Annotated in this window: 59 protein-coding genes (2 of these 59 running past the window's edge); 35 read left to right on the top strand and 24 right to left on the bottom strand. The window is 65.1% G+C overall.

All coding sequences use genetic code 11. The features are described from left to right. Positions 1 to 452, top strand: the 3' portion of a protein-coding gene (gene pcaD, locus AC066S_RS20675) for a 3-oxoadipate enol-lactonase (RefSeq protein ID WP_135163120.1). It extends 331 nt beyond the left edge of the window; only the last 452 of its 783 coding nucleotides appear in the window; its start codon lies off the left edge, out of view; its stop codon occupies positions 450 to 452. A 111-nt stretch (positions 453 to 563) separates the two neighbouring features. Then, positions 564 to 956 (top strand): carboxymuconolactone decarboxylase family protein, encoded by a 393-nt coding sequence (locus tag AC066S_RS20680; protein WP_128920868.1) that lies wholly within the window; start codon positions 564 to 566, stop codon positions 954 to 956. Here AC066S_RS20680 and AC066S_RS20685 read toward each other — a convergent pair. Both AC066S_RS20685 and AC066S_RS20690 read right to left on the bottom strand, forming a co-directional pair. After that, the gene (locus tag AC066S_RS20685; RefSeq protein WP_478270473.1) at positions 918 to 1,454 is read right to left on the bottom strand and encodes a hypothetical protein; all 537 of its coding nucleotides are present in this window, start codon (positions 1,452 to 1,454) and stop codon (positions 918 to 920) included. The two genes, AC066S_RS20680 and AC066S_RS20685, sit on opposite strands and share 39 nt — an antisense overlap. Positions 1,455 to 1,728: 274 nt before the next feature. Beyond that, positions 1,729 to 1,899, bottom strand: coding sequence for a hypothetical protein (locus AC066S_RS20690; protein WP_164718993.1), 171 nt, complete (start codon positions 1,897 to 1,899; stop codon positions 1,729 to 1,731). 279 nt (positions 1,900 to 2,178) lie between these two features. On the opposite strand from AC066S_RS20690, the gene AC066S_RS20695 reads away from it, so the two are divergent. From AC066S_RS20695 to AC066S_RS20715, 5 genes are all read left to right on the top strand, one after another. Continuing rightward, positions 2,179 to 3,096 carry an ABC transporter permease subunit gene (locus tag AC066S_RS20695; RefSeq protein ID WP_126260905.1) on the top strand — a complete coding sequence of 306 codons (918 nt, stop codon included), beginning with the start codon at positions 2,179 to 2,181 and terminating at the stop codon, positions 3,094 to 3,096. Positions 3,097 to 3,123: 27 nt separating this feature from the next. After that, positions 3,124 to 4,425, top strand: coding sequence for a high-affinity branched-chain amino acid ABC transporter permease LivM (gene livM / locus AC066S_RS20700; protein ID WP_126260904.1), 1,302 nt, complete (start codon positions 3,124 to 3,126; stop codon positions 4,423 to 4,425). Then, positions 4,422 to 5,255: an ABC transporter ATP-binding protein gene (locus tag AC066S_RS20705; protein ID WP_135169196.1), complete on the top strand. Its 834-nt coding sequence runs from the start codon at positions 4,422 to 4,424 to the stop codon at positions 5,253 to 5,255. The genes livM and AC066S_RS20705 overlap by 4 nt, the downstream gene beginning before the upstream one ends. After that, positions 5,252 to 5,989: an ABC transporter ATP-binding protein gene (locus AC066S_RS20710; protein WP_126260902.1), complete on the top strand. Its 738-nt coding sequence runs from the start codon at positions 5,252 to 5,254 to the stop codon at positions 5,987 to 5,989. Before AC066S_RS20705 ends, AC066S_RS20710 begins: the two co-directional genes overlap by 4 nt. 161 nt (positions 5,990 to 6,150) lie before the next feature. Then, positions 6,151 to 7,269 carry a branched-chain amino acid ABC transporter substrate-binding protein gene (locus AC066S_RS20715; RefSeq protein WP_126260901.1) on the top strand — a complete coding sequence of 373 codons (1,119 nt, stop codon included), beginning with the start codon at positions 6,151 to 6,153 and terminating at the stop codon, positions 7,267 to 7,269. Between the two features lie 83 nt (positions 7,270 to 7,352). Here AC066S_RS20715 and AC066S_RS20720 read toward each other — a convergent pair whose 3' ends face one another. Then, positions 7,353 to 7,739 carry a response regulator gene (locus AC066S_RS20720; RefSeq protein ID WP_478270474.1) on the bottom strand — a complete coding sequence of 129 codons (387 nt, stop codon included), beginning with the start codon at positions 7,737 to 7,739 and terminating at the stop codon, positions 7,353 to 7,355. Between the two features lie 236 nt (positions 7,740 to 7,975). Between AC066S_RS20720 and AC066S_RS20725 the strand changes: the two genes are divergently transcribed. The 3 genes from AC066S_RS20725 to AC066S_RS20735 are packed head-to-tail and all read left to right on the top strand — an operon-like array spanning position 7,976 to position 12,100. Beyond that, on the top strand, positions 7,976 to 10,783 hold the full coding sequence (locus AC066S_RS20725; protein WP_478270475.1) for a PAS domain S-box protein: 2,808 nt from the start codon (positions 7,976 to 7,978) through the stop codon (positions 10,781 to 10,783). Positions 10,784 to 10,840: 57 nt separating this feature from the next. After that, positions 10,841 to 11,836: a P1 family peptidase gene (locus tag AC066S_RS20730; RefSeq protein ID WP_478270476.1), complete on the top strand. Its 996-nt coding sequence runs from the start codon at positions 10,841 to 10,843 to the stop codon at positions 11,834 to 11,836. Between the two features lie 51 nt (positions 11,837 to 11,887). Then, entirely contained in the window at positions 11,888 to 12,100 is a 213-nt protein-coding gene (locus AC066S_RS20735; RefSeq protein WP_478270477.1) for a KTSC domain-containing protein, read from the top strand. A gap of 12 nt (positions 12,101 to 12,112) precedes the next feature. Here the strand turns inward: AC066S_RS20735 and AC066S_RS20740 are convergent, their stop codons facing one another. Then, positions 12,113 to 12,901 (bottom strand): EF-hand domain-containing protein, encoded by a 789-nt coding sequence (locus AC066S_RS20740; RefSeq protein WP_478270478.1) that lies wholly within the window; start codon positions 12,899 to 12,901, stop codon positions 12,113 to 12,115. A gap of 250 nt (positions 12,902 to 13,151) precedes the next feature. Between AC066S_RS20740 and rpe the strand changes: the two genes are divergently transcribed. The 4 genes from rpe to AC066S_RS20760 all read left to right on the top strand — a co-directional run bounded on the left by rpe (position 13,152) and on the right by AC066S_RS20760 (position 14,557). Beyond that, on the top strand, positions 13,152 to 13,853 hold the full coding sequence (gene rpe / locus AC066S_RS20745) for a ribulose-phosphate 3-epimerase (RefSeq protein WP_135169191.1): 702 nt from the start codon (positions 13,152 to 13,154) through the stop codon (positions 13,851 to 13,853). A 163-nt stretch (positions 13,854 to 14,016) separates the two neighbouring features. Further along, positions 14,017 to 14,160: a hypothetical protein gene (locus tag AC066S_RS20750; RefSeq protein ID WP_167767473.1), complete on the top strand. Its 144-nt coding sequence runs from the start codon at positions 14,017 to 14,019 to the stop codon at positions 14,158 to 14,160. Between the two features lie 5 nt (positions 14,161 to 14,165). Further along, a complete protein-coding gene (locus AC066S_RS20755; RefSeq protein WP_135163108.1) occupies positions 14,166 to 14,345 on the top strand; it encodes a hypothetical protein in 180 nt (59 codons plus the stop codon). Between the two features lie 23 nt (positions 14,346 to 14,368). After that, positions 14,369 to 14,557: a hypothetical protein gene (locus AC066S_RS20760; RefSeq protein ID WP_135169189.1), complete on the top strand. Its 189-nt coding sequence runs from the start codon at positions 14,369 to 14,371 to the stop codon at positions 14,555 to 14,557. A 26-nt stretch (positions 14,558 to 14,583) separates the two neighbouring features. Here the strand turns inward: AC066S_RS20760 and AC066S_RS20765 are convergent, their stop codons facing one another. The 5 genes from AC066S_RS20765 to AC066S_RS20785 form a co-directional block, all read right to left on the bottom strand. Beyond that, positions 14,584 to 16,035 (bottom strand): protein kinase domain-containing protein, encoded by a 1,452-nt coding sequence (locus AC066S_RS20765; protein ID WP_478270479.1) that lies wholly within the window; start codon positions 16,033 to 16,035, stop codon positions 14,584 to 14,586. A gap of 5 nt (positions 16,036 to 16,040) precedes the next feature. Next, positions 16,041 to 16,781 (bottom strand): metallophosphoesterase family protein, encoded by a 741-nt coding sequence (locus AC066S_RS20770; RefSeq protein ID WP_478270480.1) that lies wholly within the window; start codon positions 16,779 to 16,781, stop codon positions 16,041 to 16,043. Between the two features lie 115 nt (positions 16,782 to 16,896). After that, complete coding sequence (locus AC066S_RS20775) at positions 16,897 to 17,502, bottom strand: hypothetical protein (protein ID WP_126260891.1); 606 nt, start codon at positions 17,500 to 17,502, stop codon at positions 16,897 to 16,899. After that, positions 17,495 to 18,181 (bottom strand): hypothetical protein, encoded by a 687-nt coding sequence (locus AC066S_RS20780; protein ID WP_478270481.1) that lies wholly within the window; start codon positions 18,179 to 18,181, stop codon positions 17,495 to 17,497. Before AC066S_RS20780 ends, AC066S_RS20775 begins: the two co-directional genes overlap by 8 nt. Then, positions 18,178 to 18,960 carry a MotA/TolQ/ExbB proton channel family protein gene (locus AC066S_RS20785; protein ID WP_126260889.1) on the bottom strand — a complete coding sequence of 261 codons (783 nt, stop codon included), beginning with the start codon at positions 18,958 to 18,960 and terminating at the stop codon, positions 18,178 to 18,180. The genes AC066S_RS20780 and AC066S_RS20785 overlap by 4 nt, the downstream gene beginning before the upstream one ends. Before the next feature lie 201 nt (positions 18,961 to 19,161). On the opposite strand from AC066S_RS20785, the gene AC066S_RS20790 reads away from it, so the two are divergent. The 3 genes from AC066S_RS20790 (at position 19,162) to AC066S_RS20800 (ending at position 21,607) form a co-directional block, all read left to right on the top strand. Next, positions 19,162 to 20,532 carry a sensor histidine kinase gene (locus AC066S_RS20790; protein ID WP_478270482.1) on the top strand — a complete coding sequence of 457 codons (1,371 nt, stop codon included), beginning with the start codon at positions 19,162 to 19,164 and terminating at the stop codon, positions 20,530 to 20,532. Between the two features lie 7 nt (positions 20,533 to 20,539). Next, the gene (locus AC066S_RS20795; protein ID WP_126260887.1) at positions 20,540 to 21,190 is read left to right on the top strand and encodes a response regulator; all 651 of its coding nucleotides are present in this window, start codon (positions 20,540 to 20,542) and stop codon (positions 21,188 to 21,190) included. A gap of 111 nt (positions 21,191 to 21,301) precedes the next feature. Further along, complete coding sequence (locus AC066S_RS20800; protein WP_478270483.1) at positions 21,302 to 21,607, top strand: hypothetical protein; 306 nt, start codon at positions 21,302 to 21,304, stop codon at positions 21,605 to 21,607. A 35-nt stretch (positions 21,608 to 21,642) separates the two neighbouring features. Here AC066S_RS20800 and AC066S_RS20805 read toward each other — a convergent pair whose 3' ends face one another. Then, positions 21,643 to 22,230: a TetR/AcrR family transcriptional regulator gene (locus tag AC066S_RS20805; RefSeq protein WP_126260885.1), complete on the bottom strand. Its 588-nt coding sequence runs from the start codon at positions 22,228 to 22,230 to the stop codon at positions 21,643 to 21,645. Positions 22,231 to 22,785: 555 nt separating this feature from the next. Between AC066S_RS20805 and purB the strand changes: the two genes are divergently transcribed. Next, on the top strand, positions 22,786 to 24,093 hold the full coding sequence (gene purB, locus AC066S_RS20810; protein WP_478270484.1) for an adenylosuccinate lyase: 1,308 nt from the start codon (positions 22,786 to 22,788) through the stop codon (positions 24,091 to 24,093). Positions 24,094 to 24,203: 110 nt separating this feature from the next. Then, positions 24,204 to 25,376: a M20 aminoacylase family protein gene (locus tag AC066S_RS20815; RefSeq protein WP_478270485.1), complete on the top strand. Its 1,173-nt coding sequence runs from the start codon at positions 24,204 to 24,206 to the stop codon at positions 25,374 to 25,376. Between the two features lie 133 nt (positions 25,377 to 25,509). Here the strand turns inward: AC066S_RS20815 and AC066S_RS20820 are convergent, their stop codons facing one another. Both AC066S_RS20820 and AC066S_RS20825 read right to left on the bottom strand, forming a co-directional pair. Beyond that, on the bottom strand, positions 25,510 to 27,312 hold the full coding sequence (locus AC066S_RS20820; RefSeq protein ID WP_126260882.1) for a caspase family protein: 1,803 nt from the start codon (positions 27,310 to 27,312) through the stop codon (positions 25,510 to 25,512). A gap of 198 nt (positions 27,313 to 27,510) precedes the next feature. Beyond that, positions 27,511 to 29,418, bottom strand: coding sequence for an acyl-CoA synthetase (locus tag AC066S_RS20825; protein ID WP_478270486.1), 1,908 nt, complete (start codon positions 29,416 to 29,418; stop codon positions 27,511 to 27,513). 248 nt (positions 29,419 to 29,666) lie between these two features. On the opposite strand from AC066S_RS20825, the gene AC066S_RS20830 reads away from it, so the two are divergent. The 9 genes from AC066S_RS20830 to AC066S_RS20870 all read left to right on the top strand — a co-directional run bounded on the left by AC066S_RS20830 (position 29,667) and on the right by AC066S_RS20870 (position 37,191). After that, complete coding sequence (locus AC066S_RS20830) at positions 29,667 to 30,746, top strand: SecDF P1 head subdomain-containing protein (protein ID WP_478270487.1); 1,080 nt, start codon at positions 29,667 to 29,669, stop codon at positions 30,744 to 30,746. Between the two features lie 248 nt (positions 30,747 to 30,994). Next, a complete protein-coding gene (locus tag AC066S_RS20835; RefSeq protein ID WP_164718989.1) occupies positions 30,995 to 31,801 on the top strand; it encodes a Crp/Fnr family transcriptional regulator in 807 nt (268 codons plus the stop codon). 155 nt (positions 31,802 to 31,956) lie between these two features. Beyond that, positions 31,957 to 32,754 carry a glutamate racemase gene (murI, locus tag AC066S_RS20840; RefSeq protein ID WP_478270488.1) on the top strand — a complete coding sequence of 266 codons (798 nt, stop codon included), beginning with the start codon at positions 31,957 to 31,959 and terminating at the stop codon, positions 32,752 to 32,754. Between the two features lie 61 nt (positions 32,755 to 32,815). Continuing rightward, complete coding sequence (locus tag AC066S_RS20845) at positions 32,816 to 33,589, top strand: HpcH/HpaI aldolase family protein (protein WP_126260877.1); 774 nt, start codon at positions 32,816 to 32,818, stop codon at positions 33,587 to 33,589. A 195-nt stretch (positions 33,590 to 33,784) separates the two neighbouring features. Beyond that, positions 33,785 to 34,549, top strand: a complete 765-nt coding sequence (locus AC066S_RS20850; protein ID WP_478270489.1) for an acyltransferase — start codon at positions 33,785 to 33,787, stop codon at positions 34,547 to 34,549. A gap of 295 nt (positions 34,550 to 34,844) precedes the next feature. After that, positions 34,845 to 35,462: a 30S ribosomal protein S4 gene (gene rpsD / locus AC066S_RS20855; RefSeq protein WP_478270490.1), complete on the top strand. Its 618-nt coding sequence runs from the start codon at positions 34,845 to 34,847 to the stop codon at positions 35,460 to 35,462. A 116-nt stretch (positions 35,463 to 35,578) separates the two neighbouring features. Then, the gene (locus tag AC066S_RS20860) at positions 35,579 to 35,806 is read left to right on the top strand and encodes a hypothetical protein (RefSeq protein ID WP_126260874.1); all 228 of its coding nucleotides are present in this window, start codon (positions 35,579 to 35,581) and stop codon (positions 35,804 to 35,806) included. Beyond that, positions 35,803 to 36,087 carry a type II toxin-antitoxin system RelE/ParE family toxin gene (locus AC066S_RS20865; RefSeq protein ID WP_478270491.1) on the top strand — a complete coding sequence of 95 codons (285 nt, stop codon included), beginning with the start codon at positions 35,803 to 35,805 and terminating at the stop codon, positions 36,085 to 36,087. The genes AC066S_RS20860 and AC066S_RS20865 overlap by 4 nt, the downstream gene beginning before the upstream one ends. Positions 36,088 to 36,123: 36 nt before the next feature. After that, positions 36,124 to 37,191, top strand: coding sequence for a threonine aldolase family protein (locus tag AC066S_RS20870; protein ID WP_126260872.1), 1,068 nt, complete (start codon positions 36,124 to 36,126; stop codon positions 37,189 to 37,191). Here AC066S_RS20870 and AC066S_RS20875 read toward each other — a convergent pair whose 3' ends face one another. The 4 genes from AC066S_RS20875 to grxD are packed head-to-tail and all read right to left on the bottom strand — an operon-like array spanning position 37,192 to position 40,646. Continuing rightward, positions 37,192 to 38,451: a serine hydrolase domain-containing protein gene (locus tag AC066S_RS20875; RefSeq protein WP_478270492.1), complete on the bottom strand. Its 1,260-nt coding sequence runs from the start codon at positions 38,449 to 38,451 to the stop codon at positions 37,192 to 37,194. After that, positions 38,432 to 39,718 (bottom strand): serine hydrolase domain-containing protein, encoded by a 1,287-nt coding sequence (locus tag AC066S_RS20880; protein ID WP_478270493.1) that lies wholly within the window; start codon positions 39,716 to 39,718, stop codon positions 38,432 to 38,434. Before AC066S_RS20880 ends, AC066S_RS20875 begins: the two co-directional genes overlap by 20 nt. 43 nt (positions 39,719 to 39,761) lie before the next feature. After that, positions 39,762 to 40,316 (bottom strand): O-acetyl-ADP-ribose deacetylase, encoded by a 555-nt coding sequence (locus AC066S_RS20885; RefSeq protein ID WP_478270494.1) that lies wholly within the window; start codon positions 40,314 to 40,316, stop codon positions 39,762 to 39,764. Between the two features lie 3 nt (positions 40,317 to 40,319). Beyond that, positions 40,320 to 40,646, bottom strand: coding sequence for a Grx4 family monothiol glutaredoxin (gene grxD / locus AC066S_RS20890; RefSeq protein WP_126260869.1), 327 nt, complete (start codon positions 40,644 to 40,646; stop codon positions 40,320 to 40,322). Between the two features lie 241 nt (positions 40,647 to 40,887). Between grxD and egtB the strand changes: the two genes are divergently transcribed. Both egtB and egtD read left to right on the top strand, forming a co-directional pair. Then, positions 40,888 to 42,183, top strand: coding sequence for an ergothioneine biosynthesis protein EgtB (gene egtB, locus AC066S_RS20895; protein ID WP_478270495.1), 1,296 nt, complete (start codon positions 40,888 to 40,890; stop codon positions 42,181 to 42,183). 137 nt (positions 42,184 to 42,320) lie between these two features. Further along, positions 42,321 to 43,292 carry an L-histidine N(alpha)-methyltransferase gene (egtD, locus tag AC066S_RS20900; RefSeq protein ID WP_478270496.1) on the top strand — a complete coding sequence of 324 codons (972 nt, stop codon included), beginning with the start codon at positions 42,321 to 42,323 and terminating at the stop codon, positions 43,290 to 43,292. Between the two features lie 12 nt (positions 43,293 to 43,304). Here the strand turns inward: egtD and AC066S_RS20905 are convergent, their stop codons facing one another. After that, entirely contained in the window at positions 43,305 to 44,486 is a 1,182-nt protein-coding gene (locus tag AC066S_RS20905; protein ID WP_478270577.1) for a low temperature requirement protein A, read from the bottom strand. A 45-nt stretch (positions 44,487 to 44,531) separates the two neighbouring features. Continuing rightward, the gene (locus tag AC066S_RS20910; protein ID WP_011088461.1) at positions 44,532 to 44,768 is read right to left on the bottom strand and encodes a BolA family protein; all 237 of its coding nucleotides are present in this window, start codon (positions 44,766 to 44,768) and stop codon (positions 44,532 to 44,534) included. A 188-nt stretch (positions 44,769 to 44,956) separates the two neighbouring features. On the opposite strand from AC066S_RS20910, the gene AC066S_RS20915 reads away from it, so the two are divergent. Further along, positions 44,957 to 45,316, top strand: coding sequence for a DUF427 domain-containing protein (locus AC066S_RS20915; protein WP_126260865.1), 360 nt, complete (start codon positions 44,957 to 44,959; stop codon positions 45,314 to 45,316). A 102-nt stretch (positions 45,317 to 45,418) separates the two neighbouring features. Here AC066S_RS20915 and AC066S_RS20920 read toward each other — a convergent pair whose 3' ends face one another. Next, positions 45,419 to 45,592 (bottom strand): DUF1328 domain-containing protein, encoded by a 174-nt coding sequence (locus AC066S_RS20920; RefSeq protein ID WP_092228199.1) that lies wholly within the window; start codon positions 45,590 to 45,592, stop codon positions 45,419 to 45,421. 184 nt (positions 45,593 to 45,776) lie between these two features. Between AC066S_RS20920 and AC066S_RS20925 the strand changes: the two genes are divergently transcribed. Further along, positions 45,777 to 46,967, top strand: coding sequence for an acyltransferase family protein (locus tag AC066S_RS20925; RefSeq protein WP_478270497.1), 1,191 nt, complete (start codon positions 45,777 to 45,779; stop codon positions 46,965 to 46,967). Positions 46,968 to 47,087: 120 nt separating this feature from the next. Here the strand turns inward: AC066S_RS20925 and purL are convergent, their stop codons facing one another. After that, entirely contained in the window at positions 47,088 to 49,298 is a 2,211-nt protein-coding gene (gene purL / locus AC066S_RS20930) for a phosphoribosylformylglycinamidine synthase subunit PurL (RefSeq protein WP_478270498.1), read from the bottom strand. 183 nt (positions 49,299 to 49,481) lie between these two features. Here purL and AC066S_RS20935 point away from each other — a divergent pair, with 183 nt between their 5' ends. Both AC066S_RS20935 and AC066S_RS20940 read left to right on the top strand, forming a co-directional pair. Further along, positions 49,482 to 49,961: a PaaI family thioesterase gene (locus AC066S_RS20935; RefSeq protein ID WP_164718984.1), complete on the top strand. Its 480-nt coding sequence runs from the start codon at positions 49,482 to 49,484 to the stop codon at positions 49,959 to 49,961. 75 nt (positions 49,962 to 50,036) lie between these two features. Further along, positions 50,037 to 50,999 (top strand): DMT family transporter, encoded by a 963-nt coding sequence (locus AC066S_RS20940; RefSeq protein WP_478270499.1) that lies wholly within the window; start codon positions 50,037 to 50,039, stop codon positions 50,997 to 50,999. A gap of 32 nt (positions 51,000 to 51,031) precedes the next feature. Here the strand turns inward: AC066S_RS20940 and AC066S_RS20945 are convergent, their stop codons facing one another. Beyond that, the gene (locus tag AC066S_RS20945; protein WP_478270500.1) at positions 51,032 to 51,628 is read right to left on the bottom strand and encodes a TetR/AcrR family transcriptional regulator; all 597 of its coding nucleotides are present in this window, start codon (positions 51,626 to 51,628) and stop codon (positions 51,032 to 51,034) included. Between the two features lie 144 nt (positions 51,629 to 51,772). Here AC066S_RS20945 and AC066S_RS20950 point away from each other — a divergent pair, with 144 nt between their 5' ends. Then, on the top strand, positions 51,773 to 52,162 hold the full coding sequence (locus tag AC066S_RS20950; protein WP_478270501.1) for a RidA family protein: 390 nt from the start codon (positions 51,773 to 51,775) through the stop codon (positions 52,160 to 52,162). 189 nt (positions 52,163 to 52,351) lie between these two features. Here AC066S_RS20950 and AC066S_RS20955 read toward each other — a convergent pair whose 3' ends face one another. The 3 genes from AC066S_RS20955 to purQ all read right to left on the bottom strand — a co-directional run. Next, on the bottom strand, positions 52,352 to 53,089 hold the full coding sequence (locus AC066S_RS20955; protein WP_126260859.1) for a tetratricopeptide repeat protein: 738 nt from the start codon (positions 53,087 to 53,089) through the stop codon (positions 52,352 to 52,354). A gap of 181 nt (positions 53,090 to 53,270) precedes the next feature. After that, positions 53,271 to 54,245 carry a tripartite tricarboxylate transporter substrate binding protein BugD gene (locus tag AC066S_RS20960; RefSeq protein ID WP_135169170.1) on the bottom strand — a complete coding sequence of 325 codons (975 nt, stop codon included), beginning with the start codon at positions 54,243 to 54,245 and terminating at the stop codon, positions 53,271 to 53,273. Then, positions 54,242 to 54,597 carry the 3' portion of a phosphoribosylformylglycinamidine synthase subunit PurQ gene (gene purQ, locus AC066S_RS20965; protein ID WP_478270502.1) on the bottom strand. It continues 346 nt past the right edge of the window, so 356 of the gene's 702 nt are visible here — the last part of the coding sequence; its start codon lies off the right edge, out of view; its stop codon occupies positions 54,242 to 54,244. Before purQ ends, AC066S_RS20960 begins: the two co-directional genes overlap by 4 nt.

A 54,597-nucleotide genomic window follows, 5' to 3' on the forward strand; every position in this document is an offset into this window, starting at 1 on the left:
GCTTCGGCAAGCTCATCCTCGCCAACACCTCCTGCTATTATGCCGAGCCGACCAGATGGCTGGAGCGCATCGACGCCGTGAAGAAGGGCGGCATCGCCGCGGTCGCCGATGCCGTGATCGCAGGCTGGCTGACGCAGGATTTTCGCGAGCGCGAGCCTGACATCACCGCGCGGATGAAGTCGATGCTGCTCGCCTCGCCTGTCGAAGGTTATCTCGCCTGCTGCGAGGCGCTGTCGACGCTGGACCAGCGCGAGCTGCTTGCCAAGATCAAGAGTCCGACGCTGGTGATCGCCGGCCGCCACGACATGGCGACGCCGATCTCGGCGGGCGAATTGATCCGCTCGAAGATTCCCGGCGCCAGCATGACCATCATCGACGCCGCGCACATTTCCAATGTCGAGCAGCCGCACGCGTTTACCGACGCGGTGGTGGGATTTTTGACGCAGCGCTAGCCGCAGAACGCCGTCATTGCGAGCGTAGCGAAGCAATCCAGAGATCTCTCCGCGGAGACATTCTGGATTGCTTCGTCGCTACGCTCCTCGCAATGACGGAGAGGAGGAAGAATGGACGACCAGAAGCGCCGCGATGCCGGCATGAACGTTCGCCGCAAGGTGCTGGGCAATGCCTGGGTCGACAAGTCGATCGCGAACCGCAACGCCTTCAACACCGACTTCCAGGACATGATCACGCGCTATGCCTGGGGCGAGATCTGGACGCGGCCGCATTTCGACGAGCGAACGCGGCGGGTGCTGGTGATCGGCACCATGGTCGCGCTCGGACAATGGGACGAATTCCGCCTGCACGTGCGGGCGGCGCTTGCCGAAGGCGGCTTCACGCCCGACGACATCAAGGAAATCCTGCTGCAGCAGGCGATCTATTGCGGCGTGCCGGCCGTGAACCACGCCGTCAAGGAAGCCTCAGCGATTGTGCAGGAGCTCGGCCTGCTCAAGCCCTAGGGGTGCTGCGGTCTCGACGGTCTTCTGAACAGTCCTGGGCGCGGCATCGGGCCGCTCGATCACCACCACGATGGCGGCGCCGAGCAGGAGCAGCAGCTCGGTGGCGTGCAGCCGGAGCGCCGCCATCTCGCCGACCTTCGAAGCCATGATCATGCTGGCAAACGAGATCAGGCTGCCGATCGCCAGGGCGATGCCGAGCGCCTCGTCGCTGCCGCCGTTCCTGCGGATGCGAGGAATGCAGAGCAGCACGAGATAGATCGCAAAGAACGCCACGACCGTCAGCCGGCCCAGCGCCAGCAGCCAGGCGGCGCGCACCGTGTCCATGCCGGCCATCTGGAGATGGTCGCTGAGATACAGCGCAACCGCGACGCTCGGCCGCTCGTAGAGGCCGTGCACCGGTGCGACAATGATATTGAAGGCGACCAGGGCCCAGGCCGGGATGAAATGGGCCGCGAGCAGCGCGCCGTTGACCGAGCCGATCCGCCAATTCCTGAACATGCAGCTTCCCGCTTCGCCTGCCTTCGCCTTCGATCGAAGGCTTTGCGGGGAGCTAACTCGCATCGTACCGTGGCGGCAATTTAAACCCTTTGTTTACCTTAACTGGCCTCGCAGAGGTCGTCATTGCGGGGCAGTCGAAGCCGAAATCTCGAGATTCCGGGTTCGGCTCTGCGAGCCGCCCCGGAACGACGACGCTAGAAGGCCAACAAAAAAGGCCCCGCCTTTCGGCGGGGCCCCTCGTCGCCCTCTTATTATTCCTCGGCTATCAAGCGCACTATTCCTGGTCGCGCTGGCCGCCCTGCTGGCCGGGGCGATCGCCCTGGCGCATCGGATCGTTCTGCTGCTGCTGTCCGGGTTTCTGACCACCGCCCTGCTGCTGCCCGGGGCGCTGCTGGCCGGGGTTCTGACTCTGTTGGCCCGGATTCTGGTTCTGCTGCTTCGTCATTCGGGGAACTCCCTTGTTGGACGTCAGAGACGAGACAACGGTCGCCCCCCAGTTAGGTTGCCGGCGGAACCCGGTTTCTCGCACCTGCGGAACCCGGAACGCCAAATGAGCTCTGTACAAGACCTCCTGCCGCCGCGTGAGGTGTTGCAGCCATCAGTTCCCTGCTGTTACAAAACGTGCAGAATGCTAGCGGCTGCCGGGGCCCAAGAAAACCACCCTCCAACCCACTCTCCCAAGAGCTCGCTTTGAGCCCGCGTCAGGTTTGAGTACGGCAAGCCCATGGATTATTTCGCCCAGCAGCTCATCAACGGTCTCGTCCTAGGCTCGATCTACGGCCTGATCGCCATCGGCTATACGATGGTCTACGGCATCGTCGGCATGATCAACTTCGCCCATGGCGACGTCTTCATGATCGGCGGCTTCATCGCGCTGATCACCTTCCTTCTTCTGGTCTCGACCGGCCTGACCGCGGTCCCGGTGATCCTGCTCATCGTAATCCTGGTCTCGATGGCGATCACGGCCCTGTATGGCTGGACCATCGAGCGCATTGCTTACCGTCCGCTGCGCCACTCCTTCCGCCTCGCCCCGATGCTGTCGGCGATCGGCATGTCCTTCGTGCTGACCAACTATTCGCAGGTGGCGCAAGGCGCGCGGGTGAAGCCAGTGCCGCCCGTGATCACCGGCGGCTACACGCTGCACGAGAGCGCCGACGGCTTCGTGATCCAGCTCTCCAACATCCAGATCGTGGTCGTCATCACCACGATCGTGCTGCTGGCGATCTTCACCTGGCTGGTGTCGCGCACCCGGCTGGGGCGCGACATGCGTGCCTGCGAGCAGGACCAGACCATGGCGGCGCTGCTCGGCGTCGACGTCGACCGCACCATCTCCATGACCTTCGTGATCGGCGCTGCGCTCGCCGCGGTCGCGGGCCTGATGTACCTGCTGTATTACGGTCTCGTCGACTTCTTCATGGGCTTCGTCGCCGGCATCAAGGCGTTCACCGCCGCCGTGCTCGGCGGCATCGGCTCGCTGCCCGGCGCCATGCTCGGCGGCCTCGCGATCGGCCTGATCGAGACGTTCTGGTCGGCCTATTTCTCGGTCGAATACAAGGACGTCGCGGCGTTCTCGATCCTCATCGTGGTGCTGATCTTCATGCCGACCGGCCTGCTCGGTCGCCCCGAAGTCGAAAAAGTCTGACGGTCGCGCGTGGCAACTTCCTCACCCATGACTGCCAAACCTGCAACGGGCATCACCTCCATCCTGAAGACGGCTTTCGTCAACGCCCTGATCGCGCTGGTGCTGTTCTCGTTGATGGTCGGTATCCGCACCGAGGCGGGCTCCGACGGCCAGCTCACCTACTGGACGCGCTTCGGCGAACTCGCCTCCCTCGTCGGGGCGGTGTTCGGCGGCTCGATCGTGATCGAGCTGCTACGGCAATGGATCGGCCCGACCGGTGCCGAGAAGCTGGTGCCGCCGGCGGTGCAGAGCGGCATGTCCTTTATCGGCCGCTACCTCGCGCCGGCACTTCTGATCTTTACGGTGCTGGTGCCCGTCATCTTCTATGACCAGCGTTACATCCTCGACCTCGCCATCCTCGTGCTCACCTATGTGATGCTGGGCTGGGGGTTGAACGTCGTGGTCGGGCTCGCAGGCCTGCTCGATCTCGGCTACGTCGCCTTCTATGCGGTCGGTGCCTATTCCTACGGGCTGCTTGCGACCAATTTCGGCTGGTCGTTCTGGATCTGCCTGCCACTCGCCGGCATCCTCGCGGCGTTCTGGGGCGTGCTTCTCGGCTTCCCCGTGCTGCGCCTGCGCGGCGACTATCTCGCCATCGTGACGCTGGCCTTCGGCGAGATCATCCGCCTCGTCATCATCAACTGGCAGGAGCTCACCGGCGGCCCCAACGGCGTCTCGGGCATTCCCCGCCCCTCCTTCTTCGGCATCCCGCTTGACAACAGCGACGACGGCCTCGCCGCCAAGCTCGGCATCGAATATTCGCCGACGCACCGCATCATCTTCCTGTTCTACCTGATCCTGGCGCTTGCGCTGCTCACCAACTGGGCGACGATCCGCCTGCGCCGCCTCCCCATCGGTCGGGCCTGGGAGGCCTTGCGCGAGGACGAGGTCGCCTGCCGCGCGCTCGGCATCAACACCACGACCACCAAGCTGACAGCGTTCGCGACGGGGGCCATGTTCGGCGGCTTTGCCGGCGCGTTCTTCGCCACCCGCCAGGGCTTCATCAGCCCGGAATCCTTTACCTTCCAGGAATCGGCGCTGGTGCTCGCCATCGTCGTTCTCGGTGGCATGGGCTCGCAGCTCGGCGTGGCGCTTGCCGCGCTCGCCATGATCGGCGGCTTCGAATTGTTCCGCGGCCTCGAGACCTACCGCATGCTGGTGTTCGGCATGTCCATGGTACTGATCATGATCTGGCGGCCGCGTGGCCTCGTCGGCCACCGCGCGCCCACCGTCTATCTGACCAAGGCGAAAGCGATCTCCTCCGACCTCGTCAAGGAAGGGCACGGATGAGCGGCGACAAGATTCTCAGCATCGACCGGCTCGCCATGCGATTCGGCGGCATCGTTGCCGTGCAGGACCTGTCTTTCGCCGCCGAGCGGAAGAAGATCACCGCGCTGATCGGGCCGAACGGCGCCGGCAAGACCACCGTGTTCAACTGCATCACCGGCTTCTACAAACCGAGCGGCGGGGCCATCCGCCTCACGCACGACGACGGCACGACGGTCGCGCTGGAGCGGCTGAGCGATTTCCGCATCGCCAAGCAGGCCAAGGTCGCACGCACCTTCCAGAACATCCGGCTGTTTCCGGGCATGACCGCGCTGGAGAACCTGATGGTGGCGCAGCACAACGCGCTGATGCGCGCCTCCGGATTCACCCTCCTCGGGCTGCTCGGCGTTCCGACCTATCGTGACGCCGAAAAGCGCGCCATCGACCTCGCCACCGACTGGCTCAAGCGGGTCAACCTGATCGACCGCGCCGACGATGCCGCCGGCAATTTCGCCTATGGCGACCAGCGCCGGCTCGAGATCGCGCGCGCAATGTGCACAGAGCCCGCGCTTCTGTGCCTGGACGAGCCCGCCGCCGGCCTCAACGCGCGCGAGAGCGCGGCCTTGAGCGAGCTTTTGCTCTCGATCCGCGACGAGCTCGGCACCTCGATCCTCCTGATCGAGCACGATATGTCGGTGGTGATGGAGATTTCCGACCACATCGTGGTGATGGACCATGGCGTCAAGATCGCGGAAGGCACGCCGCGCGAGGTCCGCGACGATCCCAAGGTGATCGCGGCCTATCTCGGCGCCGACGAGGAAGAGGCGGCAGCCGTGATGGAGGGCGGAGCGTGACAACCTCTCCTCTGCTCGCGATCCAGGGCTTGCGCGCCGCCTACGGCAAGATCGAGGCGCTGAAGGGCGTCGACGTCGCGATCAATGCCGGCGAGATCGTGGCGCTGATCGGCGCCAACGGCGCCGGCAAGTCGACGCTGATGATGACGATCTTCGGCAAGCCGCGCGCCCGGGCCGGCCAGATCCTGTACGAAGGCCGCGACATCACCAACGTCCCCACCCACGAGATCGCGCATTTGCGCATCGCGCAATCGCCGGAGGGCCGCCGCATCTTCCCGCGCATGAGCGTGGCGGAAAACCTCCAGATGGGGGCGGACGCCACCGAATGCACCGAGGCCGAACGCGAGGCGACGCTCCAGCGCGTCTTCACGCTGTTTCCACGGCTGAAGGAGCGCTATGACCAGCGCGGCGGAACCCTCTCCGGCGGCGAGCAGCAGATGCTGGCGATCGGCCGGGCCCTGATGAGCCGTCCGCGCCTGCTCCTGCTCGACGAGCCCTCGCTGGGCCTCGCGCCGCTGATCGCGCGCCAGATCTTCGATGCGATCCGCACCCTGAACCGGCAGGACGGCCTGACCGTCCTGATCGTCGAGCAGAACGCCAACCATGCCCTCAAGCTCGCCCATCGCGGCTACGTCATGGTCAATGGCCTGATCACGCTGGCCGGCACCGGCGCCGAATTGTTGCAGCGCCCTGAGATTCGCGCCGCCTATCTGGAAGGCGGCCGGCACGGCTGACCGAGCCATGCGCGGCCCCGCGTGCGGCCGAATGGGGCGAGATATCTGCGCCAATGCCCGTATTTTGCCGGTGACTTCTCCCGAAATTCATTCAAGAATGGCGCCGGTTTGGACCGGGCATGCCCGGCAACTTCCACAGGCGACCACCCGCGAGGTATCTCATGAAATCACTGAAGCTCATCGGTCTGGCATTCGGCGTATCGATCGCGCTGTCGAGCGCGGCGTTCGCGCAGGATGTCACCATCGCAGTCGCAGGTCCGATGACCGGCGGCGAGTCCGCCTTCGGCCGCCAGATGAAGAACGGCGCCGAAATGGCCGTGGCCGATATCAACGCCGCCGGCGGCGTCAACGGCAAGAAGCTCGCGCTTTCCGTCGAGGACGACGCTTGCGACCCGAAGCAGGCGCGCTCGATCGCCGAAAAGATCGCCGGCGCGAAAATCCCGTTCGTGGCCGGGCACTATTGCTCGTCGTCGTCGATCCCGGCTTCTGAAGCTTATGCCGACGGCAACGTGCTCCAGATCACGCCGGCCTCGACCAACCCGCTCTTCACCGAGCGCAAGCTCTGGAACGTGGCGCGCGTCTGCGGCCGTGACGATCAGCAGGGCCTGATCGCGGCGCAGTACATCGCCAAGAACTACAAGGGCAAGAACATCGCGATCCTCAACGACAAGACCACCTACGGCAAGGGTCTTGCGGACGAGACCAAGAAGGCGCTCAACAAGGCCGGCGTCACCGAGAAGATGTATGAGTCCTACAACAAGGGCGACAAGGACTTCAACGCGATCGTCTCGCGCCTGAAGCGCGACAACATCGACCTCGTCTATGTCGGCGGTTACCATCAGGAGAGCGGCCTGATCCTGCGTCAGATGCGCGACCAGGGCCTCAAGACCGTGCTGATGGCCGGCGACGCGCTCGCCGACAAGGAGTACGCCTCCATCACCGGCCCGGCCGGCGAAGGCACGCTGTTCACCTTCGGCCCCGATCCGCGCAACAAGCCGACCGCGAAGAAGATCGTCGAGGCTTTCAAGGCCAAGAACATCGATCCGGAGGGCTACACCCTCTACACCTACGCGGCGATGCAGGTGTGGTCGCAGGCGGCCAAGAAGGCCGGCACCACCGATGCCAAGAAGGTCATGGAGGCGATGAAGGCCGGCAAGTGGGACACCGTGATCGGCCCGATCGAGTATGACGCCAAGGGCGACATCAAGCTGCTCGATTACGTCGTCTACAAGTGGGACGCCAAGGGCGGCTACGCCCAGATCACGGGCAGCGGCACCTGAACGCGGCTCCGAGGCTCAAACCTCGCATGCAATCCTCACCAACGCCCCGGCTTGACCGGGGCGTTTTTGTTTTTGCGGCAGGATCAGACGGCTGCGGGCAGCTCGCCGGCGGCCGCGGTCTGGGCCTTCCGAAGCGCTTGCAGGAGATCGTTCGGCCGAAACGGCTTTTGCAGGCAGATCACGTTGGCGAGGTGGGGCGACGCTTCCATGAAGTCCAGCGCCGTCATTCCGGACACCGCGACGATGGGGATCCCCGGCGCACGCTCGCGCAGGGCCGCGATGACGTCGATCCCGCTGGTATCGCCAAGGAAAATATCGACAATCGCTGCGTCAAAGCGGCCTTCCGCGAAGGTTTTCAGCCCGGCCGCGCCGCTGTCGGCCTCGGCAACCTCGTAATGGTTGACCCGTAGCACGATCGCGACCATCGCGCTCACGTCCTTCTGGTCGTCGATGATGAGAACGCGAGGCATGGGAACAACTCCCGCAGATCGATCAAATCGTATGATTCAAACCTGGAACCCGGCACCGTGGCAGGGCATTATGACACCGCGCAGTAAAGCGCATCTTACCCGATCCCTATTCCGCGTTCCCACCCACATTAAGTAAACTGTAACCTTCGGTTGAGTCGTCGCTGCATCAGTTCACGACCCGTGCCCGGAACGGGCTACCGTGGAGGTCAAGACTGCCCGATCTTGGAACTGCGGAGATGCTCAAAACGGGTCTGCACGAGATGAACGCGCCTACGATCGACCGAAGCACATTTCTTTCTACTCTGCCGGCCACGTCAACCGATCGGACCGCGGCATTGTGGATCGTCGGCATCTCGTCGATCCTGTTCGCATTGGCCGTTCCGTTCGCAAGTATCGCGCTGCCGCCGGTCCCGGCCTTCGTCGCGAGTTATCAATCAGCCCTGGCCGTGAGCGACATCATAACGGCAGTGCTGCTGCTATCGCAGTTTTCGGTGTTGCGGACCCGTGCGCTGCTGTGGCTGTCGACCGGCTATCTCTTCACCGCCGCCGCGGCGCTGGTCCACGCCCTCACCTTCCCCGGCCTGTTCACCCCGACCGGGCTGTTTGGCGCGGGCAGCCAGACCACCGTCTGGCTCTACATGATCTGGCACGGCGTCTTCCCGCTGTTCGTGCTCGGCTATGCCTGGCAGAAGGAAAAGGACGGCGGCCCCAGGATCCAGGGTCCGACCAGCACCGCGATCTGCGCCATCGCGCTCGGCGTCGTCGCGGCCATCGGTGCCTTTACCTGGATCGTCACCGCCCAGCACGATCTGCTGCCGGTTCTGCTCCGCGACGGCCGTTACACGGCGACCATGATCGGGGTCGTGTCCTTCGTGTGGTCGCTGAGCTTCGCGGCGCTCGTTTCGCTGTGGTTCCGCCGCCCGCATTCGGTGATCGACGTCTGGCTCATGGTCGTGATGTGCGCATGGCTGTTCGACGTCGCGCTGTCCGCGATCGTCAACGTCGCGCGCTTCGATCTCGGTTTCTACGCCGGCCGTCTCTACGGCCTCTGCGCGTCGAGCTTCGTGCTTGCGGTGCTGCTGATCGAGAACGTCCGCCTTCAGGTGCACACCGTCGGCCTCGTCGGGAAGTTGCGCCAGCAATCGGCCTCGGAACGCGACTATTACGGCAAGCGCCTCGCGCTGTACGGCGCCGTCGTCGAATCCTCCAACGATGCCATCATCACCAAGACGCTCGACGGCATCATCACCGGCTGGAACAAGGCCGCCGAGCATCTGTTCGGCTATTCCGCCGCGGAGGCCGTCGGACGGTCGATCGACATCATCGTGCCGCCGGACCGCAAGCACGAAGTCAGGAGCATCCTCAACCGGATCGCCAGCAACGAGTCGATCGCCCAGCACGAGACGGTGCGGATTCGGAAGGATGGCCGCCCGCTCGACGTCGTCCTGAATGTTTCGCCATTGAGATCGGACCACGGAGAGATCATCGGCGCCTCCAAGATCGCCCATGACATCACGGAGGAGAAAGAGGCGCGCGAGAAGCTGCGCCGCGAGACCGAGGAGCGCCAGCGCATCTTCGAGACCTCGCAGGACCTGATCCTGGTCACCGACGGTTTCGGCAATTTCGTCCAGGTCAGCCCGAGCGTGAAGAACATCCTCGGCTTCAACCCGGAAGACATGATCGGGCACAGCGCGACCGAGTTCATCCATCCTGACGACCTCGAGAAGACGCGGGAGGAGATGCGGGCGGCGCGGCGCGGCGCGGTCAAGCGCAGCTTCGAGGCGCGCTACTACCACTACGACGGTCACGAGGTCACGCTGAACTGGATGGGCACCTGGTCCGAACCGGTGAAGCGCCATTTCTTCATCGGCCGGGATCTCACGGAGAAGCAGGCCGCCGAAGCCCAGTTCCGGCATGTCCAGAAGATGGACTCCATCGGCCAGTTGACCGGTGGTGTCGCCCACGATTTCAATAACGTACTGACCGTCATCACCGGCACGATCGGCATCCTGGCCGACGCGGTCGCCGATCGCCCCGAGCTGGCTGCGATCACCAAGCTGATCGACGATGCCGCCGAGCGCGGCGCGCAGCTGACCAAGCATCTGCTGGCCTTCGCCCGCAAGCAGCCGCTCCAGCCTCGCGAGATCGACGTCAACGCGCTGGCGCTCGAAGCCGCCAAGCTGTTGCACCCCACCCTGGGCGAGCAGATCACCATCGTGCCGCAGCTCACCGAGGACGCCTGGCCGACGCTGGTCGATCCCGGCCAGTTGTCCACCGCGATCCTCAACCTCGCGCTGAACGCCCGTGACGCCATGCCCGAGGGCGGCACGCTGGTGCTGGAGACCCGCAACATCTTCCTCGACGACGGCTATGCCAGCATGAACCCCGACGTCGCCGCCGGCAATTACGTGATGATCGCGGTCAGCGACACCGGCTCCGGAATCCCGCCGGAGCTGATCGACCGCGTGTTCGATCCCTTCTTCACCACCAAGGAGGTCGGCAAGGGCACCGGGCTGGGCTTGAGCATGGTGTTCGGCTTCGTCAAGCAGTCCGGCGGCCACATCAAGATCTACAGCGAGCAAGGCCATGGCACGAGCGTGAAGATCTACCTGCCGCGCTCGAGCGGCGTGCAGGAGAGCGAGTTCGAGGCGCTGCAGAATGCGCCCGTCACCGGCGGCAACGAGAAGATCCTGATCGTCGAGGACGATGCGCTGGTGCGGCAATATGTGGTGACCCAGGTCAAGAGCCTCGGCTATACCGCGCTCGAGGCCGCCAACGGCGCCGAGGCCCTGACCATCCTCGACAACGACAAGACCATCGACCTGCTCTTCACCGACATCATCATGCCGGGCAACATGAACGGCCGTCAGCTGGCCGACGAAGCAGGCCGCCGCCGCCCCGATCTGAAGACGCTTTTCACCTCGGGCTATACCGAGAATGCCATCGTCCATCACGGCCGGCTCGATTCCGGCGTGCTGCTGCTGGCGAAGCCCTACCGCAAGACCGAACTTGCCAAGATGCTCAGGACGGCACTGGCGAGTTGAGCCTGCGGCATCCCTGCGCTATCGCAAGGCGAGCTCCTTTCAGCGCACGAGGCCACCTTGAAGAATCTGCTCACCGACATTGCAGGGGTCCGCGTCGGCCATGCCGAGGATGCCAAAGTCGCCACCGGCACCACCGCGATCATCTTCGATTCCCCCGCGGTCGCGGCGATCGACGTGCGCGGCGGCGGTCCCGGCACGCGCGAGGACGCCCTGCTCGATCTCGCCAACACCGTCGAGCGGGTCGATGCGATCGCGCTGTCCGGCGGTTCCGCCTTCGGTCTCGATGCCGGCGGCGGCGTCCAGGCCTGGCTCGCCGAGCAGGGGCGCGGCTTCAGGGTTCGCGAAGCCCTGATCCCGATCGTGCCGGGCGCGATCCTGTTCGATCTGCTCAACGGCGGTGACAAGGCCTGGGGACGCTTCTCGCCCTATCGCGACCTCGGCTACGCCGCGGCCGCTGCCGCCGGCACCGACTTCGCACTCGGCAGCGTCGGCGCCGGCTTAGGGGCCACCACCGCGACATTCAAGGGCGGGCTCGGCTCGGCTTCGGCGGTGACACCTGATGGCGTGAAGGTCGCCGCGATCGTCGCCGTCAACGCGGTGGGCAGCGTTACCGTCGGCGACGGGCCGTGGTTCTGGGCGGCGCCGTTCGAGATCGGCGGCGAATTCGGCGGCCGCGGCCTGCCCGACACATTCACCGACGACATGCTCCGCATGCGCATCAAGGGCGGTCCGGCGGCGAGCGCGCGGGAAAACACCACGATCGGCGCGGTCGTCACCGACGCGGTGCTGACCAAACCTCAGGCCAAGCGGCTGGCGATGATCGCGCACACCGGCTTCGCCCGCGCCATCTATCCGGTGCACGCACCGACCGATGGCGACGTGCTGTTCGCGGCGGCGACCGGCGAGAAGCCGATCGAGCCGCTGGTCGGCCTCACCGAGCTCGGCACCGTCGCCGCCAACGTGGTCGCGCGCGCGATCGGCCGCGCCGTGTACAGCGCGACCGCGCTGCCGTTCCCGGGGGCGCAGCCGGCGTGGCAGGACCGATTCGGCTAGAAACGAAACGGCTGATACGGCGTTACCCTGGCGGCTCCCAGGTGTACTGCCATGCCGTCTTACGTGATCCGGTTCTTCCGCTATGCGCCCGACACGCGGGAGCTGAAGGTGACTTTCGTCAGCGGTCGCCTCTATGTCTACGAGGACGTTCCGCCCGAGGTCGCCGCAGCGTTCCGGGACGCGCGCTCAAAGGGCGCGTTCTTCAACCACGTAATCCGTGACCGCTATGTCTATCGTGACATCACGAACGAATATGCCGGCTGATCCGGATGCCGGTCAGACGCTCATCGACATCGACGAACCGGCCGCCGCCGAAGAGCCCTGGCCTTGGCCGCCTTGCTGCTGCATCAACTGCGCAAACAGATCATAGGCCGAATTGCGGGCGCTGGAGGCGCCCGGCACCGTCGTCGACATCTTGAAGCCGTCGGCATAGGTAACGGTGGTGGTGGTCGAGCCGTCGGCAGCGGTCGTCGTCGTCGAGGTCGATCCGCCGCCGGACTTCGACGAGGAATCCGATCCATCGCCGGAGCCGCCGGCACCTTGCGCCTGATGGTGGCCGTGGTGACCGCTCCTCAGGGCCTTCGACATCTCGTCGAGACTGACGTCGCCGTCGGAGTTCGCATCCAGCTTGGAGAACACGTCGTCGGCCTGCGCGAGGTTGGTCCCGCCTGCGCCCAGCGCGTCCTCGAACTCGGACTTGGTGATGTTGCCGTCGCCATCCGCATCGATCTGCGAGAACAGATCCTTGAGCGCAGCATCCCGGCCTTTCGACGTCGAGGTCGACGAAGTCGAGGTCGCCTCGCTGCTGCCGTCGGACGATTGGCTCTGCGCGGCGATCAGCGCGCTCATCGTTTCCGGCGAAATCTGCGCGCAATTGCCCGAGTTGACCGACGAGGTCGCGCCGCTGGTCGTAACGCTGCTACCGCTGTCGATCGCGAACGGATTGGTCGCGCTCTGCGCCGATCCCGTCTTGTGCGTCGAAGAGGACGATTTCGAGTTTGTCAGCGACTGAATCGCGTCGAGCGCACTCGATACGGCCCCGACGGCCCCAAGGGCAAACAACATTGCACAACTCCAACCGATGCGGCATGCCGCCGCCAATGTTCTGCAGGCGATGTCAGCAAGCGTCGTGCCAGCGCAAAAAGGTCAATGAAATCCGGCTCCGCCGCGCCTTGGACGGCCGGGGAACACCGGCAATTCGTGCCGGTCGCGGCAGAATTTTCCGCCCACAGCAAGCACGCCTGCCCTGCATTGCCCGCCATGGAGGCCCATGTTAGGCGAGGCCCATCTTTCACGGCCGCCACCGGAAACCGCCATGACCCAAGCCTTCACCCCACGCCCCCTGGCCATCGCGCCCTCGATCCTGGCTTCGGATTTCTCCAGGCTCGGCGAGGAGGTGCGCGCCGTGGACGCCGCCGGCGCCGACTGGATCCATCTCGACGTGATGGACGGTCACTTCGTTCCCAACATTTCCTACGGTCCCGACATCATCAAGGCAATGCGCCCGCACACGAAGAAGGTGTTCGACGCGCATCTGATGATCTCGCCGTGTGACCCCTATCTCGAGGCCTTTGCGAAAGCCGGCTGCGACCACATCACCGTGCATGCGGAGGCCGGCCCCCATCTGCACCGCTCGCTGCAGGCGATCCGCGCGCTCGGCAAGAAGGCCGGGGTCTCGCTCAATCCAGGCACGCCGGTCAGCGCGCTCGAATACGTGCTCGATCTCGTCGACCTCGTGCTGGTGATGTCGGTCAATCCCGGCTTCGGCGGCCAGGCCTTCATTCCCTCCACGATCGGAAAGATCCGCGACATCCGCGCGATGACGGCGGGACGCCCGATCGACATCGAGGTCGACGGCGGGGTCGGCCCCGATGTCGCCGGCGCGCTGGCTGCGGCCGGCGCCAACGCCTTCGTCGCCGGCACATCCGTATTCCGGGGCGGCACGCAGGATGCCTACAAAGCCAACATCGCCGCGATCCGCAACGCGGCGCTAGGAGCCCGCGGCGAAGCGATTTGAGCTGCATCAGGACGCCGGCGGACCGTAGAAAAATCTGCGGCTCTGACGGGTATTGCAATGCGCAATGCCTGAAATTGCAGTCTTGATCCGTACTCATCCGGGCTTCACTGATTCGCGCAAATCACCGCAAGTGATTCCTGCCTGCTTTTGACGGGAGGACATCATGACGGCGATCCTGCTCTGGACTGGCGTAGCGTTGTGGTTGGCGTTCAATGCGGCGATTGCGGCCCGCAGCCTGCATGTGGCGCGACCGGTGAAGGCCAAGACCCCTGCCCGCGTCTTCCAGCTTCATCGTCGTCGGGGTTGAGCGCCATGCAGATCACGCTCGTGAAGCGCCAGCCGAAGCGCAGGTGCCGGATCCCGCGCCGCCCACATCCGGGTCTTGATTATTTCTTCGGCCGCCTCGAGCGCACCGATGGGGCGATGGACGGCGACGTCAGGCTCGACACGACGGACCTCGATCATTCGTTGGCCTCGCAGCACCGACACTGACACTTCTTTTTTTGGATTTACCCATGAAACCGCACTGCCCGAACTGCCTGAAGGAAATGACCAAGGCATCCGCGTCGCGTAACCTGTTCAATTGCGAGCCCTGCCGCGAGATCATTCAGTATTTCGGCGGCAGCGCGGATCACGGCGAGCCCGGCCCGCAATTCTCCTGGCCGATCCGCCGCAAGCGGGTCGCTCAGTCCGCCCACGCCTGATCCCCCCGTTCAAGTCGGCAGGCAGCCTAAGCCGGTGCTGCGCCCGGTGCTTCGCCGGCATCGGTCTCGCCGGCGTCGCCAGCCATCCGCGGCGGCCGCACCACCGTGACGGTGCACCTGGCTTCCGAAGCGACCTTGGCCGATACGCTGCCGAGCAGCGCGCGCCTGAATGAGTCTTGCCGCGCTCCGATGATGACGTGGTCGACCTGGTTGACCTCGGCGAACTCCAGGATCGCGGCGGCGGGATCGACCGCCTCCAGCACATGAGCCGTCAGCCGGCTCTCATCCAATTTGAGCGGCGTCGCCCAATGCCGGAGTGCCACCAGGCGGTCGATATGCTTGTTGGACCCCTGCTCGTCCAAGGTACGGTCGACCGCGATCCGGCTCAGCTTGAGCACGTTGACGCAGGCGAGCCGCGCTGACGGCAGGGTGGCGAGGATGCGCTCGGTGGTCACGCGCAGCGCCTCGTTGAGCTCCGGTGCGCCTTCCACCGTATCGAGCGCGACAGCGAGGATCGGGCTCGATGCGATCTGGGCGGCGACATCCGATTTCGCGCGCGGCGCCATGACGCCCAGATTGAACCGGCGACGCCAGGCGACGCTGAGCGGGTCGCGTTTGACCCGCTCCGAGCGCGTGGTGAGCTTGACCTGGTCGGGATGGGTGAGATCGAAGGCGAGCTGGGACGCCGTCGGATAGCGCCACACCGGCTCGATCTCGAGACACCGCAGCACCACCTCCTGGAGCCAGGGCGGATAGTCGGCGCGAAGCTTGCGCGGCGGATGCGGATCGCGCCACAGCCGGCGCCGCATCGCGCGCAGCGTCTCGCCCTCGCCGAACGGCCGCTCGCCGGTGGTGAAGAAATACAGCAGCACGCCGAGCGAAAACAGGTCGCTGCGCGGATCGTCGCGCACGCCCGACAGCCGCTCGGGCGCCATGTAGGGCGCGGTGCCGTAAGGCAGGCGGAACTCCGCCTGCAACAGATCCGGCAGGTGGTTGTGGTGCGACAGGCCGTAATCAATCAGCACGGCCTCGCCGCTCTCGCGGAACATGATGCTGCTCGGCTTGATGTCGTGATGGATCACGTTCTGCCGGTGTAGATCGGCCAGCGCGCTCGCGATCCTGGCGACGAGCTGCCGCGCTTCGTCATAGGGCAACGGCAGCTCGGGCAGCCGCTTGTAGAGCGTGGCGCCACCGATGCGCTCGATCACGACATAGGCCTGGTGCGCGAAATCGCCGGTGCCGAAACAGGTCGGGACGTGCGGGCCCGCAAGCCGCGGCAGGATCATCATCTCCATCTCGAAGGAGACGATCGCGGCGGGGTCCTCGCCCTCCGAGACCCGCGGGATCTTCATCAGCAGCGGCACGTCGATGCCGGGATGGGTGACGGTCCACAGCGTTGCCATGCCGCCGGCATGAACGCATTCGCCGATGGTGTAGCCATCGATCACCGCGCCGGATTTGACCAGAGGCTTCGGCATTGCCTTCAGCGCCCCTGCGAGAGCCGGTCGGCGAGCCAATGCGGCAGACCGTTGTCGCGAATTCTGCCCGCCGCGGTCGCGACGTCATAGGGCGCGCGGCAATAGGTGATCTGGCACGATTCGGTATCGAACAAGACGAAAGCTGCCGACGGATCGCCGTCGCGGGGCTGGCCGACCGAGCCGAGCACGGCGAGCCATTGCCGTCCGCGCAAGAGCTGCACCGGGACGTCGGTCTTCGGCACGAAGCTCGTCATCTTCGCCGTCACCGACATCGAATAGAGCGCGGGACGATGGACATGGCCGCAGAACGTGACATGGGCCGGTGTCGCGATCAGGCTCTTGGCGGCCTCCACCGTCGAGCGGACATAGTGCCAGCGCTGGGGGTGTGAGGCTTCCGAATGCACAAAGAGCCGATCGCCGTCCTCGACCAGCATCGGCAATTCGGTCAGGAACCGCCGCTGCGCGGTGTCGAGCCGGCCGCGGGTCCATTCGATCGCGACCTGCGCCTCGGCGTTCATCGTCTCTGCGGAGGAATTGACCGCCTGGTCGTGATTGCCGCGCACGGCGACAGCACCTTGGGCAACGAGCTCCATCGCGGTATCCACAACCCATTCCGGATCGGCGCCATAGCCGACGAAATCGCCGAGCAGGACGAATTGCTCCGCGCCCTTCGCACGGGCGACCAACAGGCAGGCCTCGAAGGCCTGCCTGTTGCCATGGATATCCGAAAAGACAGCTAGGAGCACACACCCTCCACCCTCGAATTCTTATTGAAGGCCGACAGGGCCAAATTGAGGGAGGTCAAGAAGATGCGCCAGCGCCGCGCGGATTACCAGCGCCCTGCGGGCGATGGTGACGAGCCTATTGCTCGTCCTTCGGGGGCATTCGGGGCGGCGGCAGCGGGGTGAACACGGCGCCTTGCGCACCGGCCGGCGGAGCGATGAACTCGCCGGTCGAGGAATCGCCGCCGGTCGTCTCCAAGATCGTCTTGGGCGTCACATATTCGCGGACCATGTCGATGATGCTTCCATCGCCGCCGCCGAAATCGGCGGCGCGGCCGCCTTGCGGATGTCCGAGCGCGATCTCGTTCTCCGCGGCATGGGTCTTGTCGGCGAGCCTGTCGTTGTAGGGCACGCGGAAGGCCCGCGGGATGCCGCTCGGGCGATTGTCCTCGTCGAGCTGCTCGACCCAGAGATAGATCGAGCCGGGATCGCCCTGAAGCGAATGCGGCTCGACGATGCGGGCCTTCAGCAGCTTGAAGGTCGCCGGCAGCCGGTCGGAACTGGCCCAGCCGAGCAGCCCGCGCATCTCGGTGAAGCTGACGACATAGAAGGCGCTGGTCACGATCACCGCGACCGCCTTCAGCGACCAGTGCAGGCGCGCATAGACCAGCACGACCAGCAGCAGCGCGCCGATCACGGCGTAGGCGACCGACAGCGTCAGGATGACTGTCTGCAGATCAGTCACGGCGTATCCTCATAGGATTCCTGCTCACTCCTGTCCGCGGGTCGAGATCGGCGCCGTTGCGCCAGCCGCTGCGGAACGTCTCCAGCAGCGATTTCGGCCGCTGGTCCACGTTGACGACCTTGCCCTCGTCATCGATCCGGAACCGGACCGCGGTCTTCTCGTCGCCGGTGTGATCGAGCGTGAACTTGTTGTCGAACACCACCTGCGCCGTCGGATTGAGCTTCTGCACCTTCACATTGGCCGTGACGGGCTCGCCGGTCGTCGCCACGAAATGCGAGATGTTGACGGTGTATTCGCCGGCGAGGATGCCGCGCACCGTGACGATCTCCTCGCGGATCGGCGAGGCGATCTTCTTGCCGGCGACCATGATGAAGTCGTTGGCCCCGCCGCGGTCGTCGCGGTCGAGGGTGAGGAAGCCGGCCTCGCGGTGGCGGTACCAGGCGATGTTGCCGGCGGGATCCTGCACGAACAGGTCGAGATCGTCGGGGTGATTGTCCGGCCAGTCCAACGTGATCATGAACTCGGCCTTGGAGTCGATCTTGCCCTCCTTGGCGTCCGGAGAGACCGCGAGCAGCGCCAGGAAGAACAGGAACGCGATCACCTGGAGCGCCTTGAACAGCATCACGCCCAGGGGGTCGAACGGCTCCTCGCGCGGATAGAGACCGAAATCATCCATCATGGCGGGGTGGCGCCCTTGATTGCCGCGCCCTTGCGCTCGAGCACCGGCGTCACATAGGTCTCGGTCAGCACCACCGCATCCGAGAACACGCGCTGGGTCGCCGCATCCAGCATGTAATACTGGATGCGGACCAGGATCGAGCCGACGAGGCCGGCGAGCGTCGTGTACATCGCGACCGCCATGCCGTCGCTCATCAGCCCCATCGAGGAGCGCATCGCGACCTTGTCGGCGGCATCGAGCCCCGCGATCGGTGCCAGCATGATGATGAAGCCGATGATAGTGCCGAGCAGGCCGAGCTTCATCAGCGTGTCCGAGACGAAGGCGCCGAACCCGTTGGAGCCGCGCAGCCGATCGGCGAGCGTTCGCAGCAGCAGCGTCTGATCCACCGGGCGATAATCCTGCGCCGCGGCCTTGGTCACCAGGCTTTCGATGTGATCCCGCACCAGCCCGCGCGGCAACGCCGCCGCACGCGCATCGAGCACCTTGCCGCCATCGGGGGCCGCGAGCGCCGCCCGGCAACGCCGCGCCGCCGCGCCCTCTCGCGCGATCGCCCGCGTGCGCAGGAAGCAATGGCCGCAGGTGACGACGTAGAGCAGCGCGATGACGCTGGAGATGTAGGTGCGGTCAGAGGTCAGCATCAGATGGATCAAACCGAACCGCCACAGCAGCACGACGGCGAAGATCGAGAGCCCGGTGAAGATCATCCAGAACAGCAGCGCGCTGCGCTCGGACGGGTCGGTCGCGGCCGACGCGATCGGTCCAATCGTCATCGAACTCATGCTGCAACGCTCCTCGGGCCGCAACGATTGGCCCATCAAGATTTCCACCCGATTAGATCAAAGCGGCCGTATCAGGTCCAAAGACCCATGCCCAATCCGGCTTGGGAAATTTGCCCGAGCTGCAATCCCTGCCGAACCCCGCAATTGGCAAGGCGCGGCGGCGTTGTTAGGCTGACCTTATCAAACGTCGAGGGTGATCGCATGCGCCTCGTGCTTCAGCTTGTCGCCCGTCTGCTGCTCATCGTGGCCCTGTGCCTTGGCGCGGCAACCATTTGGGCCACGTTCGATGCCTATCGCAGCGTCGATCGGTCGACCGCAGCCTCGGCGCAGCGGGTCGCGCAGGCGCTTCAGGCGCTTTATTGGCGCGAGCTTTTGTTGCGTAGCAGCAGGGCCCGCGAGCATATCCTGCCCGTTCCGGACTGGCGCACCCTGGAGACCATGAAGCTGATCGCGCCCGGCGTCTGCGTCGAGTTCCAGCCCGCCGCGGCATTCGAGAAGCCGCTCTGCGGCCAGAGCGAGGGGCTGGGCAAGACTCCGCCGCGCTGGTTCGCCGCCGTCGTGCCGATTTTCCTCGGCAGCCACGCCGAGGTGGTGCGGCCCGTCAGTCCCCGCGCCGCTTCCGCCGGCACGGTGGTCGCGACGCCGGATGCCGCCGCCGCGATCTCGCTCGCCTGGGAGTACATCCTCAACGTGATCGATGTGGCGCTGTTGATGGCGGCGGCGATCGCACTGCTGGCATCGCTCGCGATCGCGCATGCGCTGGCCCCGGCGCGCGCGATCGTGACGGCGCTGCAACGCATGGCGCGCGGACAATATCGCACCAGACTGCCGCGCTTCCGCTCGATGGAGCTGGCGATGATCGGCGGCGCCGTCGAGGAGCTCGGCGACCGCCTGGAGGAAGCCACCGAGCAGCGCGCCGCGCTGACGCGGCGCCTGATCGAGATCCGCGAGGACGAGCGCCGCGCCCTCGCCCGCGAGCTGCACGACGAGTTCGGGCAGAATCTGTCCGCCATTCTCGCCTTCGCCAACACGATCGAGACGGCGAGCAAGAAGGGAAACGCCGACATCGGCATCGCACAGGATGCGCGCATGATCTCGCAGGCCACCCATCACCTGATGGCCTCGCTCCGCGATGCGCTGAAGCGCCTGCGCAATCCTCTGCCCGAGGAGCTCGGGCTCGAGGCGAGCCTCGTCAATCTCGTCGACAGCTGGCGCTCGCAGAGCGCGGCGCGGCCGACGATCCGGCTCGACCTCAGAGGCGACCTGACGGACGTGCGGGGAGCGGCCGCCACCACCGCCTATCGCGTGGCGCAGGAATGCCTGACCAACGCGCTGCGTCACAGCGCGGCCCGCGAGATTTCCTTGCGCATCGAACGCCGGACCGGCGACGACAACGCGCTGCTGATCCGGGTCGAGGACGACGGCGGCGGCGATGCGGCGCGCGTCGCACAGTCGGCCGGCTTCGGCCTGACCGGCATCCGCGAGCGCGTCAATGCGGCCGGCGGATCGCTCTCGATCCTGCCTGCCCGCGGCGGCCTCAGCGTCGCCGCCACCATCCCGCTCGCCGCGTGAGGCCGACATGAGCGAGGTGGCAGCAACAGGCATCTCCGTGCTGCTGGTCGACGACCATCCGATCGTCCGGCAAGGCTACCGGCGCGTGCTGGAAAGCCAGGGCGATCTGCATGTCGTGGCGGAAGCCGACAACGCCGCGGACGCCTATGGCGCCTTCAAGGCGCATGACCCCGACGTCGTGGTGCTCGACATCTCGATGCCGGGCGCGAGCGGGCTGGAGGCGATCCGCAACATCCGCGCGCGCAGCCCGCGGGCGCGGATCCTCGTCTTTACCATGCACAACGAGGCCGTGCTGGTGAAAGCCGCCTTCAGCGCCGGCGCCAGCGGCTTCGTTACCAAGAGCAGCGAGCCGTCCGCCGTGGTCGGTGCCATCCGGGCCGTCGCCCGCGGCGAACGTGCCATGAGCGACGACATCGCGCATGTCCTCGCCGAGGACAGCCTGTCGTCGGGTTCAGTGCTGGATCAGTTGGGGGAACGCGAGATCGAGATCCTGCGCCAGTTCGCCGGCGGCGCCACCACCGAGCAGATCGCGGCGCATCTCAATCTCAGTGTGAAGACGGTGCAGAACTATCACTACCTGATCAAGACCAAGACCGGCGCACGCACGGATGCGCAGCTGGTGCGGCTTGCCGCGACGTGCGGTCTGACGAGGATCTAGCAGCAGAGCTGCCGCACCGGTTTGGCCCCCGAAGCTTCTCAATCTGCCGAACGAAATTGGAACGGAGACCATCCGGCTCCGGTTAACCCGGCAATGAAGGAGTACAGGGTCATGAGTAAGGGTCATCACAAGTCAGTCGACCATCCCCCCATTATCACGGTAGGCGAGCTGATCGACGAACTCTGCCGCCTGCCCGACACCGCCGCCGTCCACTTCCGCTGCCCGATGCTCGATCAGGAGCTGACATTCTACCGTCTTCGAAAGCGGTCAAAAGACGCCGTCGAGATCGCGGTCAATGTATATCCGGAGAGTCCGCCGGTCGTGCCATCGTCCGATCCTGCCCTCCAAGCGCGAAGACATTCGGCTTCATCGCCCTTGCTTCAAAACGGCGCCCTTCTTCACAAGGCGAGAGGTTGATCGGCCGCACCGCGAATTGAATGAGTCCTGCGGCTTTAGGCCGCCTTCAGACCGCGCAGCAGCAGCGCCAGCGTCGCGTCGACGCGCGCGGGAAGGTCGGCATCCTTCCACTCCTCGGCATGAGCCGGATGGTGGAAACGGACGGTCGCATCGAAGATCGCGCGCGCCGTGATCTTCGTGTCGGCGACGTCAAACACGCCCTGCTTCACGCCGTCGCCCAGGATCGCCGCGATCTGGTCGATCATGGTGTCCTTGTGACACTTCACGGCCGCACAGGCCTCGCGCGCCAGCGTCAGGTAGGTCTCGAACATTTCCGGGTCGTCGAGCACGCGCGAACGCTTGGCAGCGAACAGCGTGCGCAGCCAGCGCGCGAGCCTGTCCGGCGCCGGGCCCTGCTCCTCGACGATGGCGCGCAACGGCGTGTCGATGCGGTCCAGCCAGCGCTTGGCGACGGCCTCGCGCAGCGAGGCCTTGCTCGGGAAATGGCGGTAGACGCTGCCGTGGCTCACATCGAGCGCACGGGCCACGTCGACCACGGTGGCCTTGGCAAGTCCAAACCGCCTGAGCACGTCCTCGGTAACGTCGAGGATCCGCTCCGGCGTCAAGACAACAGCTTCATTCATGCCAGCACCATGTTCCCGTTCGGGCTCAGTTTCCCGGCAGTAGGGCTGCTTCCGAAGCGCCCTGGCCGGTCGTTTCGGAAAGCCTATGCCCTAATGAGGCAGTTTTGCAGCCTGCGCCGCGATCTGGCGCGCCACCAGCAAATTGAGCCAATGCCCAATCACGCCGGTCAGATTGAGGATTTCGGTCGTCATTGTCTTAAGTCTCCATTCGTCCGCGGGTCCCGGTTCTTCAATTCGCCCTCCGATCCGCTTCGGATGTCGGGCTCGCCGGGGCTTGTCGCGGGACGCCCAATCGGAGCGTCCGGGAACGGATATACACGTCTCGCTGACAGATTTCAATATCTGTCAGTCAATGATCCGTGATTGACAGTTAATTTTTGCGGCCGGGGCAGCCATCCCTGCGGGCCAGTCCGGTGGATAGCTCGGCGATGCCCCCTCTCCCGCGGGCCAGATCGTTTGTTTCGCCCTCTCCGCTCTGTTAAATCACGGCGTAAAAAGCATTTTGGCCGGCGCCGCCTCCTCAGGATCGCCCGCCCACCTTCCTGGAGCCGCCCAATGATCCCCCGCTATACTCGTCCCGAAATGGCCTCGATCTGGGAGCCGCAGACCCGGTTCAAGATCTGGTTCGAGATCGAGGCGCACGCGGCGGACGCGCTCGCCGAGCTCGGAACCATCCCCAAGGAGGCCGCCAAGACGGTCTGGGCCAAGGCCAGGAATGCCACCTTCGACGTCGCCCGCATCGACGAGATCGAGCGCGAGACCAAGCACGACGTCATCGCCTTCCTCACCCACCTCGCCGAGATCGTCGGGCCCGAGGCGCGCTTCGTGCACCAGGGCATGACCTCCTCCGACGTGCTCGACACCTGCCTCAACGTCCAGCTCACCCGTGCCGCGGACCTCTTGCTCGCCGACCTCGACAAGGTGCTGGCTGCGCTGAAGAAGCGCGCTTTCGAGCACAAGATGACGCCGACCATCGGCCGCAGCCACGGCATCCATGCCGAGCCGGTGACCTTCGGCCTCAAGCTCGCTTACGCCTATGCCGAGTTCACCCGCGCCAAGGAGCGCCTGATCGCCGCACGGAAAGAGGTCGCGACCTGCGCCATCTCCGGCGCGGTCGGCACCTTCGCGCAGATCGATCCGCGGGTCGAAGAGCACGTTGCGAAAGCCATGGGCCTCGTCCCCGAGCCGATCTCGACCCAGGTGATCCCGCGCGACCGCCACGCGATGTACTTCTCGACCCTCGGCGTGATCGCCTCCTCGATCGAGCGAATCGCGGTCGAGATCCGCCATATGCAGCGCACCGAGGTGCTGGAGGCCGAAGAGTTCTTCTCCGAGGGGCAGAAGGGCTCCTCCGCCATGCCGCACAAGCGCAACCCGGTGCTGTCGGAGAACCTCACCGGGCTCTCCCGCATGGTGCGCGCCTATGTGACGCCGGCGCTGGAGAACGTCGTGCTCTGGCACGAGCGCGACATCTCGCACTCCTCGGCCGAGCGCATGATGGGCCCGGATGCGACCGTCACGCTCGACTTCGCGCTGGTGCGCCTCGCCGGCCTGATCGACAAGCTGCTGGTGTACCCCGCCAACATGCAGAAGAACCTCGACCGCCTCGGCGGCCTCGTGCATTCGCAGCGCGTGCTGCTGGCGCTGACGCAGAAGGGCGCGAGCCGCGAGGATTCCTACAAGCTGGTGCAGCGCAACGCCATGCCGGTCTGGCGCGGCGAAGGCGACTTCCTCCAGCTTTTGAAGCAGGACGCCGAGGTGAAGAAGTATCTCTCGGACGCCGAGCTCGAGGAGCAGTTCGACCTCGGCTATCACCTCAAGCACGTCGATACGATCTTCAAGCGCGTGTTCGGCGAGAGCTGATCGTCGCCTTCGTAGCCCGGGTGAGCGCAGCGATACCCGGGAAAACTCTCGCGAAAGATCCCGGATGTCGCTCCGCTCATCCGGGCTACAACCAACAAAACGGATCCCCCATGCCCATCGTCAACCGCGTTGCCGCCCTCTCCGACGAAATGGCCGCCTGGCGCCATGACTTCCACGAGAACCCCGAGCTGCTCTACGAAGTCCACCGCACCGCCGGCATCGTCGCCGACAAGCTGCGCGAGTTCGGCTGCGACGAGGTGGTGACCGGCATCGGCCGCACCGGCGTGGTCGGCGTGATCCGCGGCCGCAAATCCGCCTCCGGCAAGACCATTGGCCTGCGCGCCGACATGGACGCGTTGCCGATCATGGAGACGTCGGGCGTGCCCTATGCGTCGAAGGTCCCCGGCAAGATGCATGCCTGCGGCCATGACGGCCACACCGCGATGCTGCTCGGCGCCGCAAAGTACCTCACCGAGACGCGCAATTTCGATGGCACCGCGGTCGTGATCTTCCAGCCCGCCGAGGAAGGCGGCGGCGGCGGCAAGGCCATGGTCGAGGACGGGCTGATGACGCGCTGGAACATCCAGGAGGTCTACGGCATGCACAACATGCCGGGCCTGCCGGAGGGGCATTTCGCAACCACGCCCGGCGCGATGCTGGCCTCCTCCGACAACATTCAGATCACCGTCCACGGCAAGGGCGGCCACGCCGGCGCCGGTCCGCACAAATCCGTCGACAGCGTGCTGATCGGCTCGCAGATCGTGGGTGCGCTACAATCGATCGTGGCGCGCAACGTCGATCCGTTGAAGTCGGCGGTCATCTCGATCACGCAATTCCACTCCGGCACGGCCTTCAACATCATCCCCGAGATCGCCGAACTCGGCGGCACCGTGCGCACGCTCGATCCCGAGGTGCGCGATCTCGTCGAGCGCCGCATCGGCGAAGTCGCCGAGAGCGTCGCCCGCGCCTATGGCGGCTCGGCCGAGACCAAATACACGCGGATGTATCCGGTGACCATGAACCATGCCCGCGAGGCCGGCCTTGCCGCCGACGTCGCCCGCGACATCGTCGGCGCCGATCGCGTCAACGACAAGTTCATCCCGATGATGGGCGCCGAGGACTTCTCCTTCATGCTGGAGGCGCGTCCCGGCGCGATGGTGCTGGTCGGCATGGGCGACGGCAACGAGTGCCACCACCCGGCCTATGTCTTCAACGACAACATTTTGGGCCACGGCGCCTCGTTCTGGGCACGACTGGTCGAGACGCGAATGCCGGCGAGCTAAAGCAATGATCCGGAAAAGTGCGCAGCGGTTTTCCGAAAAGATCATGCTCAAACATCAACCTAAAGCGCGATGACGATTCATCCCAATCGCATCGCGCTTTAGGGGAAGCCTTCGGCGAGCCAAGCCCGGCTGGTCAGTTGCAGATCTCGCCAGTGATCTTCACGACCCCACTCCCTGGACTGGGCACCGTACCAAGGCGGCAACCCTTTGCGACCGGTCTGCAGCCGGCTTGATTGCAGATCATCTGACCGGACGCTTGCGACTTCGGTGCCGCAGATTCCGCCTCTTTCCGGTCCTGATCGCGCCTCCTCGGGTCCTCGCGCGTCGCGACCGGCTTCTTCTCCTGGATCTTCTCGCATTCGTTGTCGTCGCCGACGCGATAGCCCGGGCGGCAAGCGATCTTCACGCATTGGTCACCGTCGGCCTTGAAGCCGAAATTGCACACCAGCGGACAGACCCGTCCCGGCTTCGCCTTGAGCGCATCGAGCGCGTCGATACTGGCGAGCTTCACGTCGAACTGGGTGCCGGCATATTTGTTGAAGAGCGTCAGCGAACGCTGCGCGGCCGACGTCCACTCGCCCTCTGCGGCGGACGTCAGGCAGCCGACGCGGCGCAGCTCGCTCTGTACGGACTTGCTGAGGTCAGTCGCGGACAATGTCGCGGTTGCCCCAGCCGAGAGCGCGGCGACTTTCTTGCTCTCGACCTCGGGTATCTGCCTGTCAGGTGCCGGTTTTGCCGCTTGCTCGGACTTCTCGGCGGCCTGCCGGGCAGCCAGCTCGGCCTTGGCTTTTTCCGCCGCCTGCTTTTCGGCCAAGGCTTTCGCCGCCGCCGCCTCAGCCAGCTTACGCTGGTGCTCGGCTGCTTCGGCCTTCGCCTGCTCGATCTGCTTCTGTTTCTCTGCCGCGATGCGCGCCTCTTCGGCGGCCTTGGCCGCAGCAGCCGCCTTCTCCTGCTCGGCCTTCTGGGCTCGCTCGGCGATGAGCCTCGCCTTTTCCTGCTCGGCTGTCTTCGCTTTTTGTTCAGCGGCAGCGCGCGTCTCTTCGGCGCCGATCTTGTTCAACTGGCCCTTGGCGAGGTTGGCGTAGAAGCCGTCCGGATACGCCGCCAGAAAGGCTTCCCAGGCATCGCGCGTGGCCAGTTGGAGCGCGAGCTCATAGTCCCTGCGCACGGCCTCCTGCGGGTTAGCCTGGGGACCGGTTGGGGCTTGCTTCGCGACGAGGGGCACGTCGTCGCCGCCGAGCGAGCCGTACACATAAGGCTCCTGCTTGTAGCCCGTGCCCTTGAGCACGTCGTCGCGCACGAAACCGAAGGCCTTGCGCAGGTCAAGTCCCGGCTTCGGCAGGTGCTCGACCAGTGCGGCGGCGAACGGGCTGTTTCTGGAATCGCCGTCGGAGGCGGTCGATCCCGCCTTAGCCGCGAAGGCAATCATGGTGTTAGGGCTGGTCGGCTCGACCTTGGCGAGGCCGCGTCCGATCGCGCGCGAGGCCAGCGTGCGCTTCATCGACTTCGCGAATGGATTGTCGCGGCACGCGTCCAGGATGATCAGACGCAGTTGCTTGGCGGGCTCGACCGCAAAGAGCGCACGCTCGACCGGAATAGTCTCGTCGAGAACGTCGCCGTCGGTCTCCAGCGTCGCGTCGGTCGGAATGAGATAGTTGGTTCCGTCGAGCTCGATGCCGTGCCCGGCGTAATAAATTACCGCCATGTCGGCATCGCGCGTCCTGCCCGCGAACTCGCGCAACATCCGCCGCATCTCGCTGGCATTGAGATCCAGCCTGACATCGACGGAATCGAAGCCAGCCTTCTTGAACATGCCTCCAACCAGGGTGGCATCGTTCGCAGGGTTGCCGAGCTTGGGTGCGCTCTTGTAGGCGGAATTTCCGATGACGAGCGCCACCCGCCGGTCGGCATGCGCCGGTCCGCAGGCAAAGCCCATCGCCAACATCAACAAAACAAATAGCCGAAGCGGAATCACTTGCGTCCCCCAGGATGCAATTCCATGAGACTATTCGCTAGCGTCGCCGATTTCCAATCCTTCTTATGTGATATCCATCACATAAAGGCCCCCGACTTCGATATGGATAACGTGCCGATGCGTCCCCTTCCTGTCCGATTTCAGTAAGCCAAATGGGCGCTACACCTGCACCACCTCGTGCCGCATCACGAACGGCGCGAGCAGAGCGTGCACCTCGCCCGCAATCGTCTCGCGCTGATCCGGCGGCACACCAGCAAGCGTCACAGTCGCGATCGAGCCGTGACTGCCATGGGCGCCGACCTTGACCCTGCAATCGATGCCGCGCTCGACCAGCGGCGCCAGCACCTTGGTGAACACGCGCTCGGCCGCGTCCCAGCGCAGCTGCGGCTTGAACACCTTGCCGACTCCCGTCACCGGCATCGGATCGATCGGAATGACCTGCACTGGAACGGCGGCGCGCTCCGGCGTGCGCTCGCGAACCCACGATTCCAACTCGCCCGGCTCGACCTTGGTGCCCGGCTTCAGCTGCACGTATCCCACGGGCAATTCGCCGGCATAGGCGTCGGGCTGGCCGACCACGGCGGCGAAGCCGACGGCGGGATGGCGGAACATGATCTCCTCGATCGGCGCCGGGTCGATGTTGTGGCCGCCGCGGATCACGAGGTCCTTGGCGCGGCCGGTGATCCAGAGATAGCCGTCAGCATCGAGCCGACCGAGATCGCCGGAATTGACCCAGACCTCGTCGATGAAGGCGCCCTTGTTGTGCTCGTCGTTGAGATAGCCGCCGAACACGCCGGGCCCGGCCATGATGACGACGCCGATCTCGTCCGGCTTGCAGTCGCGGATCAGGCGGCCGTTGGCGTCCAGCTGCACGATGCGCACGCGCGAATAAGGCATCGGCAAGCCGACCGAGCCGAGCCGGATCGGTCGTGACGGATAAGCCAGCGTGTGCACGCTCGAGGTCTCGGTCATGCCGTAGACCTCGACCACCGGCAGCTTCAGCTTGTCCTGGATCGCCGAGCCGACAGCAACGGGGATCGCCGAGCCGCCGCCGGCGGCATATTTCAGGCTGGAGATATCCGCATTGCCAGGCGGCACCGCGAGTGTCGCGGCCAGCACCGTCGGCACGCTCGACAGCGCCTCGGGCTTGAAGCGCTCGACCAGTCCCCAGATGTTCTTCACCGCATTCGGATTGCGCCAGCCGCTCGGCGACAGCACGACCAGCGAGCCTCCGCTCGACAGCATCGTCAGCACCTGCGTCAAGGAGCCCCCGACGTGAAACAGCGGCATGCCGAACAGCAGATTGGCGCCGGGCTTTCCCTTCAGCAGCAGATTGAGCGCCCAGGCCTGATAGACTTGGTTGGCATGGGTGTGCCGCACCAGCTTCGGCGTGCCGGTGGTGCCGCCGGTGTGGAAATAGGCGGCGATGTCACGGCCGGCAATCTTGCGCCCGCTGACGAGCCGGTCGGACGGCTGCTGCTTGATGAGGTCCCCAAAGGCGAAGATGCCCTTGTCGGGATCGCCGCCGCCGAACACCTGCACGATCGCCTTGAGGTGCTTGAGCTGGGGGCGGATCTGCTCGACCTTCTGCCAGATGTCGGTGCCCGGCATCGGCCCGAGCGCCACCAGGATCTTGGTGTTCGCAGCTTCCAGGATTTCCGCGATCTGGTGCGGCTCGAGCAGCGGATTGACCGGATTGGCGATGCCGGCGGCCTCCGCGCCGAACAGCGTCACGAAGGCATCGGGCACCAGCGGCAGCATGAAGCTGATGACGTCGTCCTTTTCCGCGCCGAGCGCGTGAAACATGTTGGCGGCCTGCGTGACGCGCGCGATGAAATCGCGGTACGTGACCACGACCGGCGTGTCGGCGGGATCGGCGTTCTGCAGGAACTGGATCGCCGCGCCGTCGGGGTTGCGCTCAGCACCCAGCTTGATGGCGTCATAGGTGCTCTCGGCCGCAACGCGCTCTGCGTAAGGGACCTGTTCGAAGGCGCGGACGTCCGCGTCCGTCAAAAGCTCCGGATAGTCGTTGCCGATAAGCCGATCGAGCGCATGGATGCCCGCCATGGAATTCCGTCCTCCCTCAGATGCATGTCCCTCGCCCGCTGTCTTTTGACATTTTGTTCGGCGAGGCCTCGACCGATCGCCGGTCGAGCGAGCGCAGAATGATGGATGATTTGCCGTTCGTCCATGGCCTACTCGCCGCGGCGGCCGCCTCGATCGACACCGGAATTGAACCTCCACACCCAATTCCGGGACCAAGAACTGGCGTCGGATTCGCCGGCCAGCGTCCTGCCGCAAGACTTGAGGTGATCATGCCCATGCATCGGAGCAACTTCATCACCAGGCTGCGCGTAGCGCTCGCCATGGCAGCGGCGATCGCCATGCCGGGTGCGGCGTCGGCCGACGCCCAGCTCGACAAGATGCGAGCCAAGGTCGCGGCCTTCATCGCCGAGAAGATGGAGAAGCTGGGCGGATCGCGCATCGTCTACAGGGTGGACACCGACGGCTTGCGCGAGGCAGTCGTCGCGGAGCTGCGCGACGACGTCTACAAGGCCCTGCGCGAGGGCCGGATCGCCTTCTCCGGACTCGCGATCCGCGACGGCCGCGTCGAGGTGAATATCCCCGACGCGAAGGGCCGCGAACAGCTTACACGCAAGCTCGCTTCGGCAGCGGAGGGCTTGCCCACGCACGCGCTCGCCGTCACCGGCAGTGGCGACGGGCTGATCAGGCTGGCGCCGACCGAGGCTGCATCCGCCGCGCGGCTGCACGAGCTGGTCGACGATTGCATCGCCATGATCGAGCAGCGCCTCAAGGACGCCGGCGTCACGCTCGCCAGCGTCCAACCCGAGGGGACAGATCGCATTCGCATCTTCCTGCCCGGCATGACGGAGCCCGAGCGCATCACCGCGATCTTCGCCAGGAAGGTCAAGGTCAGCTTCCGCCAGGTCGACCTCTCGATGCCCGCCGAGCAGGCGCAGCGGGGCGCGCCGCCGGACGGTACGGAAGTTCTGCTCGGCTTCAAGGACAACAAACCCTATCTCGTCGCCAAGCACAGCGCGCTCGACGGGGACGACATCAGCTATGCGGGTCCGGGATTTGCAAGCGGCACGAAAGAGCCCGTCGCCTCGTTCCGTTTCAACGGCCGCGGCACGCGGCGCTTTGCCCACATCACCAGCGAGAACGTCGGCAAACCCTTCGCCATCGTGCTCGACGACAAGGTCGTCTCGGCTCCCGAGATCCGCGAGCCGATCACCGGCGGCTCCGGCCAGATCTCCGGAAACCTGACACTGGAAGAAGCCAACAGCATCGCCATGATGCTGCGGGCCGCTTCGCTGCCGGGGCGCCTTGGGCTCGTCGAGCAGCAGGTCGTGCAGCCCGCCGCCAAGCCGTAAGGCGAAGATCGTCCGGCGCCCCCGCCTGGGGCATGCAGCCGCCTCCGCGACGCCGGCCCCTGCCCGAATCACGGCGCGCCACAGCCTGGTGGGCACCAACGGGCAATTGCCGAAAGCCCCGATCGGGCTAGAATTTGCCTCTTGCGACATGGCGGCCGAAGGCTTCATTTCAGCCGGCCGTCGTGCGATTTCGGCTATAGGTGTCGAGCACACGACCAGGACTGAAGGCCTTACGCGGGGTTAGTACCATGCCGTCCGGCAGCGCAGACATTTCCTCGATCCTTGACCGCATTCTCGACGCGGCCACGGACAATCTCAGGATCGCGAAGATCCTGGTTCAGATGGGCCTCGATCCCAACAACGTCACCTACGACGCGATCTTCGACCGCCTGCTGGAGATCTTCGTCAGCAACATCACGCTGGCCAATATGTTCGCCGTGGTCGGGGCGGTCTTCTTTGTCGCCACGCTCTTGATGCGGACGATGGTGCCGCTGCGCGTCGCCAACATGATCGGCTGCGCGTTCTTTGCCATCTTCGGCGCGCTCTCCGCCAACGTCGCAACATTCCTGCTCTATCTGCTGATGCTTCCGATCAACGCCCTGCGCCTCCGGCAGATGCTCAAGCTGGTCAAGAAGGCGCGCCATGCCGCCGAAGGCGACATGTCGATCGAATGGCTCAAGCCGTTCATGACCGAGCGCAAATATCGCCGCGGCGACACGCTGTTCAAGCTGCGCGATCCCGCAAAGGAGATGTTCCTCACGGTCACCGGCAAGTTCCTGGTCAAGGAGATCAACGTCGAGATCGGGCCCGGAGCGCTGATGGGCGAGCTCGGCTTCCTCACGCCGGACAACCGGCGCACCGGCACGGTCGAATGTATCGAGGACGGCCAGGTGCTGACGATCACCTATGACCGGCTGCTCGAGATCTACTTCCAGGATCCGCAGTTCGGCTATTACTTCCTGGTGCTGACCAGCCAGCGCCTCCTGCAGAACATCGATCGCTTGCAGAAGCAGCTGGCTACGGAACGGGCAGCCACGACGAACAGGATCGCGTGAACGCGGCCCGCGCCGGGCCGCGTCATGTCGGCCCCCGGGACTTCTGCGGATGCCGCCGTCCGCGCTCCCTGCCTCCCTTCCAATGGCGCCGAGCAGCCACGCCGCAAAACCGCCCCAAAAACCGAATGGTAACCATGGCGCCTTAAGGTGACGACGTGACCCATTCTCCGACGATCCTGGTGTTCGATTCCGGCCTTGGCGGGCTCACGGTGCTCCGTGAGGTCGTGGCCGCGCGCTCCGAGGCGCACTATGTCTACGTCGCCGACGACGCCTTCTTCCCCTACGGCCATCACAGCGAGGACGAGATCATCGCCCGCGTCGTGCCGCTGATGGGGGAGCTGATCGGCACGCATGACCCTGATATCGTCGTCATCGCCTGCAATACCGCGTCCACCCTGGTCCTGTCGCACTTGCGCGCCGCTTATTCCGTGCCCTTCGTCGGCACCGTGCCGGCGATCAAGCCGGCCTGCGCGCAGTCGAGGACCCGCCGCGTCTCGGTGCTCGGCACCAAGGGTACGGTGAGGCGTGAATACACCAAGGCGCTGATCCGCGATTTCGCGCAAGGCTGCGAGGTGACGCTGGTCGGCTCGCCCGAACTCGCCTCGCTCGCCGAGGCCGCGCTGGGCGGCGCTTCCGTCAGCGACGGCGACATCCTTGCCGAGCTCACTCCCTGCTTCGTCGGCGATACCGAGGATGCCGGCGCGCGCACCGACACCGTCGTGCTCGCCTGCACGCATTATCCGCTGCTGCTTGACCGGCTGAAGCGGCTGGCACCCTGGCCGGTCGACTGGATCGATCCCGCGCCGGCGATCGCCCGGCGCGTTTCCGATTTGCTCGGTCCGCGCAGCGGAGAGGTCGCGCAGTCCGGCGCCGAGATGATCTTTACCTCGAACCGCGTGCACGGCCTTTCGGCCACGCTGACGCCGTTCTTCGGCGGACGCGCGCTGGCCTGACTTTCCGCCACGGTGTCGCGCTGCTACGTTTTGCCGTCGTCACCCAGCCGCAGGTCTTTCGATGTCGGTCCCGTCCACGCCACTCAACCGTCTCCGCCAGCTCTGGCGCGAGGGGCGCCCCGCCTTCGGTGCGATCGCGACCATCCCGAGCGTGCAGATGGTGCAGATCATGGCGCGCTCGCTCGATTGGATCATTGTCGATCTCGAGCACGGCCCGATCGGATTGACCGAAGCACATGCGATGATCGCCGCAACCACGGGCACGCCGTGCACGCCCCTGGTGCGGATCGCGGCGAACGAGCCGTGGCTTGCGAAGGCGCCGATGGACATCGGTGCCTTCGGCATCAACTTCCCGATGATCACCAGCCGCGCGGACGCCGAAAAGGCGGTGCGCAGCGTGCGCTATCCGCCGCGTGGCGATCGGCTCTGGGGCCCCTTCCACGCCCCGTTCCGGTGGGGCCAGTCGATGCCGGACTACATGGCCAGCGCCGACGACGAGATGATCTGCATGGTCACCATCGAGCATGTCGACGCCGTCAACCGCATCGACGAGATCATGGCGACGCCCGGCATCGACGTCGCGGTGATCGGCCCCGGCGATCTCGCCACGTCCATCAACAAGCGCGGCCAGATGGACGACCCGGAGCTGCTGGCGTTGATCGCACGCGCGGAGGCCGGCATCCTCAGAAGCGGCGTGCCGATCGGCGGCGTCGCCCGCACCGCCGACCAGGCCAACGCCCTGATCGACCGCGGCTACCGCGCCATCGCGCTCGGCTTCGACTGGTCGCTATTCCAGCGCGGCATCATGGCGGCGTTCGAGGGGATCAGGCGCTGAGTGAGTCCAAACGACCCAGGAAAATTAGTAAGCCATTGAAAACAATTTGTATTTTCACTCCGAATAGGCGGCAGCCGCCTTCGCTGCCGTGCGCCGAACCGACTAGCCCCAACAGGGTTGGTTCGTGCTAGAGCAGACAGCGAGCGGGAAACGCGCTCGCTGCACATATTTTCATCCGCGGGAACCGAAAGACCGATGCGCGGGAAAGCCAAGAACATTTCGCTGCCGCGCCGGCTGATTTGCGATCTGATGCGCGCCTCGATGGACGTGCCATTCGTTTCGCTGTCCCGCTCGCTCAATGTCCGCCCCCTGCTGGAGGCCCGCGCAGGCGCGCTAGCGCCCGCGGGCTGGGCCGCGATGTTCGTCAAGGCCTTCGCCCTGATCGCCAGGGACGAGCCGATCCTGCGCACCGTCTACGCCAAATGGCCCCGTCCCATGCTCTACGAGCTGCCCAGGAGCGTGGCGCTGGTAGCTGTGGCCCGGGTCGAGGATGGCGAGGAATGCGTGATGCCGCAGCGAATCGCGGCGCCCGAGGCCATGGCGCTGGTCGCGGTCGATGCGGAGATCCGGCGCGCCAAGACGGCGCCGTTCAACGACGTCCCGATGTTCCGCAAGATCATGCGGGCGACCCGCCTGCCGCTGCCGCTGCGCCGCCTGTCCTGGGCGATCGGCCTGAATTTCGGCCGGCAGCGCGGCAATTGGTTCGGCAGCTTCGCGGTCAGCTCGGTGGCCGCCTATGGCGGCGGCGAGCTCCATCCGATCACGCCGGGCCCCTTCATCGTCAGCTATGGGGTGGTCGAGCCCGACCAGACCATCCACGTCGTGATCCGCTGGGATCACCGGGTTACCGACGGCGCTCCGATCGCCCGGGTCCTGACCCGGCTGGAACAGGTGCTGAACACTGAAATCGCTGCCGAATTGCGGGCCGGTCCCAAGTCCATCCGGGCGGTTGGCGGTTAAGGCCCGTCATCCCGGGGCGGCGCGGAGCACCGAACCCGGATCTCGAGGTTCTCAGGTGCGCAGTTGCACACTAGCGTTCGCCCTGTGGGCGCCCGGAATGACCGGGGTGACATTGACAGGACGCCCCAAACTCCCCTAAAAGCCGCCTGCTCGCGGGCCGATTTCGGCCCGCGAAGCGTTTCGCGACCCGTGGTCCACTCCCTTAAGCTTTGGGGATCGGACCTGTCGGTGCCGGGCCCAGGTCCGTCACACAGGAGGGCGCGTTTCCTCAAACCATGCAACCGAAGAGGACGCGATGACTAAGCGCAGTGAGGCGAAGTACAAGATCGATCGCCGTATGGGCCAGAACATCTGGGGCCGCCCGAAGAGCCCCGTGAACCGTCGTGAGTACGGCCCCGGTCAGCACGGCCAGCGCCGCAAGGGCAAGCTCTCCGACTTCGGCGTGCAGCTGCGCGCCAAGCAGAAGCTGAAGGGCTACTACGCCAACATCAGCGAGCGCCAGTTCCACGGCATCTATGTCGAGGCGAGCCGCCTCAAGGGTGACACCGGCGAGAACCTGATCGGCCTGCTCGAGCGTCGTCTCGACGCGGTCGTGTACCGCGCCAAGTTCGTCTCCACGATCTTCGCCGCACGCCAGTTCATCAACCACGGCCACATCAAGGTGAACGGCCGCAAGGTCAACATCTCGAGCTACCAGCTCAAGGTCGGCGACGTCGTCGAGGTCAAGGAAGCTTCCAAGCAGCTCGCCCACGTGCTCGAAGCCAGCCAGCTCCCCGAGCGCGACACGCCCGACTATCTCGAAGTCGACCACGGCAAGATGACCGCCAAGTACATCCGCATCCCCGGCCTCGCCGACGTGCCGTTCCCGGTGCAGATGGAGCCCCATCTGGTCGTCGAATTCTATTCGCGCTGATCATTTCGGCAGAACGACATTCAAAGGCCCCGGTTTTCCGGGGCCTTTTCATTTTTGGGCGGCCACTCGCCTGTTTCAGCCGGTCCGTGCTATGCTCGCACCTAGCGGAGTTGACCATGACGCGTCTTCTGGAAGAGGCTTTCAGCAAGGTTTCCAGCCTGCCCGATTCAGAGCAGGACGAGCTGGCGCGAGCCCTGCTCGAGCTCGCCGGCATCGATCAACCTCCTATCCAGTTAACGGCGGCGGAAGACGCAGATCTCGCCGAGGCCGAAGCTGAAATCGCCCGCGGCGAGTTGGCCAGCGCCGACGAAGTCCGAGCGATGTGGGCCAAGCACGGACTGTGAAGGTCCGCTACACCAAGCGGGCGCTCGCCCAAATCGACGAAGTTCTGACCTACATCGATTCGCGTTCTCCCCAAGGAGCCAATCACGTGCGCGACCGCCTCGTCGCACTCATCACGCTGCTTGGGGATCACCCGTACGCAGGCCGGCAGACCACTCGTGCATACGTCCGTCGCTTGCCGGTCAACCCTTATCCCTATCTGATCGATTATCGTGTGACCGAGACAGAAATCGTTATTATGCGGTTTCGTCACGCCGCGCGGCGTCCACCCAGAGCTCGCTGACCGCGAGCAGATGCATTTCCCTCAGGGAGCAAGTTGATGCTCTACACCCCTCCCCCTGTCGATCCCAAGGCGCCGCCGGTGCGCATCAATCTGCTCTCGGACACGCAGACGAAACCAACGGCCGGGATGCGCGAGGCGATGGCGCGCGCGGAGGTCGGTGACGAGCAGGTCGGCGACGATCCGACCGTGAACGCGCTGTGCGAGCGCGTGGCCGATCTGCTCGGCAAGGAGGCGGCGGTCTACATGCCCTCGGGCACGATGTGCAACGTCACCGCGACGCTGGTGCATTGCCGCCCCGGCGACGAGATCCTCGCCCACGAGACCGCGCACATCATCGCCCGCGAAGGCGGCGCTCATGCCGCGCTCGGCGGCTTCCAGGTCACGCAGCTCAAGGGCGAGGGCGGCCAGTTCACGCCTGAGACGCTCCGGAAGGCCCTGCATCCGCGCACGCGCTACCAGCCGCCGCAGACCGTCGTCAGCGTCGAGCAGACCGCCAATATCGGCGGCGGCACGATCTGGAAGAAGGCAGCTCTCGACGAGATCGTGACGATCGCCAGGCAGCACGGCCTCGTCACACACATGGACGGCGCGCGCCTGCTCAACGCCACCGTGGCCAGCGGCGTCTCCCCGCGCGACATGACGGCGGGCTGGGACTCCGCCTGGATCGATTTCTCCAAGGGGCTGGGCGCGCCGATCGGCGGCGTGCTCGCGGGCTCGCGCGCCTTCATCGATGCGGTCTGGCAATGGAAGCAGCGCCTCGGCGGCTCGATGCGCCAGGCCGGTATCTGCGCCGCCGCCTGCATCTACGCGCTCGACCATCACGTCGATCGGCTCGCCGACGACCACGCCAATGCGCGCGCGCTCGCCCGCGGTCTGTCGCAGATCGCAGGCATCGAGGTCCAGGAGCCCGAGACCAATCTCGTGTTCTTTAGGCCCGACGGCGCCGGCATTGCCGGCGACAAGATGGTCGCGGCGCTGCGCCAGCGCGGCGTCACGCTTGCGATGATGGACGGCCGCATCCGCGCCTGCACGCATCTCGACGTCGATGCAGGCCAGATCGAGGAGACGATCGGATACGTCCGCGAGATCGTGCGCGGCGCGTAGTCAGCGTCCCATCGCCTCGTAGACCAGCCGCTTCAGCTCGTCCTGGATCGGGCCCCGCTGCGAGGGCGACTGCATCATGCAGATCACGAACATGTCGTCGGCGGGATCGATGAAGAAGAAGGTGCCGCCGACGCCGTCCCAGCGATATTCGCCTGCGGGCAGCGGCGGCTTCGCGCGCGTGCGCACGGCAAAGCCAAGACCAAAGCTGCTATCGGGGCCCGGAAAATAGAATTCCGGATTCTTCGCGATCCCGCCGTCGAGCTGGTCCGACGCCATCAGCGCTACGGTCTCGCGCTTGAGATAGCGGCGGCCTTCGAGCTCGCCGCCATTGAGCAGCATCTGTGCAAAACGTGCATAGTCGCCGATGGTGCCGACCATGCCCGCACCACCGGATTCCCAGCGACGCGGCGCGGTCGCCTCGATGATGCCGGCGACGGGACGATCGAACCAGTCGCCGGGCAAAGCTTCTGCGATCAGCGGTCGCCTGGCATCGTCGGCGACGAAGAACGCCGTATCCCGCATGCCAAGGGGATCGAGCAGCCGCTCCTTCTCGAACTGATAGAGCGACCGGCCCGATGCCGACTCGATCACCCGGCCCAGCACGTCCGTCGAATGGCCATAGTTCCACAGCGTCCCCGGTTGCTCGGCCAGCGGCAATCGCGCGAGCCGCTCGGCGAATTGCGCATTGTCGGGATCGCCGTCGAACAGGCCGGCTTCCGCATAGAGCCTGCGGACGGAACTGCTGCCATAGAAGCCATAGGTGATGCCGGACGTATGCCGGAGCAGATCGCGCACCGTGATCGGTCGCGCCAGCGGCTGGAGGGCCAGCTTGCCATCTGCTTGCGGGACGCCGACCTGCACATCGGCGAAGGCCGGAATGTGTCTCGCGACGGGGTCATCGAGAGCGAGCTTGCCGTCGTCGACCAGCATCATCGCCGCCACCGAGGTGATCGGCTTCGACATCGAGTAGAGGCGGAAGATGGTGTCGTCCGTCATCGGCTGCGCCGTTGCGACGTTGCGCTGGCCGAATTTGCGGTAGAGTGCCGGCTTGCCGTGCTGCTGGATCAGAAGGATTGCTCCGGGGATCCTGCCGGCGGCGACCGCATCGTCGAGGAACGCACTGACGCGTGCAAGTCCCGCAGCCGAGAAACTGCGGGCAGCCGGCGCTTCGGCACGGAGATGGCTCGCCGCGCCCGCCAGCAAGACAAAGGCGGCGGCGAGGACGATCCGAACGAACGCCTCACTTCTCCATGGCTTCATAGACCAGCTGCTTCAAGGTCCGCTGCACGCGCTGGCGCTCGCTCGGGGTCTGCTCCAGCAGCACGAAGAACATGTCCTGCTTGGGGTCGATCACGAAGTAGCAGCCGGAGGCGCCGTCCCACTTGAGTTCGCCGAGGTTGCCGGGGGGCGGCGGCTTGGCGTTGCCGGGATCGGTACGGACCGCAAGTCCGAGACCGAAGCCGAAACCGTCCCCGGGAAAATAGAAAAAGTCGCGATCGACGCCGGAGCCGGGGCCGACCTGATCGGTCGCCATCAGCTTGAACGTCTCCGGTTTGAGAATGGTCTTGCCGTCGAGGCTGCCGCCGTTGAGCAGCATCTGCGCGAACCGCCGATAGTCCGCCATGGTCGTCACCATGCCGCCGCTGGCAAACATGATCTTCTTGGCCACGGTCGGATCGTTGATGCGGCCGACCCGGAAATCGCTGTCGTTCGGCAGCGGCTGCGCCAGCAGCTTCTGCTTTTCGGGATCGGTGACGAAGAAGCCGGTATCGACCATGCCGAGCGGATCGAGCAGCTTCTCACGCATGATGTCGATCAGCGGCTTGCCGGCGGCGACCTCCATCACGCGCGCCAGGACGTCGGTGGAATGACCGTATTGCCAGAGCGCGCCCGGCTGGTTGTGCAGCGGCAGTCTGGCGATGCGCTCGGCGAACTCGGCGAGGTCGAAATCGCCGGCATAGATGTTGGCCTCGCGATAGGCCTTGCGGACCAGGCTGTCGCCATAGAAGCCATAGGTGATGCCCGAGGTGTGCGTCATCAGATCGTGCACCGTCATCGGCCGATTGGGCGGCACCAGTTCGAGCGACTTGGTGCCGTCCCCGGCCTTCTTCTCGACGCCGACCTTCACATTGGCGAAGGATGGGATGTATTTCGAGACGGGATCATCCAGCTTGATCTTGCCGTCCTCGACCAATTGCATCGCGACCACAGCGGTGATCGCCTTGGTCATCGAGAACAGGCGGAAGATGGTCTTGTCGGTGATCGGCGCCTTGCTGACCACGTCCTGCACGCCGAAGGCTTCATGATAGACTGGCTTGCCGTGCTGCTGGATCAGGACGGTTGCACCGGCGATCTTTCCGGTCGCGACCTCGTTCTTGAAGAACTCGGTGATCCGCGCGAGCTTGTCCTGATTGAAATGCGCGCCGGCCGGAATCTCGTAAGTGCCCTCGGCACGCGCCAGCGACATCGCGCCGAGCGACACGAGCGCGCCGCAAACCAGCGCACGCAGCCCAAACTGTGAAATCATATCCCCTCCCCGGAACATGGTCCGGCGGAGTGTACCGGTCGCCTCAGTCGGCACAAGGGCCGGCGTATCGCGCAAGTGCCTCGGCATGGAGTTTGGCGCTTGGCTCCGCGAAGCAGCAGAACACGACCCGGGTCACGGACGGCGCAGCAGTGAGGCTTTCGATCGTCGTGCGCACGGCGATGCCGGCCGCCCGGTCGGCGGGAAAACGGAAAATGCCGGTCGAAATCGCCGGGAATGCCACCGAGGTCAGCCTGTGCTTCCCGCACAGCTCCATGGAACGGCGATAGCAGGAGGCGAGCAGATCGTCCTCGCCGATCGTGCCGCCATTCCAGACCGGCCCGACGGTTTGGATCACGTGGGCGGCCTTGAGCCGGTAGCCTTTGGTGATCTTGGCATCACCGGTCTTGCAGCCGTGCAGCATGCGGCATTCGGCGAGCAGATCGGGCCCGGCGGCCCGATGGATCGCGCCGTCCACACCGCCTCCGCCGAGGAGCGACATGTTGGCCGCGTTGACGATGGCGTCAACGCAGAGCGTGGTGATGTCGGCAACGATGACCTCGAGCTCGGCGCCGCCGATCCGGCGAGCCAGCTCCGTCATTTATCAGGCCGCGACGACGACGCCCTTCTCGGAGAGAAGCTGCTGCAATTCGCCGGCCTGGAACATCTCGCGGACGATGTCGCAGCCCCCGACGAACTCGCCCTTCACATAGAGCTGCGGAATGGTCGGCCAGTTCGAATATTCCTTGATTCCGTTGCGGAGCTCGGCGGATTCGAGCACGTTGAGGCCCTTATAGCCGACGCCGATATGGTCGAGGATCTGGACGACCTGGCCCGAGAAACCGCACTGCGGAAATTGCGGCGTACCCTTCATGAACAGAACCACGTCGTTCGACTTCACTTCGTTGTCGATGAATTCCGCGATGCTCATATCCGTGTCCTTCTGGGGCAGAGCCCTCAACAATATCCCTCGGGTCGGCTCAGCCGATCTAACCCGATACCTTCCTATATATGTAGCCCAAACCGTTGTGCATCCAAAGTAAAATGGCGGCGAGAGGTCCCCCTGCGACCGGTTTCACCCGGGCCGGGTCCATAGGCTGACGACATCAATATCATCGCCGGAGAGGACTTTCATACCGTAACGGAGCCCCTATCTAGGACGAACGTCGGTTGTGGAACCGGGTAACGCCAACAACGTTCTCTTGTCCTGTCTGGAGAAAAACGTGACGAAACAAGCCTCCGCCACGGCCGCCGCCCCGCTTTCGTCACTGTCCGGTCCGGGCGGCCTCGCCCAGAGGCTGCAGGACGCGTTCATTGCCGTCCGCAATGAGACCGAGCGCCGGGCCGCGCCGCTCTCGCCGGAGGACCAGCAGATCCAGTCCATGCCCGATGCGAGCCCGACGAAATGGCATCGGGCGCATACCACCTGGTTCTGGGAGCAATTCCTGCTCGGCGAGCACGCCGCAGGGTATCGGCCCTTCCACCCCGATTTCGCGTTCCTGTTCAATTCCTATTACGTCAGCGCCGGCCCGCGTCATGCGCGCAATCATCGCGGCGACATCACCCGTCCCAGCGCCGATCAGGTCGGCGCCTATCGCAAATATGTCGATGCGGCCGTCCTCAAATTCTTCCGGGAGACCGGCGCGGACAAGCTTCGCGAGATCGCGCCGCTGGTCGAGGTCGGGCTGAACCATGAGCAGCAGCATCAGGAATTGATGTTCACCGACATCCTGCACGCATTTGCGCAGAACCCGGTCTATCCGGCCTACGACCCGGACTGGCGCTTTCCCTCCGCGATGCGCACCGGCGATGAATGGCTGCAACTCAACGAGGGCATCCACACCGTCGGCCATGTCGACGATAGTTTCCATTTCGACAATGAGAAGCCCGCGCATCGCGCCCTCGTTGGCCCGGTCAAGCTGGCGCGCAATCTCGTCACCAATGGCGAGTGGCTCGCCTTCATGCGCGACGGCGGTTACCGGACCGCGACGTTGTGGCTGATGGACGGCTTTGCCGCGGCCAGCAGGGACGACTGGCAGGCCCCGGGCCATTGGCGCGAGGTCGATGGCGCATGGCAGGTCATGACGCTCGCCGGCCTCAAGCCGGTCGATCCCGAAGCGCCGGTCTGCCACGTCAGCTATTACGAGGCCGATGCCTTCGCGCGCTGGGCCGGAAAGCATCTGCCGACCGAAATGGAATGGGAGGTCGCAGCGCGCACAGGCCAGCTCAACGACGCCTTCGGCATCGTCTGGCAATGGACCCGGTCTTCGTATTCGCCATATCCCGGCTACCGCGCCGTCGAAGGCGCGCTCGGCGAGTACAACGGCAAGTTCATGGTCAACCAATTGGTGCTGCGCGGCTCCTCGCTTGCAACTCCGGAGGGCCATAGCCGTATCACGTATCGGAACTTCTTCTATCCGCACCACCGCTGGCAGTTCACGGGACTGCGGCTCGCCGACTACGAGTAGAGCATGATCCGGAAAAGTGTGCAGCGGTTTTCCGAAAACATCATGCTCAAAGAAACAGAACCTGAGGTGCGACCTCGTCGCGCTTTGGGTTCATCCGACGACAAATGCGCGCCGGACAGCGCGTTCAGGAGAGTATCATGAATGTGCACGCCAGCGCTTTGGCCGAAGCCCATCTTCCCGACGAGCAGACCACCGCCTTCGCCCGCGAAGCTATCGAGGACCTCTCGCAGCAGCCGAAAAAGCTGTCGCCGAAATATTTCTACGACGCGACCGGCTCGGAGCTGTTCGAGGCGATCACGAAGCTGCCGGAATATTATCCGACGCGCACCGAGCTTGCGATCCTGAAGGAGCGCGGCAGCGAGATCGCAAAGATCATTCCGGAGCATGCCGCCCTGGTCGAGTTCGGCGCCGGCGCGACCACCAAGGTTCGCCTGTTGCTGAACCATTGCAAGTTCGCGGCCTACGTGCCCGTCGACATCTCCGGCGACTTCCTGAAGGCGCAGGCCAACGGCCTGAAACGGGATTTCCCCTCGCTCGGCATCTATCCGGTTGCGGCCGATTTCACCACGCCGTTCGAGCTGCCCAGGCAGGTCGCGTCCATGCCCAAGGTCGGATTCTTCCCGGGCTCGACCATCGGCAATTTCGAGCCGCAGGAAGCCCAGGCCTTCCTGAAAAGCGCCCGCAAGATTCTGGGCCGGGGCGCGCAGATGATCATCGGCGCCGATCTCGAGAAGGACGAGCGTGTGCTCTATGATGCCTACAACGATGCCGCCGGCGTCACCGCGCGCTTCAACCTCAACGTTCTCGTGCGCATCAACCGCGAGCTCGGCGGCAATTTCGATCTGTCCGCCTTCACCCATCGCGCGATCTACAATCGCGAGCGCCATCGCATCGAGATGCACCTGATCAGCAAGAAGAGCCAGACCGTGCGACTGCTCGGCACCAGCTTCTCGTTCAAGCCGGGCGAGAGCATCCACACCGAGAACAGCTACAAATACAGCCTCGAGCGTTTTGCCGCGCTGGCGCAGGGCGCCGGCTGGCGGGTGCGCGAAAGCTGGACGGATGCGGCCAAGATGTTCTCGGTGCATGCGCTGGAGGTGGCGGAGTAAGCTCCTCCGCGCCTACTCCTCCGGCGCCGACCCCAGCGATACCGACTCCCAGACGGCCACCACGATCATGATGACGCTGGTCGCGACCGACAGCCAGAGCGGCGAGAGATCGGCGGCGAACCACCACAGCACCAGCAGCAGCATGATGCCGATGCCGTGCGAGAGTTGCAGAAAGCCGCGGATCGCGTGCTTGAACAGGATCGTGCCGACCAGGAACACCAGCGGACCGCCGATCGTGCTCACGATCGTGCGCATATCGGAATGGCCGGTGGGGTGCTTCAGCACCAGTTCGTCCGAGACCGCGGTCAGGATGATGCCGGCAATGATCGGCATGTGCAGATAGGTGTAGGCGAGCCGCGCCAGCCGGCCGGATTCGGCGGACTTCGAGATGCGCGCGGCGCCGGCCTCCGCGCCCTTGTGGAAATAGACCCACCACATCGCGATGGCGCCGACCAGCGCGGAGACGAAGGCCAGGATGTTGGCCGCACTCCATTCCAGCTCGGCAAAGGTCGCCCCGTTGACGACGACGGCTTCGCCGAGCGCGATGATGACGAAGAGCGAGCAGCGCTCGGCCATGTGGCCGCCTTCGACGGCCCAGGCCTCGATTGAGGAGAAGCCCAGCTTCGGCACCCAGAAGCGGACCGCGGGCGAGATGTATTCGATCGTCAGGGCGGCGATCCAAAACCACAGACGGGCCTCGTCATGGGCAAGGCCCCCGAGGATCCAGAACACCGCGGAGATACAGAGCCAGGTCAGGATGCGGATGGCGTTGTGGCGCACCGCCGTCCGATGCTGCGGCGTTGCCAACAGCCAGAACGCCGTACGCCCCACTTGCATGGCTGCGTAGGCGATCGCAAACCACAGGCCCCGCCCTTCGAAGGCGGTCGGGATCGTCGTCGACAGCACGAGGCCGCCCAGCATCATCGCGAAGAGCAGGATGCGGACCGGCGTCAGCTCGGGATCGAGCCAGTTGGTGACCCAGGCGGTGAAGACCCACACCCACCACATCGCCAGAAACAGCACGGTGACATGCACCGCGCCGATTGGCGTGAAGTGGTGCAGCAGCGTGTGCGACACCTGCGTGACCGCGAAGACGAAGACGAGATCGAAGAACAGCTCGGCATTGGTGACGCGGCTGTGCTGGTTCGGCGTGATCACGCGAAACATCGCGCCGCGCGGATTGTCCGCAGCCATCATCCGTCCCCCTGTGGCGCTGGTCAGATCAGGTGGCCCGCCAGATCAGGTGCCGGGTACGCCGGTTTGCAGCGCCAGCGCGTGCAGGACGCCGCCCATCTGGCCGCGCAGGGACTGATACACGATCTGGTGCTGCTGGACGCGGGACTTGCCGCGGAAGGATTCCGAGATCACGGTCGCGGCATAATGGTCGCCGTCGCCGGCGAGGTCACGGATGGTCACCTCGGCATCGGGGATCGCTGCCTTGATCATCGCCTCGATATCGTGGGCGTCCATGGGCATTCGGGTGGTGCTCCTTTGCTTCTGTCGGTCTCGGCTCGAATCGCTGCCGGGGTCCCCTCGCCGGCAGGACCAAACTTAGCGTGAACGGCCTTCTAGGTCACGCATTCCTGCACTATATCCCTGATCCCATCAGGATAAAGGCACGACAAAGTGCCGCGCGCGGCAGATCGATCGAAAAGGCGTGACATATGAAGCTTCCAGGGCCCGACCACCCCATCACCATCACCCAAAATCCCCGGCGCGTCCGCGTGACCGCGGGCGACATCGTGATCGCCGAGACTGCCAAGGCGCTGACGCTGAAGGAGGCCAGATATCCGGCGGTGCAATATGTGCCGCGGGAGGACACCAACATGGCCCTGCTGGAGCGCACCGAGCGCACCACCCATTGCCCCTACAAGGGCGATGCCAATTATTACAGCATCAAGGCCAACGGCAAGACGCTCGAGAACGCGATCTGGACCTACGAGACGCCCTTCCCCGCGATGACGGAGATCTCGGGCCGTCTCGCCTTCTACCCGGACAAGGTGAAGATCGAGGAAGTGGGGTAATTTTGGACGCCGTCATTCCGGGGCGATGCGAAGCATCGCGCCCGGAGTCTCGAGAGTCCGGGATCGGTCCTGCGGACCGCCCCGGAATGACGAAAGGAAAAGCTACGCCCTGAAGATCGTCAGCCCGAGGATCAGCAGCACCAGGAAGATCACGACGAAGACGTAGAACAGGAAGCGGGCGACATCGGCGGAGGCGGCAGAGATGCCGGTGAAGCCGAGCACGCCGGCGACGATCGAGATCAGCAGGAAAATCAGCGCCCATTTCAGGATCGTCATCGCCAGCTCCGCAATCGGCGGCCGCTCGCCTGCGGCCCCTCCACGCTTTGTTCGCAGACGCTAACTTCGCGGAGCAAAACTGGTTCCTAGTCTTGCTCTGGGCCGAGAGGCCTGCTGAAACGAGGCTTGCTGAAAACAGTTGCCGGCGGCACAGTCCCGCGGGGAGCACGAGCGCGGGGCAGCCATGATCACGATGTCACATTCAGCGACGATCGGCGCGGAAGCGCACGCCGCACCCACGAGCAAGGTGCGCAATTTGGCGATTGATCGCGTCCGCACCTTCCTCACTCTCGTGGTGCTGCTGCATCACGCCGTGATCCCCTATACTTATTTCGGTCATACCGATCCGAGTTATTTCTTCGGCTTCGACATGATCGTGCTCGCCACCGACAGTTTCTTCATGGCGATGTTCTTCTTCCTGTCGGGGCTGTTCGCCTGGTCCGGCATCGCCCGCAAGGGAGTGCGGAGCTATATGGCAGATCGCCTGCTTCGGCTTGGCTTACCCTTCGCGATCTGCGCCCTTACGGTCATTCCGGTTGCCTACTACGCGATCTCCCTGCGGCAGCATCCCGAGATCGGGTTTGCCGAATTCTGGTGGAATATGGTCACGAAGGGGCCGTGGCCGAGCGGGCCGATCTGGTTCCTGTGGGTCTTGTTCGCCTTCGACCTGGTGGCCTGCCTTTTGTACCGGCTCTCACCCAATCTGCTCGATTCGATCAATCGCCTCTCGCTGCATGGTCGGCGTCGGCCCGCCGTGTTCTTCGCGGTCATGCTGGCCGTCACCGCGGCGTTCTACATTCCCGGACTGGTTCACTACGGACACAGCAGCTGGTTCGAGTTCGGGCCGTTCTCGGTCCAGCACGGACGCGTGATGCTTTACGCGACCTATTTCTTTTTCGGTGCCGGCATCGGCGCTGCGCAAATGGATCGTGGGCTGCTCGCTGTCGACGGCCGCATGGCAAAGGTCAGCTGGGACTGGATGGTCCTGGCGATCGTTCCGTATTGCCTCTTGTGGGGGCTGATCTTGATCAAGCGCGAAATATTGGGCAACCCGTCGCCGTTGCCGGACTGGTATGAAGCGCTCTATGCCATCTGCTTCACTGTCTTCAGCGTGGCCATCATGTTTCTGATCCTGGCCATTTTCCAGAGATTCAAGCAATCAGGCTCAGCCAGGCTGCTCGATCCAATGCACGGCGACGCGTTCGGCATGTTCCTGGTGCACTATCCGATCGCATTGTGGCTGCAATACTGGCTGTTCGACTATGACCTGCCGGCGATCGTCAAGGCCACGATCGGGTTTGTACTGACTGTCGCAGCGAGCTGGGCCCTGACGCGAGCGTTGCGGCAGATCCCGGGCGCGTCGAAGGTGTTGTGAGGCGCGGTCTCTCCACTCGTCATTGCGAGCGCAGCGAAGCAATCCAGAATCCCTCCGCGGAGGTAGTCTGGATTGCTTCGTCGCTTTGCTCCTCGCAATGACGAAATGTGCGGCAGCGCCTTACGCCGCCTTCCCGCCCATGTACTCCGGCAGCCAGCGCTCGAACGAGGCGCGCAGCGCGTCGATCGCCACAGGCGCCTCGCCCGCGATGGCGATCGCATCGCCCCCGGTGGTGCCGATCCGCACACAGGGCACCTCGCAGCCGCGCATCTTGGCCAGCACGAGGCCGGCTTCCGTTTCCGGCACGGTGACGAGATAGCGCGCCTGGTCCTCGCCGAACCAATAGGCCTGCGGCACCAGCGCAGTCGGCGCCGCAAGCAGCTTCGCCCCGATACCGCCCGCCATCGCCATCTCGGCCAGCGCGATCAGGAGACCGCCGTCGGAGAGGTCGTGCACCGCGGTCGCGGTGCCCGCATGGATCATGCCGCGCACGCAATCGCCGTTGCGCTTCTCGGCGGAAAGATCGACCGGCGGCGGTGCGCCCTCCTCGCGGCCGCAGATGTCGCGCAGGTACACCGACTGGCCGAGCCAGCCATGGGTTTCGCCGACCAGGAGGATCGCCTCGCCCTCGGCCTTGAAGGCCAGCGAAGCGGATTTTGTGAAATCGTCGAGCAGGCCGACGCCGCCGATCGAGGGCGTCGGCAGGATCGCACGGCCATTGGTCTCGTTGTAGAGCGAGACGTTGCCGGACACGACCGGGAAGTCTAGCGTGCGACAGGCTTCCGAGATGCCCTTCAGGCAGCCGACGAACTGACCCATGATCTCGGGCCGCTCAGGATTGCCGAAATTGAGATTGTCGGTGATCGCAAGCGGCTTGCCGCCGACCGCGGTGATGTTGCGCCAGGCTTCGGCGACGGCCTGCTTGCCGCCCTCGAACGGATCGGCCTCGCAATAGCGCGGCGTGACGTCGACGGTCAGCGCCAGGCCCTTCGGCCCGTCCTGCACGCGCACCACGGCGGCATCGCCGCCGGGGCGCTGCATGGTGTTGCCGAGGATGACGTGGTCGTACTGCTCCCAGACCCAGCGCTTGGAGCACATGTCGGGCGTGCCGATCAGCCTCTCCAGCGCAGCGCCGAGGCCCATCGGCGCCGGCACCTCGCGCGCATGCACGATCGGCAGCGCGGCCGACGGGACGTGCGGGCGATCATAGACCGGCGCCTCGTCGCCGAGCTCCTTGATCGGCAGATCGGCCATGACGTCGCCGCCATGCTTGACCACGAAACGCTTGCTCGGCGTGGTGTAGCCGACCACGGCAAAGTCGAGGCCCCATTTCTTGAAGATCGCCTCGGCTTCCTTCTCCTTCTCGGGCTTGAGCACCATGAGCATGCGCTCCTGGCTCTCCGAGAGCATCATCTCGTAGGCGCTCATGCCGGTCTCGCGGGTGGGCACCGCGTCGAGATCGAGATCGACGCCGAGGTCGCCCTTGGCGCCCATCTCGACCGCCGAGCAGGTCAGCCCCGCCGCGCCCATGTCCTGGATCGCGATGACGCAGCCCTTCTCCATGATCTCGAGACAGGCTTCCAGCAGCAGTTTCTCGGCGAAGGGATCGCCGACCTGCACGGTCGGACGCTTCTCCTCGGACTTGTCGTCGAACTCGGCCGACGCCATCGAGGCGCCGTGGATGCCGTCGCGCCCGGTCTTGGAGCCCAGATACACGATCGGCATGTTCACGCCGGAGGCCGCCGCATAGAAGATCTTGTCGGCATCGGCGAGGCCGACCGCCATCGCATTGACAAGGATGTTGCCGTCGTAGCGGGTGTGGAAACGCACCTGGCCGCCGACCGTCGGCACGCCAAAGGAATTGCCATAGCCGCCGACGCCTGCAACCACGCCGGCGACGAGGTGCCGCGTCTTGGCATGCTCCGGCGCACCGAAGCTCAGCGCATTGAGGCAGGCGATCGGGCGCGCGCCCATGGTGAAGACGTCGCGCAAGATGCCGCCGACGCCCGTGGTCGCGCCCTGATACGGCTCGATGTAGCTCGGGTGGTTGTGGCTCTCCATCTTGAAGACCACCGCCTGGCCGTCGCCGATGTCGATCACGCCGGCATTCTCGCCCGGGCCCTGGATCACCCAGGGTGCTTTCGTCGGCAGGCCGCGCAGATGGATGCGCGAGGATTTGTACGAGCAGTGCTCGTTCCACATCGCCGAGAAGATGCCGAGCTCGGTGAAGCTCGGCTCCCGCCCGATCAGCTTCAGGATGCGCTCGTACTCGTCGGGCTTGAGCCCGTGGGCGGCAACCAGTTCGGGGGTGATCTTGGGTTCATTCTTCATGGATTCGGGGCTTTCGGCGGCGTTTGGCCGTTCTTAGGAAGATCGGAGGGCCGGGAAAAGCCCTTTATGGCGCATTTTCCCGCTGTCCCACGTTTTGCAGGCACGGACGGCGGGAACAGGAATTGCACGGCGCGGACGGATCGGATTTAAGGGCTAACGACCCGCAATTGAAGGCCCATTTCCTTGCACGAATTGACCAAAGCGCCCCCGCCCCGCCGCCCCGACCTCCACATCGCCACCGAAGGCGAGTTTGTGGGCTGGCGGACCTGGATTCGCGACAGTTTTGAGGCCCATGTCGGCCCCTTCTGGCATCGGATCGAGGCGGACGGCACCGTCCGCAGTGCCTTCCGGGTCGAGAAGAAGCATCTCAACGGCTCCGGGAACGTCCATGGCGGCTGCTACATGGCCTTTGCCGACTATTCCCTGTTTGCGATCGCCACCCATGTCCTGGACAGCCGGGCGGTGACGACCAACTTCGCCTGCGAATTCCTCGACGCGGCACGAGAGGGCGAGCTGATCGAATGCACCGGCGAGGTGACCCGCGCCGGCGGCTCGCTGATCTTCCTGCGCGGCAAGATGATGTCCGGGGAGCGGGTGCTGCTGACCTTTTCCGGCACGATCAAGCGGATGAAGCGGAAGGCGCTCCCTCAGCCAAACGCATAGCTCGGCGCCTTCCCTTTTCGGGCGCGCTCGCCCAGACTTCCGGCAAGCGCTGTCGCGCCGGGGAGCGAGAACAAGGTGCCGGAGAGCACATCGGAGGCGGGGCGCACGGCGGCGTCCGCATCAGCGCCGTTGCCAACCGTCGCCACCCGCGCGCGTAACTGGCGCGACTATACGCTGCTGCTCGCGCTCGCCTGCTGCTGGAGCTCGACTTATCCGCTGACCAAGCTGGCGCTTCCCACCATCCCGCCCATCACCTTCATCTCGGCGCGCTCGCTGATTGCGGCCGCCTTCCTGTTCGCGATCCTGTGGATGCGCGGCATCAAAGTCCCGACCGACGCCAAAGCGTGGAAGCTGTTTGCCACCCAGCAATTGATCAACTCGACCTTCCCGTTCCTGATCATCACCTGGTCGCAGCAATACGTGCCGGCGTCGAACACCGTGGTGCTGGCCTCGACGACGCCGATCTTCGCTTTCCTGATCACCTCGCTGATCACGCGGCACGAGCCGGCGACGCTGCTCAAGCTCGCGGGTGCCATCCTCGGCCTTGCCGGCACGGTTCTCATCGTCGGGCTCGACGCACTGCGTGGCTTTGGCAGCGAGATCGTCGCGGAGATCGCGATCCTGCTCGCCACCATCTCCTTTGCCTGCGCGACGATCTTCGGCCTCCGCCTGTCCGACTACGACCCGATGGTGGTGGCGGCCGGCTCGCTGCTGTTCGGCGGCCTCATCCTGCTGCCGCCCTCGCTGATCATCGACCAGCCCTGGACGCTGCACCCGACCCCGACGGCGCTCGTCGCCACCATCGTCATGGGCATCGTCTCGAGCGCGCTGGGATTGATGCTGTTCTACGTCTGCCTCGGCCGCCTCGGCACGCTGACCACGAACGCGCAAGGCTATTTGCGCATCCCGATCGGCGTCGGCCTCTCCGTGCTGCTGCTCGGCGAGAGCGTGCCGTCGAACCTGGCGCTGGGGCTGCTGCTCGTCATGGCCGGCGTTGCGGCCATGACGGTGCCGGCGGAGCGGCTGAAGCCGTGGTAGCGCGGGTCATCGCGCATTTGCATGACGCGCGGTCAAGCCGGCTGGCGGAGCAATCCGCTCGCCAATTGTCGAAACGCGTCGACCGCCTTGTCCAGGACCTCTTTCGGATCGTCGGCTGCGGCGACCCATAGTGCGGCGCTGAGCGCAGCGCCGTTCAGCAGCCGTCCCGCCGCTTCGACATCAACCGGCTTCACGACCCCTGCTTCGATCAGCGACCGGATCGTTCGCATGGTGATGTCGAGGCAGGCATTCTCGCCCGGCCACTTGGATGGATCGCCGAGGACGGCAGGCCCGTCCAGCAGCATGATGCGCTGAATCTCAGGATCGAGCGCCATCTCGATATAGGCACAGCCCTCTGCAAGCAGGCCCTGCCACAGCGTCGGCGCCTGCTCGCGAATTGCGCGGAGCCGTTCCGCCATTTCGCCGTCGATCTGCTCGACGACGGCCCAGAGCAGCCCCTTCTTGTCTTCGAAGCTGTGATAGAGCGCCCCCCGCGTCAGCCCGACCGAAGCCGTCAGTTCATCCATCGACGCGGCTGCATAACCTTGGGTGGCAAATGCCGCGCGAGCTGCGCGGATCAGCTTGGCCCGGTTTTCAGCCATGCCGGCCGCGCGTTTCCCCTTTGCCATGCCGGTCCCACTTCCCCATTGACATACGCCTCGTATCTGAGCGATACAGCTCACATACGCACCGTATATGAACGACACACAAAGCGCCAGGCGTCGGCTTGCCTGAGTCCGCCCGTTTCCCTGCTCGATAGAAGGATCAAGTACATGCCCCAGCGCGAGGCAATCTTCCCCGCCAACCGCCATGCGCTCTATGAAGCGCATCGTTATTCTGCAGCCATCCGCTCAGGCGACCTGCTCTTCGTTTCAGGCCAGGTTGGCAGTCGCGAGGACGGCTCACCCGAGCCGGAGTTCGAGGACCAGGTCCGGCGAGCCTTTGCGAATTTGCGTGCCGTGCTCGCAGCCGCGGGCTGCACATTGGACGACGTCATCGACGTCACCACGTTCCACACCGATCCGGCGACGCAGATCGAGAAGGTGATGGCCGTTCGCGGCAAGGAGATCGGTGACCCGCCCTATCCGAACTGGACGGCGGTCGGCGTGAATTGGCTGGCCGGCTTTGACTTCGAGATCAAGGTGATCGCCCGGATCCCGTGACATAAGCATTTGCGCCGCCATAGCGCGCACGTCGCGAGGGCGCGCCAATGGCTTGGCGTCGTCCGCCAGCATCCGCCGGGGCTGCTGCTCGTCATGGCCGGCGTTGCGGTCATGACGGTGCCGGCGGAGCGGTTGAAATCCGATGCACCTCTCCCTCAAGCGGAAGAGCGAGGCGAGTCCCGCCACCGCTCATGTCGAGAGCTGCTTCTCGGCAATCGACAGCCACTCGGCCTGCGCCTTGCGGAGATAGTTCGGCGCGCGGCGCATCTGGATCAGCAGCTCGTTGAAGACCATCCGCGCCTCGGCACTGCGGCCGACCGTTTGCAGCAGCAGGCCGTAACGCACCCGCGCCTCGGCGCCGGGAAAATAGCCGGCGAGAGCGTGATATTCCTCGAGGGCCTCGTCGAGACGCCCGACCTCCGTGAGCGCGCGGGCGTAGAGCAGGTGCGCGTCGGCGGAATCGAAATCCGGCCACTGCTTCTGGAGCTCGTCGAGCGTCGCGAGCGCATCGGCGGGGCGCTTGGCGGCAAACTCGGTCTGCGCCTTGCGGAGCGCATAGGCCGGATCGTGGCCCATCGGCAGCTTCAGGATGTGATCATAATGCGCTTCCGCTTCGGCGAACCGGCCGACATTTGCGCACTCCTCGGCCAGCGCCGCGCGATTGGCGATGGTGTCGGCGCCGGTCAGCCGGTCGGACAACTCGCGATAGCGCTTCTCGGGATCGAGACGATTGGCGACACGCTGGCGCGCCTGGCGCGCGCCAGGGCTGGAGAACCATTCGGGAATGAGCTCGACCGCGATATAGGCCAGCGCACCCATCAGAGGCACCATCAGGATGATGAAGGCCCAGGGCCGCAAACGTCCGGTCCGCGAGGCGTGATAGATCAGACTGATATCGAGCAGCAGAACGACCAAAGCGACGGGCATGTGACATCCACGAGCACAACGAAAGCGTCGGCCTCCTGATATCGCAACTGAAGCGATGAAACAACTTTGAGTTGCTTTCACCCTCCAAAATCAGCGAACCGCACGCCGCGCGCCATGACGGCAACGAGGAGTCAGTCGGCCGAAACGCGATGCAGGTTCATGGGATTGCAGCCGAATGCATCTACTGCTTGGCGTCGTCCGCCAGCATCTTGCGGTACTTTTCCACGTCGCGCGTCACGAGCTGCTGCAGCAGCTCCGGCGCGTGCTCGTTGGCATCGGGCGCGACGGTCGACAGGTCGGCAAAGCGCTTCTTCACCGCATCGGTCTCGACGGCGGTGCGCGCGGCGGCGTTCAGCTTGGCGATCACGGCCGGCGGCGTGCCCTTGGGCGCGAACAGGCCGTTCCAGCCCTGCGCCTCGAATTCGGGCAGGCCGGCTTCCGCTGAGGTCGGCAGGTCCGGCAGAGTGGCGAGCCGCACGGTCGAGCCGACCACGAGGCCCTTCACCAGTTTCTCGTTGATCGCTTGCGAGACCGAGGCGGCCGCATCGCAGACGCCGTCGATCTGGCTGCCCACGGCGTCGGTCAGCGCGGGCGCGGCGCCTCGGTAGCCGACCAGCGTCGCATCGATCCCGGCTGAGGTGACGAAGCTCTTGCAGATCAGATAGTTCGACGAGCCGACGCCGGCATGGCCGAGATTGATCTTGCCGGGATTGGCCTTGGCATAGGCGATGAACTCTTTCAGGTCCTTCGCCGGAAAATCCTTGCGCAGCGCGATGATGCCGAACGTCTTCGCCACCATGGCGATCGGCACGAACGATTCAGGCGTGAACGGCAGCTTCGGATAGATCGTGTAGCTCGCAGCATTGGTGCCGGCATTGCCGATCGCGATGGTGTAGCCGTCGGGCTCGGCGCGCGAGGCGCGCGCCAGCGCGGTCGAGCCGCCGGCGCCGGCGACGTTCTCGATCACGATGGTCTGGCCGAGCGCGATGCCCATCTGCTCGGCCACCGCGCGCGCGATCACGTCCGAGGTGCCGCCGGCCGCGAACGGCACGATCATGGTGATCGGACGCTTGGGATAATCCTGGGCGAACGCGGCCGTCGCAAAAGCAACGGCGGCGACAGCGACCGAGAGCCGCTTCAGCATGAACGAAATCACGCGGCCTTTTCCAGATGCTGGACGAGGCCGGCGAACAGGCCGCGGCCGTCGGTGCAGCCCATGATGTCTTCGACGTGATTTTCCGGATGCGGCATCATGCCGAGCACGTTGCCCTTGTCATTGACGATGCCAGCGATCGAATGCGCCGCGCCGTTGATGTTGTTGAAATCGTCGACTTCGCCGGCGGCGGAGCAATAGCGATAGAGCACCCGCCCCTCGCCCTCGAGCCGCTTGATGGTCTCCTCATCCGCCTCGTAATTGCCCTCGCCATGGGCGACCGGCACGCGGATCACCTGCCCGGCATTGTAGCCCCGGGTGAACGGCGTATCGGAGCGCTCGACGCGCAGGTGGA

It is taken from the genome of Bradyrhizobium sp. CFUWI, assembly GCF_056429085.1.

What these genes read in the sequence shown, in the direction of transcription:
- rpe (WP_135169191.1), top strand. Translation starts at nt 13,152, where the DNA reads ATGACCCAAGCCTTCACCCCACGCCCCCTGGCCATCGCGCCCTCGATC.
- AC066S_RS20925 (WP_478270497.1), top strand. Translation starts at nt 45,777, where the DNA reads ATGATCACGATGTCACATTCAGCGACGATCGGCGCGGAAGCGCACGCC.
- AC066S_RS20695 (WP_126260905.1), top strand. Translation starts at nt 2,179, where the DNA reads ATGGATTATTTCGCCCAGCAGCTCATCAACGGTCTCGTCCTAGGCTCG.
- AC066S_RS20755 (WP_135163108.1), top strand. Translation starts at nt 14,166, where the DNA reads ATGCAGATCACGCTCGTGAAGCGCCAGCCGAAGCGCAGGTGCCGGATC.
- egtD (WP_478270496.1), top strand. Translation starts at nt 42,321, where the DNA reads ATGAATGTGCACGCCAGCGCTTTGGCCGAAGCCCATCTTCCCGACGAG.
- AC066S_RS20740 (WP_478270478.1), bottom strand. Translation starts at nt 12,901, where the DNA reads ATGTTGTTTGCCCTTGGGGCCGTCGGGGCCGTATCGAGTGCGCTCGAC.
- AC066S_RS20795 (WP_126260887.1), top strand. Translation starts at nt 20,540, where the DNA reads ATGAGCGAGGTGGCAGCAACAGGCATCTCCGTGCTGCTGGTCGACGAC.
- AC066S_RS20685 (WP_478270473.1), bottom strand. Translation starts at nt 1,454, where the DNA reads ATGTTCAGGAATTGGCGGATCGGCTCGGTCAACGGCGCGCTGCTCGCG.
- AC066S_RS20790 (WP_478270482.1), top strand. Translation starts at nt 19,162, where the DNA reads ATGCGCCTCGTGCTTCAGCTTGTCGCCCGTCTGCTGCTCATCGTGGCC.
- AC066S_RS20720 (WP_478270474.1), bottom strand. Translation starts at nt 7,739, where the DNA reads ATGCCTCGCGTTCTCATCATCGACGACCAGAAGGACGTGAGCGCGATG.
- AC066S_RS20680 (WP_128920868.1), top strand. Translation starts at nt 564, where the DNA reads ATGGACGACCAGAAGCGCCGCGATGCCGGCATGAACGTTCGCCGCAAG.
- rpsD (WP_478270490.1), top strand. Translation starts at nt 34,845, where the DNA reads ATGACTAAGCGCAGTGAGGCGAAGTACAAGATCGATCGCCGTATGGGC.
- AC066S_RS20815 (WP_478270485.1), top strand. Translation starts at nt 24,204, where the DNA reads ATGCCCATCGTCAACCGCGTTGCCGCCCTCTCCGACGAAATGGCCGCC.
- AC066S_RS20845 (WP_126260877.1), top strand. Translation starts at nt 32,816, where the DNA reads ATGTCGGTCCCGTCCACGCCACTCAACCGTCTCCGCCAGCTCTGGCGC.
- AC066S_RS20870 (WP_126260872.1), top strand. Translation starts at nt 36,124, where the DNA reads ATGCTCTACACCCCTCCCCCTGTCGATCCCAAGGCGCCGCCGGTGCGC.
- AC066S_RS20830 (WP_478270487.1), top strand. Translation starts at nt 29,667, where the DNA reads ATGCCCATGCATCGGAGCAACTTCATCACCAGGCTGCGCGTAGCGCTC.
- AC066S_RS20955 (WP_126260859.1), bottom strand. Translation starts at nt 53,089, where the DNA reads ATGCCCGTCGCTTTGGTCGTTCTGCTGCTCGATATCAGTCTGATCTAT.
- AC066S_RS20705 (WP_135169196.1), top strand. Translation starts at nt 4,422, where the DNA reads ATGAGCGGCGACAAGATTCTCAGCATCGACCGGCTCGCCATGCGATTC.
- AC066S_RS20915 (WP_126260865.1), top strand. Translation starts at nt 44,957, where the DNA reads ATGAAGCTTCCAGGGCCCGACCACCCCATCACCATCACCCAAAATCCC.
- purL (WP_478270498.1), bottom strand. Translation starts at nt 49,298, where the DNA reads ATGAAGAATGAACCCAAGATCACCCCCGAACTGGTTGCCGCCCACGGG.
- AC066S_RS20735 (WP_478270477.1), top strand. Translation starts at nt 11,888, where the DNA reads ATGCCGTCTTACGTGATCCGGTTCTTCCGCTATGCGCCCGACACGCGG.
- AC066S_RS20725 (WP_478270475.1), top strand. Translation starts at nt 7,976, where the DNA reads ATGCTCAAAACGGGTCTGCACGAGATGAACGCGCCTACGATCGACCGA.
- AC066S_RS20800 (WP_478270483.1), top strand. Translation starts at nt 21,302, where the DNA reads ATGAGTAAGGGTCATCACAAGTCAGTCGACCATCCCCCCATTATCACG.
- grxD (WP_126260869.1), bottom strand. Translation starts at nt 40,646, where the DNA reads ATGAGCATCGCGGAATTCATCGACAACGAAGTGAAGTCGAACGACGTG.
- AC066S_RS20910 (WP_011088461.1), bottom strand. Translation starts at nt 44,768, where the DNA reads ATGCCCATGGACGCCCACGATATCGAGGCGATGATCAAGGCAGCGATC.
- AC066S_RS20765 (WP_478270479.1), bottom strand. Translation starts at nt 16,035, where the DNA reads ATGCCGAAGCCTCTGGTCAAATCCGGCGCGGTGATCGATGGCTACACC.
- AC066S_RS20860 (WP_126260874.1), top strand. Translation starts at nt 35,579, where the DNA reads ATGACGCGTCTTCTGGAAGAGGCTTTCAGCAAGGTTTCCAGCCTGCCC.
- AC066S_RS20690 (WP_164718993.1), bottom strand. Translation starts at nt 1,899, where the DNA reads ATGACGAAGCAGCAGAACCAGAATCCGGGCCAACAGAGTCAGAACCCC.
- AC066S_RS20760 (WP_135169189.1), top strand. Translation starts at nt 14,369, where the DNA reads ATGAAACCGCACTGCCCGAACTGCCTGAAGGAAATGACCAAGGCATCC.
- livM (WP_126260904.1), top strand. Translation starts at nt 3,124, where the DNA reads ATGACTGCCAAACCTGCAACGGGCATCACCTCCATCCTGAAGACGGCT.
- AC066S_RS20850 (WP_478270489.1), top strand. Translation starts at nt 33,785, where the DNA reads ATGCGCGGGAAAGCCAAGAACATTTCGCTGCCGCGCCGGCTGATTTGC.
- AC066S_RS20880 (WP_478270493.1), bottom strand. Translation starts at nt 39,718, where the DNA reads ATGATTTCACAGTTTGGGCTGCGTGCGCTGGTTTGCGGCGCGCTCGTG.
- AC066S_RS20715 (WP_126260901.1), top strand. Translation starts at nt 6,151, where the DNA reads ATGAAATCACTGAAGCTCATCGGTCTGGCATTCGGCGTATCGATCGCG.
- AC066S_RS20825 (WP_478270486.1), bottom strand. Translation starts at nt 29,418, where the DNA reads ATGGCGGGCATCCATGCGCTCGATCGGCTTATCGGCAACGACTATCCG.
- AC066S_RS20805 (WP_126260885.1), bottom strand. Translation starts at nt 22,230, where the DNA reads ATGAATGAAGCTGTTGTCTTGACGCCGGAGCGGATCCTCGACGTTACC.
- AC066S_RS20920 (WP_092228199.1), bottom strand. Translation starts at nt 45,592, where the DNA reads ATGACGATCCTGAAATGGGCGCTGATTTTCCTGCTGATCTCGATCGTC.
- AC066S_RS20885 (WP_478270494.1), bottom strand. Translation starts at nt 40,316, where the DNA reads ATGACGGAGCTGGCTCGCCGGATCGGCGGCGCCGAGCTCGAGGTCATC.
- AC066S_RS20950 (WP_478270501.1), top strand. Translation starts at nt 51,773, where the DNA reads ATGCCCCAGCGCGAGGCAATCTTCCCCGCCAACCGCCATGCGCTCTAT.
- AC066S_RS20875 (WP_478270492.1), bottom strand. Translation starts at nt 38,451, where the DNA reads ATGAAGCCATGGAGAAGTGAGGCGTTCGTTCGGATCGTCCTCGCCGCC.
- AC066S_RS20750 (WP_167767473.1), top strand. Translation starts at nt 14,017, where the DNA reads ATGACGGCGATCCTGCTCTGGACTGGCGTAGCGTTGTGGTTGGCGTTC.
- AC066S_RS20835 (WP_164718989.1), top strand. Translation starts at nt 30,995, where the DNA reads ATGCCGTCCGGCAGCGCAGACATTTCCTCGATCCTTGACCGCATTCTC.
- AC066S_RS20785 (WP_126260889.1), bottom strand. Translation starts at nt 18,960, where the DNA reads ATGAGTTCGATGACGATTGGACCGATCGCGTCGGCCGCGACCGACCCG.
- purB (WP_478270484.1), top strand. Translation starts at nt 22,786, where the DNA reads ATGATCCCCCGCTATACTCGTCCCGAAATGGCCTCGATCTGGGAGCCG.
- AC066S_RS20820 (WP_126260882.1), bottom strand. Translation starts at nt 27,312, where the DNA reads ATGGGCTTTGCCTGCGGACCGGCGCATGCCGACCGGCGGGTGGCGCTC.
- AC066S_RS20780 (WP_478270481.1), bottom strand. Translation starts at nt 18,181, where the DNA reads ATGATGGATGATTTCGGTCTCTATCCGCGCGAGGAGCCGTTCGACCCC.
- AC066S_RS20905 (WP_478270577.1), bottom strand. Translation starts at nt 44,486, where the DNA reads ATGGCTGCGGACAATCCGCGCGGCGCGATGTTTCGCGTGATCACGCCG.
- AC066S_RS20945 (WP_478270500.1), bottom strand. Translation starts at nt 51,628, where the DNA reads ATGGCAAAGGGGAAACGCGCGGCCGGCATGGCTGAAAACCGGGCCAAG.